The sequence below is a fragment of the Microbispora sp. H10830 genome (assembly GCF_014161375.1).
GTDB classification, from domain to species: Bacteria; Actinomycetota; Actinomycetes; order Streptosporangiales; family Streptosporangiaceae; genus Microbispora; species Microbispora catharanthi.
Genome location: NZ_JABBWX010000031.1, coordinates 1 through 57,108, shown reverse-complemented (window position 1 = coordinate 57,108; position 57,108 = coordinate 1). Strand labels below are relative to the sequence as shown.

51 protein-coding genes and 1 pseudogene (1 of these 52 only partly in view) are annotated in these 57,108 nt (G+C 71.2%); 26 read left to right on the top strand and 26 right to left on the bottom strand.

Annotation, left to right across the window (positions count from 1 at the left end; translation table 11 throughout):
• From HHX35_RS42955 to HHX35_RS41315, 5 genes are all read right to left on the bottom strand, one after another.
• Positions 1-1,036: the 5' portion of a ricin-type beta-trefoil lectin domain protein gene (locus tag HHX35_RS42955; protein WP_310739659.1), read on the bottom strand. It extends 731 nt beyond the left edge of the window; the window shows 1,036 of its 1,767 coding nt (coding positions 1-1,036); it begins with the start codon at positions 1,034-1,036; the stop codon falls past the left edge of the window.
• Between the two features lie 256 nt (positions 1,037-1,292).
• Positions 1,293-1,838, bottom strand: coding sequence for a hypothetical protein (locus HHX35_RS41330; protein ID WP_182904049.1), 546 nt, complete (start codon positions 1,836-1,838; stop codon positions 1,293-1,295).
• Entirely contained in the window at positions 1,799-2,143 is a 345-nt protein-coding gene (locus tag HHX35_RS41325) for a GNAT family N-acetyltransferase (RefSeq protein WP_182904048.1), read from the bottom strand. Before HHX35_RS41325 ends, HHX35_RS41330 begins: the two co-directional genes overlap by 40 nt.
• A gap of 24 nt (positions 2,144-2,167) precedes the next feature.
• Complete coding sequence (locus HHX35_RS41320; protein WP_182904047.1) at positions 2,168-2,527, bottom strand: hypothetical protein; 360 nt, start codon at positions 2,525-2,527, stop codon at positions 2,168-2,170.
• Between the two features lie 148 nt (positions 2,528-2,675).
• Positions 2,676-3,293, bottom strand: coding sequence for a TetR/AcrR family transcriptional regulator (locus HHX35_RS41315; RefSeq protein ID WP_310739658.1), 618 nt, complete (start codon positions 3,291-3,293; stop codon positions 2,676-2,678).
• Between the two features lie 138 nt (positions 3,294-3,431).
• Between HHX35_RS41315 and HHX35_RS41310 the strand changes: the two genes are divergently transcribed.
• The 4 genes from HHX35_RS41310 (at position 3,432) to HHX35_RS41295 (ending at position 9,492) form a co-directional block, all read left to right on the top strand.
• Complete coding sequence (locus tag HHX35_RS41310) at positions 3,432-4,565, top strand: nitronate monooxygenase (protein WP_182904046.1); 1,134 nt, start codon at positions 3,432-3,434, stop codon at positions 4,563-4,565.
• Positions 4,566-4,770: 205 nt separating this feature from the next.
• The gene (locus tag HHX35_RS41305) at positions 4,771-6,891 is read left to right on the top strand and encodes an acetate--CoA ligase family protein (protein ID WP_182904045.1); all 2,121 of its coding nucleotides are present in this window, start codon (positions 4,771-4,773) and stop codon (positions 6,889-6,891) included.
• 29 nt (positions 6,892-6,920) lie between these two features.
• Entirely contained in the window at positions 6,921-9,296 is a 2,376-nt protein-coding gene (locus tag HHX35_RS41300) for an acetyl-CoA acetyltransferase (RefSeq protein WP_182904044.1), read from the top strand.
• Positions 9,297-9,318: 22 nt separating this feature from the next.
• Positions 9,319-9,492: a hypothetical protein gene (locus HHX35_RS41295; RefSeq protein WP_182904043.1), complete on the top strand. Its 174-nt coding sequence runs from the start codon at positions 9,319-9,321 to the stop codon at positions 9,490-9,492.
• Between the two features lie 55 nt (positions 9,493-9,547).
• Here the strand turns inward: HHX35_RS41295 and HHX35_RS41290 are convergent, their stop codons facing one another.
• Entirely contained in the window at positions 9,548-10,579 is a 1,032-nt protein-coding gene (locus tag HHX35_RS41290; protein ID WP_310739657.1) for an aldo/keto reductase, read from the bottom strand.
• 230 nt (positions 10,580-10,809) lie between these two features.
• Between HHX35_RS41290 and HHX35_RS41285 the strand changes: the two genes are divergently transcribed.
• Entirely contained in the window at positions 10,810-11,652 is an 843-nt protein-coding gene (locus tag HHX35_RS41285) for a helix-turn-helix domain-containing protein (protein ID WP_182904042.1), read from the top strand.
• A gap of 57 nt (positions 11,653-11,709) precedes the next feature.
• Here the strand turns inward: HHX35_RS41285 and HHX35_RS41280 are convergent, their stop codons facing one another.
• The 3 genes from HHX35_RS41280 to HHX35_RS41270 are packed head-to-tail and all read right to left on the bottom strand — an operon-like array spanning position 11,710 to position 14,350.
• A complete protein-coding gene (locus HHX35_RS41280) occupies positions 11,710-12,369 on the bottom strand; it encodes a response regulator transcription factor (RefSeq protein WP_182904041.1) in 660 nt (219 codons plus the stop codon).
• The gene (locus tag HHX35_RS41275; RefSeq protein ID WP_182904040.1) at positions 12,366-13,520 is read right to left on the bottom strand and encodes a histidine kinase; all 1,155 of its coding nucleotides are present in this window, start codon (positions 13,518-13,520) and stop codon (positions 12,366-12,368) included. Before HHX35_RS41275 ends, HHX35_RS41280 begins: the two co-directional genes overlap by 4 nt.
• The gene (locus tag HHX35_RS41270) at positions 13,517-14,350 is read right to left on the bottom strand and encodes a CPBP family intramembrane glutamic endopeptidase (RefSeq protein ID WP_182904039.1); all 834 of its coding nucleotides are present in this window, start codon (positions 14,348-14,350) and stop codon (positions 13,517-13,519) included. Before HHX35_RS41270 ends, HHX35_RS41275 begins: the two co-directional genes overlap by 4 nt.
• A 341-nt stretch (positions 14,351-14,691) precedes the next feature.
• Between HHX35_RS41270 and HHX35_RS41265 the strand changes: the two genes are divergently transcribed.
• Positions 14,692-17,931 (top strand): AfsR/SARP family transcriptional regulator, encoded by a 3,240-nt coding sequence (locus HHX35_RS41265; RefSeq protein ID WP_182904038.1) that lies wholly within the window; start codon positions 14,692-14,694, stop codon positions 17,929-17,931.
• Here HHX35_RS41265 and HHX35_RS41260 read toward each other — a convergent pair.
• Entirely contained in the window at positions 17,880-18,341 is a 462-nt protein-coding gene (locus tag HHX35_RS41260; protein WP_139580139.1) for a S26 family signal peptidase, read from the bottom strand. The genes HHX35_RS41265 and HHX35_RS41260 overlap by 52 nt on opposite strands.
• Positions 18,342-18,517: 176 nt before the next feature.
• Between HHX35_RS41260 and HHX35_RS41255 the strand changes: the two genes are divergently transcribed.
• The 8 genes from HHX35_RS41255 (at position 18,518) to HHX35_RS41220 (ending at position 24,892) form a co-directional block, all read left to right on the top strand.
• Positions 18,518-18,727 carry a hypothetical protein gene (locus HHX35_RS41255; RefSeq protein ID WP_169984937.1) on the top strand — a complete coding sequence of 70 codons (210 nt, stop codon included), beginning with the start codon at positions 18,518-18,520 and terminating at the stop codon, positions 18,725-18,727.
• Between the two features lie 30 nt (positions 18,728-18,757).
• Positions 18,758-19,273: a MauE/DoxX family redox-associated membrane protein gene (locus HHX35_RS41250; RefSeq protein WP_182904037.1), complete on the top strand. Its 516-nt coding sequence runs from the start codon at positions 18,758-18,760 to the stop codon at positions 19,271-19,273.
• Between the two features lie 19 nt (positions 19,274-19,292).
• Positions 19,293-19,835, top strand: a complete 543-nt coding sequence (locus HHX35_RS41245; RefSeq protein WP_182904036.1) for a peroxiredoxin — start codon at positions 19,293-19,295, stop codon at positions 19,833-19,835.
• 5 nt (positions 19,836-19,840) lie between these two features.
• Positions 19,841-21,667, top strand: coding sequence for an ABC transporter ATP-binding protein (locus HHX35_RS41240; protein WP_310739655.1), 1,827 nt, complete (start codon positions 19,841-19,843; stop codon positions 21,665-21,667).
• Positions 21,668-21,800: 133 nt separating this feature from the next.
• Positions 21,801-22,394 carry a TetR/AcrR family transcriptional regulator gene (locus HHX35_RS41235; RefSeq protein WP_182904056.1) on the top strand — a complete coding sequence of 198 codons (594 nt, stop codon included), beginning with the start codon at positions 21,801-21,803 and terminating at the stop codon, positions 22,392-22,394.
• Positions 22,391-23,230 (top strand): alpha/beta fold hydrolase, encoded by an 840-nt coding sequence (locus HHX35_RS41230; protein ID WP_182904035.1) that lies wholly within the window; start codon positions 22,391-22,393, stop codon positions 23,228-23,230. Before HHX35_RS41235 ends, HHX35_RS41230 begins: the two co-directional genes overlap by 4 nt.
• Before the next feature lie 97 nt (positions 23,231-23,327).
• Positions 23,328-23,666 (top strand): YciI family protein, encoded by a 339-nt coding sequence (locus HHX35_RS41225; RefSeq protein WP_182904034.1) that lies wholly within the window; start codon positions 23,328-23,330, stop codon positions 23,664-23,666.
• The gene (locus tag HHX35_RS41220) at positions 23,663-24,892 is read left to right on the top strand and encodes an RNA polymerase sigma factor (RefSeq protein ID WP_182904033.1); all 1,230 of its coding nucleotides are present in this window, start codon (positions 23,663-23,665) and stop codon (positions 24,890-24,892) included. Before HHX35_RS41225 ends, HHX35_RS41220 begins: the two co-directional genes overlap by 4 nt.
• A gap of 333 nt (positions 24,893-25,225) precedes the next feature.
• Here HHX35_RS41220 and HHX35_RS41215 read toward each other — a convergent pair whose 3' ends face one another.
• On the bottom strand, positions 25,226-26,218 hold the full coding sequence (locus HHX35_RS41215) for a hypothetical protein (protein WP_182904032.1): 993 nt from the start codon (positions 26,216-26,218) through the stop codon (positions 25,226-25,228).
• Positions 26,219-26,350: 132 nt separating this feature from the next.
• Here HHX35_RS41215 and HHX35_RS45005 point away from each other — a divergent pair, with 132 nt between their 5' ends.
• The gene (locus HHX35_RS45005; protein ID WP_182904031.1) at positions 26,351-27,490 is read left to right on the top strand and encodes a histidine kinase; all 1,140 of its coding nucleotides are present in this window, start codon (positions 26,351-26,353) and stop codon (positions 27,488-27,490) included.
• Entirely contained in the window at positions 27,478-28,140 is a 663-nt protein-coding gene (locus HHX35_RS41205; protein WP_182904030.1) for a response regulator transcription factor, read from the top strand. The genes HHX35_RS45005 and HHX35_RS41205 overlap by 13 nt, the downstream gene beginning before the upstream one ends.
• Positions 28,141-28,198: 58 nt before the next feature.
• Here HHX35_RS41205 and HHX35_RS41200 read toward each other — a convergent pair whose 3' ends face one another.
• From HHX35_RS41200 to HHX35_RS41185, 5 genes are all read right to left on the bottom strand, one after another.
• Positions 28,199-29,221 carry a PD40 domain-containing protein gene (locus HHX35_RS41200; protein WP_182904029.1) on the bottom strand — a complete coding sequence of 341 codons (1,023 nt, stop codon included), beginning with the start codon at positions 29,219-29,221 and terminating at the stop codon, positions 28,199-28,201.
• Positions 29,222-29,244: 23 nt separating this feature from the next.
• Positions 29,245-29,823, bottom strand: a complete 579-nt coding sequence (locus tag HHX35_RS42950; RefSeq protein WP_220506495.1) for an MFS transporter — start codon at positions 29,821-29,823, stop codon at positions 29,245-29,247.
• Entirely contained in the window at positions 29,784-30,548 is a 765-nt protein-coding gene (locus HHX35_RS42945) for an MFS transporter (protein ID WP_220506494.1), read from the bottom strand. Before HHX35_RS42945 ends, HHX35_RS42950 begins: the two co-directional genes overlap by 40 nt.
• A 4-nt stretch (positions 30,549-30,552) precedes the next feature.
• Positions 30,553-31,413, bottom strand: coding sequence for an alkaline phosphatase family protein (locus HHX35_RS41190; RefSeq protein WP_182904028.1), 861 nt, complete (start codon positions 31,411-31,413; stop codon positions 30,553-30,555).
• Positions 31,414-31,875: 462 nt separating this feature from the next.
• Positions 31,876-32,547, bottom strand: a complete 672-nt coding sequence (locus HHX35_RS41185) for a DNA alkylation repair protein (protein WP_310739653.1) — start codon at positions 32,545-32,547, stop codon at positions 31,876-31,878.
• 669 nt (positions 32,548-33,216) lie between these two features.
• Here HHX35_RS41185 and HHX35_RS41180 point away from each other — a divergent pair.
• Positions 33,217-35,379, top strand: coding sequence for a choice-of-anchor P family protein (locus tag HHX35_RS41180; RefSeq protein ID WP_182904027.1), 2,163 nt, complete (start codon positions 33,217-33,219; stop codon positions 35,377-35,379).
• Between the two features lie 158 nt (positions 35,380-35,537).
• Here HHX35_RS41180 and HHX35_RS41175 read toward each other — a convergent pair whose 3' ends face one another.
• The 5 genes and pseudogenes from HHX35_RS41175 to HHX35_RS44345 all read right to left on the bottom strand — a co-directional run bounded on the left by HHX35_RS41175 (position 35,538) and on the right by HHX35_RS44345 (position 43,799).
• Positions 35,538-36,872: an MFS transporter gene (locus HHX35_RS41175; RefSeq protein ID WP_182904026.1), complete on the bottom strand. Its 1,335-nt coding sequence runs from the start codon at positions 36,870-36,872 to the stop codon at positions 35,538-35,540.
• Positions 36,873-36,990: 118 nt separating this feature from the next.
• Complete coding sequence (locus tag HHX35_RS41170) at positions 36,991-38,217, bottom strand: RNA polymerase sigma factor (protein ID WP_182904025.1); 1,227 nt, start codon at positions 38,215-38,217, stop codon at positions 36,991-36,993.
• Positions 38,217-38,632: pseudogene (locus HHX35_RS41165) on the bottom strand (YciI family protein). The gene HHX35_RS41170 and the pseudogene HHX35_RS41165 overlap by 1 nt, the downstream one beginning before the upstream one ends.
• Before the next feature lie 667 nt (positions 38,633-39,299).
• Positions 39,300-42,152, bottom strand: coding sequence for a glycosyl hydrolase family 95 catalytic domain-containing protein (locus HHX35_RS41160; RefSeq protein ID WP_259405880.1), 2,853 nt, complete (start codon positions 42,150-42,152; stop codon positions 39,300-39,302).
• 258 nt (positions 42,153-42,410) lie between these two features.
• Positions 42,411-43,799 (bottom strand): cellulose binding domain-containing protein, encoded by a 1,389-nt coding sequence (locus HHX35_RS44345; protein ID WP_259405879.1) that lies wholly within the window; start codon positions 43,797-43,799, stop codon positions 42,411-42,413.
• 792 nt (positions 43,800-44,591) lie between these two features.
• On the opposite strand from HHX35_RS44345, the gene HHX35_RS41150 reads away from it, so the two are divergent.
• The 3 genes from HHX35_RS41150 (at position 44,592) to HHX35_RS41140 (ending at position 47,912) form a co-directional block, all read left to right on the top strand.
• Positions 44,592-44,972 carry a PLDc N-terminal domain-containing protein gene (locus HHX35_RS41150; protein ID WP_182904023.1) on the top strand — a complete coding sequence of 127 codons (381 nt, stop codon included), beginning with the start codon at positions 44,592-44,594 and terminating at the stop codon, positions 44,970-44,972.
• A gap of 153 nt (positions 44,973-45,125) precedes the next feature.
• On the top strand, positions 45,126-46,016 hold the full coding sequence (locus tag HHX35_RS41145; protein ID WP_182904022.1) for a methyltransferase domain-containing protein: 891 nt from the start codon (positions 45,126-45,128) through the stop codon (positions 46,014-46,016).
• A gap of 813 nt (positions 46,017-46,829) precedes the next feature.
• The gene (locus HHX35_RS41140; RefSeq protein WP_182904021.1) at positions 46,830-47,912 is read left to right on the top strand and encodes a glycoside hydrolase family 11 protein; all 1,083 of its coding nucleotides are present in this window, start codon (positions 46,830-46,832) and stop codon (positions 47,910-47,912) included.
• 169 nt (positions 47,913-48,081) lie between these two features.
• On the opposite strand, the gene HHX35_RS41135 is transcribed toward HHX35_RS41140, so the two are convergent.
• From HHX35_RS41135 to HHX35_RS41115, 5 genes are all read right to left on the bottom strand, one after another.
• Positions 48,082-48,636: a hypothetical protein gene (locus HHX35_RS41135; protein WP_259405878.1), complete on the bottom strand. Its 555-nt coding sequence runs from the start codon at positions 48,634-48,636 to the stop codon at positions 48,082-48,084.
• A gap of 155 nt (positions 48,637-48,791) precedes the next feature.
• Positions 48,792-50,321, bottom strand: a complete 1,530-nt coding sequence (locus HHX35_RS41130; RefSeq protein WP_182904020.1) for a carboxylesterase/lipase family protein — start codon at positions 50,319-50,321, stop codon at positions 48,792-48,794.
• 412 nt (positions 50,322-50,733) lie between these two features.
• Positions 50,734-51,066 carry a YnfA family protein gene (locus HHX35_RS41125; protein WP_182904019.1) on the bottom strand — a complete coding sequence of 111 codons (333 nt, stop codon included), beginning with the start codon at positions 51,064-51,066 and terminating at the stop codon, positions 50,734-50,736.
• 184 nt (positions 51,067-51,250) lie between these two features.
• Positions 51,251-51,700 (bottom strand): MerR family transcriptional regulator, encoded by a 450-nt coding sequence (locus tag HHX35_RS41120; RefSeq protein WP_182904018.1) that lies wholly within the window; start codon positions 51,698-51,700, stop codon positions 51,251-51,253.
• The gene (locus HHX35_RS41115; protein WP_182904017.1) at positions 51,697-52,086 is read right to left on the bottom strand and encodes a hypothetical protein; all 390 of its coding nucleotides are present in this window, start codon (positions 52,084-52,086) and stop codon (positions 51,697-51,699) included. Before HHX35_RS41115 ends, HHX35_RS41120 begins: the two co-directional genes overlap by 4 nt.
• Positions 52,087-52,465: 379 nt before the next feature.
• On the opposite strand from HHX35_RS41115, the gene HHX35_RS41110 reads away from it, so the two are divergent.
• The 6 genes from HHX35_RS41110 to HHX35_RS41085 all read left to right on the top strand — a co-directional run.
• On the top strand, positions 52,466-52,741 hold the full coding sequence (locus tag HHX35_RS41110) for a heavy-metal-associated domain-containing protein (RefSeq protein WP_182904016.1): 276 nt from the start codon (positions 52,466-52,468) through the stop codon (positions 52,739-52,741).
• A gap of 137 nt (positions 52,742-52,878) precedes the next feature.
• Entirely contained in the window at positions 52,879-54,306 is a 1,428-nt protein-coding gene (locus HHX35_RS41105; RefSeq protein ID WP_182904015.1) for an MFS transporter, read from the top strand.
• A gap of 103 nt (positions 54,307-54,409) precedes the next feature.
• Positions 54,410-54,691 (top strand): metal-sensitive transcriptional regulator, encoded by a 282-nt coding sequence (locus HHX35_RS41100; RefSeq protein WP_182904014.1) that lies wholly within the window; start codon positions 54,410-54,412, stop codon positions 54,689-54,691.
• Between the two features lie 24 nt (positions 54,692-54,715).
• Positions 54,716-54,928: a heavy-metal-associated domain-containing protein gene (locus tag HHX35_RS41095; protein ID WP_182904013.1), complete on the top strand. Its 213-nt coding sequence runs from the start codon at positions 54,716-54,718 to the stop codon at positions 54,926-54,928.
• A complete protein-coding gene (locus HHX35_RS41090; RefSeq protein WP_182904012.1) occupies positions 54,925-55,860 on the top strand; it encodes a hypothetical protein in 936 nt (311 codons plus the stop codon). The genes HHX35_RS41095 and HHX35_RS41090 overlap by 4 nt, the downstream gene beginning before the upstream one ends.
• Before the next feature lie 29 nt (positions 55,861-55,889).
• The coding region (locus HHX35_RS41085; protein WP_182904011.1) for a cation-translocating P-type ATPase at positions 55,890-57,108 on the top strand (1,219 nt) is incomplete at its 3' end.

Below are 57,108 nucleotides of genomic sequence, written 5' to 3'. Positions count from 1 at the left end.
GGGAGCCGTAGAAGCGGTAGACCCACCATTCGCCCTTCGGCGAGTACTGGCCGGAGGAGTTGTGGGTGAGGAGGTTGGCCAGGTCGTTGTGCAGGTTGCTCCCGCCGGCCCAGTTGGCGCGCAGGCCGTCGGCCCCGGCCCGCTCCAGCCGGGCGATGTACCAGGCGCCGTCGGCGGGGTTCTGCTCGTTGGAGGCGCCGTATTCGTTGATCTGGTAGGGGCGGGGGTGGGCGATGCCCCGCGAATCGAGGGTGGTGTTCGCGGTGGCCACGTTGGCCACCGGGTCGCCGGGCAGGGAGTGCCAGCTGACGATGTCGGGCACGACGTTGTTGGCCTTGACGTAGTCGAGGTACTGCGTCCACCAGCCGCTGGTGGAGGGCACGCCCGCGAAGCTGGGGCCCACGATCAGGTGGGAGGGGAACGCGGCGCGGATGCGCTGGTAGGCGCGTTTCCACATCTCGAAGTACTGCGACTGGGGGCGGTTCCAGAACAGGGTGATGTTGGGCTCGTTCCACAGGTCCCACTGGACCGGCGCGCCCGTGGCCCGCACGTCGTCGATCAGGCGGGTGAGGAAGGCGTCGTAGTCGCTCCAGTTGCCGTTGTCGCCCGGAAAGCGCGAGATCGGATAGCCGTCGGCGCCCCACAGGTCGTGCACGAGCAGGACGAACTCGCCGCCCAGCGACCGGGTGCGCAGCAGCTGGGCGCGGGTGGCGTTCCACCGCCGGTCGTACTTGCCCGACACCCAGCCGCCGGGGCTGTCGAGCTGGGCGCCGCCGGCGCGCATGTACCGGAACTTCACATCCGTGAAGTAGTTGTCCGGCGGATTCGCACCGTTCTCGGTCATGCCGTAGATCCACCCCGACGCCCGATACGTCGGGGAACCGCCCGCGACCGAGAAGTTGACGGTGATGGACTCGTCGGCGGCCTGGGCCGGTGCGGCGGTCGCGACGACGGACGCGGCGACGAGCGCCGCGGCGGAGAAGAGGGCGGCCAGACCGCGGCGGCGACCATGCCGCCAACTGAAGGTGATGTTCACTCGTGACTCCTTCGACGGGGGGGTGGGGCATCGCGGGACGAGCCGAGGCGTTGTCCTGGAACCTGGGGTGTTGCCGTCTGGCGGTCGGGTGAAGCGAAAAGGCGGTCTCAACGCGGGCGACGCAATCGAATCGATTCGCAGACAGGGTAGATTTAGGCGGGAAGGCATGTCAATCACATGTGTCCGGTATATGAAGGACATGTGTCCGACACTCAGACCTGTGGGGATTCTTCGGGTTGCGCCCCGAACTTCCAGCTCAGAGACTTGTCTCGAACCGATTCGCCGCGTGTCTTCCCCACCTCTGGACGTATCGGTGGCCGTCTTCCGGCGGCCGGCTCATCGGTCGCGCGTGATGAAGTCGCCGGCGGCGCGCATGGCGGCGACGAGCCGGTGTCCTGCGTAATCGGCGAGCCGAGGGAAATCCCTGCGGTGGTAGCAGGCCCAGTAGCTCGCCACGCGCTGCTGAATGAGGGTGAGGAACCGGGCGATTGCCGGCGAGGAAACGGCCGTAGGCCTGGTGAGTGGGGGAGCCGGGGGTGCCGATGTCGGCCACGATCTCCAGGACGTATTCCCCCACGAGGTGAACGACGTAGGGGAGGGCCCATGGCTCGAGGCTGCCGATGATCTGCGTGAGGTGGCGCTGACGCACGATGCCGTCGTGGTGGCGGGTGTAGAGGCAGTGCAGGATCGTCTGCTGGAGCGGCGTCAGGCCGTCGAGCTTTTCGGGGGAGACTTCCGGGTTGTAGATCCGTTCGGGGACGGTCACCCGGTCGTCGCCGACGGTCGCGCGGAACGAGCCCACCGGAGAGTGACGGGCCTTGGGGAGGATGCGAACGGCGGTTCCTCGACGAGGGCGAAGCCGTGCCGTTCGCAGAAGCGGCGGGCGCCGGTGTTCTGCTGGAACACGTGCAGATCGAGCACCCGGGAGCGCGCCTCCTTGGCCTGGCCGCGCAGCGCGGTGCCGATGCCGCGCCCCTGAGCGGCGGGCGTGACGTACAGGTGGTCCAGCCGGTCGCCCTGGAGGCAGGCGAAGCCCGCAACCTGACCGTGCGGCTCGGCGACCCGCACCTGTGAGGCCGGGAGCATGGCGTCGGCGATCCGTGCCACAGACGCTCTCACCCACGCATCCGGTTATGCCGTCGCGGTTTCAGGTCTGCCAGGCGATACGGCGCGTCTGTCGAGGTCCTGGACCCACTTGACCGCGACCGCGGCGACCTGGATCAGCTCGGCGCGCAGGCGGTCGGTGTCGTCCTCGGCGAACGCTTCGAGCACCTCTTCGTGCAGGATGTGCCGCCAGGTCAGCCGGCCTTCGGCGGCGGAGTCGGCCACGGCCCGCTTGGCGAGGTCGGCCTCGGACGCGTACGCGGGCCCGGTGCCGTCGGGGTGTTCCTGCAGGCCCCACATCGCGTCCTGAGCCGCTCGCTCCGCTGCCACGTCGGTCAGCACTCGGTTCAGAGAACCGGGCAGGCCGTAATCGCCGGGCTGCGTCATCGTGTCGGTGTCCTTTCCTTGGACGGTGGTCCGGATGCGGTCAGTCGAATCGACCGCCTGACCACTGTGCACGGTGGCGACGGCGTCGAGCGGCAGGATGAGGAACGCGACGGCGGGGTGACGCCGGCCGGCTGCGACTGGCGGGTGATCAGCCCTGGTTCGTCGCCGGGGCGGTGACCGCGTTGAGCAGGAAATCGACGAGCCGTCGCGCGTGGCCGGCCGTGTCGCGGGCCAGCGTCGCCTGCTTGTCCGGCGGTGTGCTCATCGCGTGCATCATCGCTCCGCCCGTCAAGGTGTCGAGCAGCAAGGTGACCGAGGCGGTGGCGGGTAGCTCGTCCCGGGCGATCCCGCGGCGGACGATGGCTCGTGCGGCCAGGATCTGGTCCCGCCTCATCGTCTCGTAATGTTCGGCCACGCCCGGGATCGCCGGGGCCTCCAGGGCGATCCGGAGTGCCGCCCGGCTGCTCTCGCCGGTGTAGAGATCGAGCATCTGCGTCGCCAGTTCGACCAGATCGCCGTGCAGCGTGCCGGTGTCGACGTCGCTGATCCGGGGCAGGCCCACCGTCAGCGCATCGGTCAGCAGTGCTTCCTTGCTGGTCCAGCGCAGGTAGAGCGAGGCCTTGCCGACGCCGGCGCGCCGGGCGACCGTCTCCATCGCGAAGCCGGCCCAGCCGGCCGCGCCGAACACGTCCAGGGCCGCCTGGGCGATCCGGCGGTCGACGTCGGGGTCGCGGGGGCGCCCCGGTGACGATGGCGTCGCGCTCACCGAGCCCACCTTACCTTTTGATCTTCGAGCACCTATTGCTGAACGGTTTCCGTCAGGATACAGTGACGAAAAATTGAACGCATAGCGTTCAGTAATGAGCGGAGCGAAGCCGGCTCCGCGAAGCTGGAGGAACAGATCATGCGTACGGCCCTGACCGACCTGCTCGACGTCGAGCACCCCATCGTGGGTTTCAACCGCTCGCCCGGTGTCGTCGCGGCGGTCACCAACGCCGGCGGCTTCGGCGTGCTCGCCGCCTCGGCGTACAAGCCCGAGGAGCTCGATGCCCAGCTGACCTGGATCGAGGAGCAGGTGCAGGGCAAGCCGTACGGCGTCGACCTGCTCGTACCGGAGAAGTTCGCCGCCGGCGACCCGGACGATCTCATCGCCAGCCTGCGCGCGCAGATCCCGGCCGAGCACTTCGCCTTCGTCCAGGACCTCCTTGAGCGGTACGGCATCCCGCCCGCGCCCGAGGGGACCGGCAGCTTCGACGAGATCGCCGCCAGTCTCAACCCGGCCGGTGCCGCCGCACTGCTCGACGTGGCGTTCCAGCACCGCATCTCGCTGATCGCCAACGCCCTCGGCACTCCGCCGCCGGACCTCGTCGCGCGGGGCAAGGCCGCCGGTGTCGTGGTCGCCGCCCTGGTCGGCCAGCCGAAGCACGCCCGTCGCCAGATCGACGCCGGCGTCGACGTGCTGATCGCGCAGGGCACCGAGGCGGGCGGGCACACGGGCACCATCGCCACCATGGTCCTCACCCCCGAGATCGTCGACATGGCCGGTGACCGGCCCGTCCTCGCCGCCGGTGGCATCGCCTCAGGGCGGCAGACGGCCGCCGCCCTGGCGCTGGGCGCCGCCGGGGTGTGGACCGGTTCGGTGTGGCTGTCCAGCGAGGAGGATGTCGCCAACCAGGCCATCAAGAACAAGTTCCTTGCCGCCACCAGCTCCGACACCCTGCGCTCGCCCACGCGTACGGGGAAGCCGGCCCGGCAACTGCGCACCGCCTGGCACGACGAATGGGAGGCCGCCGGGAGTCCCGGGCCGCTGCCCATGCCGCTGCAGCCGCTGCTGGTCAACGAGGCCTGGCAGCGCATCGACGCCGCGGCAGAGGCCGGCCACGAGGGCGCCTTGACGCTGGAGTCGTTCTTCGTCGGCCAGGTCGTCGGCTCGTTCCGCGAGGTGCGCCCGGCCGCGGAGATCGTCCGCGAGCTCGTCGCCGGCTGCGAGCAGCGCATCGCCGACCTCGGGGCCCTGCTGCCGTCCCCGGCCGCATAAGCTGCGTGGCCACGAGGTCACTGCGGCTGCCAGGTCGAATCCCGGGCGCCCGTCAGCGCGCGTCGCAGGTGTTCACGGCTTCCGTCCGGCAACTCGCGACCGCGCACGCCGCCCACCGCTTGTTCTGCTCCCGATCGGCTCCGGGAGACCTCCGATCCGTCGGTTCGCCCGGACGGAGGGTGGTCCACACACCTGAAGGATTCCGATGACGACCATCACCCCGCAGCGGCTGTCCTCGCTGTTCCGGCCGCGCAGCGTCGCCCTCGTCGGCGCGGCCGACAAGTCGCAGTTCTCGGCCCTCGTCCACCACAATCTGCTCCAGTTCGGCTTCGGCGAGCACGTGCACCTGGTCAACCGGCGCGGCGCCGAGACCCACGGCCGCCCCACGGTGACCTCCTGCCAGGAGATCGGCGCACCGGTCGACGTCGCGTTCATGATGGTGCCGCAGGCGGGCACGCTGGAGGCGCTCTCCGACGCGGCGGCCGCCGGGATCCGCAACGCCGTCGTCCTGTCGTCGGGTTACGGCGAGGCGGGAGAGGCGGGCCGTGTGGCCCAGGCGGAACTCGTCGCGCACGCCCGGTCGCTGGACATGGTGCTGCTGGGGCCCAACATGCTCGGCTTCGCCAACTTCGTCGACCGCATCCCGGTGACCGCGATACCGGGGCTGCCCCAGGAACACGGCCCGGTCGCGCTGCTGTCGCAGAGCGGCGCCAGCTCCAGCGCGATGCTCGACTTCGCGTCGATGGTCGGCGTCGGGATGTCCTACATGGTCACCCTCGGCAACGAAGCCATGATCTCCGCGGGCCACGTCCTGGACTACCTGGTCGACGACGAGCACACGAAAGCCGTCGCCGTGTTCATGGAGACCATCCGTGACCCCGGGACGTTCCGGCGCGCCGCCCGCCGGGCGGCGGAGGCCGGCAAGGCGATCGTCGTCCTCAAGGCGGGCAGCAGCGAGTTGTCCGCGCGGACCGCGGCGGCGCACACCGGCGCGCTCGTCGGCGACGACGCGACGATCGACGCCGTGTTCAAGGACCTCGGGATCATCCGGGTCGACTCGATCGAGGACATGCTCATCACCGCCGGCGCCGTGGCGGCGCTGGGCCGTCTGGAGCGCCCGGGGATCGGCGTCGTGTCGATCTCCGGCGGCGCCTGCGACATCGTCGCCGACCGCGCCGAGGACCTCGGGGCACCGCTGCCTGCCCTGTCCCCGCACACCGAGCAGGCGCTCGCCGAGATCATGCCCGACTACGGAACGGTGCAGAACCCGCTCGACGTCACCGGTGCCGCGGTCATCGACCCGACGATGTTCACGCGGGCGATCCCGGTGATGTCGAAAGACCCGGCGGTCGGCGTCGTCGCGGTCGTCAACGGGCTGCCGTGGCGGCCGGACGACGTGCCCTACATGGGCCAGGGTTACGTGAACGCGATCGGCGAGGGGATGAGGCAGGCCGAAACGCCCTGCGTGTACGTCAACCAGGTCCTGCAACCGGTCACCGACGTCACGCGCGCCTCGATGCGGGCCGGTGGAGTGCCGTTCACGATCCCCGGCCTGCGGCAGACGGTGGTCGCCTTGAGGAACGTCGGCTGGTGGTCGGAGACGACCCGGGCGATGGCGAGCGCGAAGCGAACCCCGGGGGAGCATCTACCGGTGCCCGCGCCGTCCGCCCGCACGGGCGCCTGGTCCGAGGACACCGCCCGGCGGCTGCTCGCCGACGCCGGTGTTCCGGTCGTCCCCGCCGTCCTGGCACGGTCGGCGGACGAGGCGGCGAAGGCCGCGGCCGACTTCGGCGGCCGGGTCGCGCTCAAGGTGTGCTCACCGCAGATCCTCCACAAGAGCGACATCGGCGGCGTCCGGCTCGACGTCGCCGGCGCGGACGTCCGCACGGCGTACGAGGCTCTCGTCGCGTCGGCGGCGACCGTCGACGGTGCCGAGTTGGAGGGGATCCTCGTCTCGCCGATGCGCTCCGGCGGCATCGAACTGCTCGTCGGCGTCGTCCGCGACCCGCAGTGGGGGCCGATGCTGGCGGTGGCCCTCGGCGGCGTCTTCGTCGAGGTGCTCAAGGACTCCGCGCTCACCCCGCTTCCCGTCACCGCCGATCGGGCCCGGCGACTGCTCACCGGCCTGCGGGCGGCGGCCGTGCTCGACGGTGTGCGAGGCGGCGCGCCGGCCGATCCGGACGCGATCGCCGCGGTCGTCGCCCGGGTCGGCGATCTCGCCCTGGCCCTGGGCGACGACCTCGAGTCCCTCGAGATCAATCCACTGCGCGCCGACGGCCCGGTCGTGGAGGCCCTCGACGCCGTCGTCACCTGGCGCAGCGCCTGATCGCATCCGACCTTCTCAGGAGTCATGACATGCAGTACGAGGACCTCGATCCGCGGACGCCGGTCGTCGTCGGCGTCGGGCAGTCGTCCGAGCGTATCGGCGAGCCCGGCTATCGGCGTCGCTCACCGGTCGACCTGGCCGCCGACGCGGCCCGGGAGGCACTGGCCGACACCGGCGCGGACGTGAACGTGATCGCCGGCGCCGTCGACACCGTCGCCGGTGTGCGGCAGTTCGAGATCTCCACCCCGGGCGCGCAGGCACCGCTTGGAAAATCGGACAACTACCCGCGGTCGGTGGCCGCCCGGGTGGGTGCGGCGCCGCGGCGGGCCGTGCTGGAGGTCGGCGGCGGGCAGTCCCCGCAGCACCTGGTCAACGAGTTCGCCGCCACCGTCGCCGCCGGTGCGGCCGAGGTCGTCCTCCTGTTCGGCTCCGAGGCGATCTCCACCGTCCGGCACCTCGCCGGCGCGGAGGACAAGCCGGACTTCACCGAGCACGTCGACGGGGACCTCGAGGACCGCGGCTACGGGCTCAAGGGCCTGGTGTCCCGGTACGCGGCCGAGCACGGGCTGACCGGCGCGCCGGAGATGTACGCCCTGTTCGACAACGCGCGCCGGGCCCGGCTCGGGCTGACACGCGAGGAGTACGCCCGCGCGATGGGCGAGCTGTTCGCGCCGTTCACCCGGGTCGCCGCGAAGAACCGGCACGCCGCCGCCAGGGTGGAGCGGGACGCGGCCGAGCTGGTCACCCCCACGGAGGCCAACCGGCCGATCGCCGACCCGTACACCCGCTACGTCGTCGCCCGTGACCAGGTCAACCAGGGCGCCGCCGTCCTGCTCATGTCGGTGGCGGCCGCCCGGCGGCTCGCCGTGCCGGAGGACAGGTGGGTGTTCCTGCACGGGCACGCCGACCTGCGCGAGCGGGACCTGCTCGACCGCGCCGACCTCGGCGGCGGACCCGCGTCGGCGATGGCGGCCAAGCACGCCCTCGAGGTCGCCGGCGTGACCGTGGCCGACATGGCGACGTTCGACTTCTACAGCTGCTTCCCGATCGCCGTGTTCACCACCGCCGTCGACGGCCTCGGCCTGACCGCGGACGACCCGCGCGGGCTCACCCTCACCGGCGGGCTGCCGTTCTTCGGCGGCGCCGGCAACAACTACTCCATGCACGCCATCGCCGAGACCGTCCAGCGAGCCAGGACCGCGCCGGGCGGCTTCGGCTTCGTCGGCGCCAACGGCGGCATGCTCAGCAAATACTCGGTCGGCGTCTACTCGGCCACCCCCGTGGAGTGGCGACCCGACCGCAGTGCGGCCCTGCAGGCGGAGATCGACTCCTGGCCGGCGCCAACCTGGACACAGAAGGCCGACGGCTGGGCCACGATCGAGACGTACACGGTCAAGCACGACCGCAAGGGCAACCGCACCGGCATCGTCGTGGGCCGGCTCGAGGCCGACGGGCACCGCTTCCTCGCCACCACGACGAAGGGCGACGACGACATCCTCGGCCTTCTGTCCGCCGAAGAACCGATCGGGCAGCGGGTCTACGTCAAGTCGACACCTCGCGGCAACCGCGTCACCACCACCCTGGCACGCATGGCCGAGCTGCACCCGGCCCGGGTGCCCGGATTCCGCGACCGGTACGACAACGTCCTCGTCCGCCGCGACGGACACGTTCTCGAGGTCACCATCAACCGGCCCGGCCAGCGCAACTCGCTGACCCCGCCGGCCAACGACGAGCTCGACGAGGTCTTCGACGCCTTCTTCGCCGACCCCGACCTGTGGGTCGCGATCCTCACCGGCGCCGGCGACAAGGCCTTCTCCGCCGGAAACGACCTGATCTGGTCGGCGAGCGGCAAGCCGATGTGGGTGCCGGAGAACGGGTTCGGCGGCCTGACCAGCCGCCGCTCGCTGCCCAAGCCGGTCATCGCCGCGGTCAACGGCTTCGCCATGGGCGGCGGCTGCGAGATCGCCCTGACCTGCCACCTCGTCGTCGCCGACGAGACCGCGCAGTTCGCCCTCAGCGAGGTCAAGGTCGGCCTGATCGCCGGCGCGGGCGGCCTGGTCCGGCTGCCCCGGGCGGTGCCGCAGAAGCTGGCCAACGAGATGATCCTCACCGGCCGCCGGCTCACCGCCGAGGAGGCGCTGCGGCACGGCCTGGTGAACCGCGTCGTCCCCGCCGGCGCCGCGCTCGAGGGCGCCCGCGCGCTGGCCCGGGAGATCCTCGAGTCGTCCCCGACCTCGGTGCGCATCTCCCTGCGGGTCATGGAGGAGACCCAGGGCATCGCCGACACCGTCGAGGCGGTCACCCATCCCACCGATGCCGTCGACGACCTGATGCTCAGCGAGGACATGGTCGAGGGCCTCACCGCCTTCGCCCAGAAGCGCCGCCCTGAGTGGAAGAACCGGTGATCAAGATGGGGGAGGCCTGATCATGCCGGCACTCACGCCTGACGAGATCGGCGCGTTCGCCGAGTCGGTGGACGGCGAGCTCCGCCGCGCCTGGCCGTCAGCGACCGTCGCCGGACCTGCCGCCGTCCGGACCCAGTTCGGCGAGGACTTCGGCGAGGCCACGCTGCCGGTGCCGCCATCCCCGGCGCATGCATGAGATGGCGGCGGTGGTGTGAGTTCCTCGGTTCGCCGGCGGGTGCCGGGCGGTGGTGTCAGGTGGCGGTGCGTTCGCCGGCGGGGCGGCGGCGCAGACTCGTCTGCTGGAGAGCCGGCGGCACGTAGGCCTGGTCGAGTGTGCCGACGTCGGTGCCGGGCGGGACGATCTCGTCGATCCGGTCGAGGATGTCGTCGGTGAGTGCGACGTCGGCGCCGGCGAGCAGGTCGTCGAGGTGGCTCATCGTGCGCGGCCCGATGATCGCGCTGGTCACGCCGGGATGGGCGATGGCAAACGCCATGGCGAGGTGGGTCATCGGCAGGCCCGCCTCCTGCGAGAGCGAGACGAACCGTTCGACGGCGTCGAGACGGTGCTCGTCGTTCAGGTGCCCGAAGAAGCCGGCGCGGCGCAGGTCGTTCCGCTGCCCCTTGCGTACGCGGCCGGTGAGCAGTCCCTGCGCGAGCGGGGCCCACACGAGCGTGCCCATCCCGTAGCGTTGCGCGAGGGGCAGGACCTCTCTCTCGATGCCGCGGTTGAGCAGCGAGTAGGGCGGCTGTTCGGTGCGGAACCGTTCCAGGCCGCGCCGCTCGGCGACCCACTGGGCTTCGACGATGCCGGTGGCGGGCATCGCGGACGAGCCGATCGCGCGGACCTTACCGCTGTGGATCAGGTCCGAGAGCGCTGAGAGCGTCTCCTCGATGTCGGTGTCGAGGTCCAGCCGGTGGATCTGGTAGAGGTCGATATGGTCGGTCCGGAGGCGGCGCAGCGAGTTCTCGACCGCGGTCATGATCCAGCGCCGTGAGGCGCCCTGCTGGTTGGGATCGTCACCCATCGGGCGGCTGAACTTGGTCGCGAGGACGACGCTGTCACGACGCCCTTCGAGTGCTCTGCCGACGATCTCCTCGGAGTCGCCGTAGACGTCGGCGGTGTCGACGAAGTTGATCCCCGCGTCCAGCGCCTTGTGGATGATGCGGATCGAGTCGTCGGGGTCGGGGTTGCCGACGGACGTGGCGAACATCAATGCGCCGAGCGCATAGGGGCTGACCTTGATACCGGTCCGGCCGAGCGTGCGGTATCGCATGCGAACCATGCCTTCCTTCATCGAAAGGGTGATCGGTGGCACCGGCGAACCGATGGAGCCGTCCCGCGGGTGGCACACGGGACCTCTCCGGTGCTCGTCTCGTCGTCTCTGTGAGGGCGCCGCCGGTCCGCCGCACCGGCTCCCAGCGTGCGGCGGTGCGGGTGTCGGCGGGAGAGACGTCCTCATCCGGGGACGGGCGGTCCCTGGCTGCGTCCGGCGCCCCGAGGCATGGTGGGAGTGTGGACAGAACCGAACTGGCCGACTTCCTGCGCCACTGCCGTGCCCGACTCGCCCCTGCCGACGTGGGGCTGTCGCAGGGCGCGCGGCGGCGCACCCCGGGACTGCGCCGAGAGGAGGTGGCGCAGCTGGCGGGCATGTCCACCGACCACTACACGCGGCTGGAGCAGGCCAGGGGTTCGCGCCCGTCGCGCCAGATGCTCGCCGCCGTCGCCCGCGCGCTGCGGCTGACCGGCGACGAACGGGACCACCTCTTCCATCTCGCCGGGGAGGAGCCGCCGCGGGACCGGCCGGCCACGGAGCACGTCCGTCCCGGCCTGCTGCTCGTCCTCGACCGGCTGACGGACATCCCCGCCCAGGTGGTGAGCGACCGCGGCGACATCCTCGCGCAGAACGCGATGGCCAAGGCACTCCACGGTGACGTGTCCGCCCGCCCCGAGGCGGAGCACAACGTCGCCTGGCGCTACTTCACGGACCCGACCGCGCGGGAACTCTTCCCGGCCGAGGACCGTGACCGCGCCGCCCGCGTGGCGGTGGCGGATCTGCGCGCCACACTCGCCCGCCGTCCGGACGACGCGCGGCTGGCAGGGCTCGTGCGCAGGCTCCGCGCCCGCAGCGAGGAGTTCTCGGCGCTGTGGGACACCCACGACGTGGCCGTGCGCCGCGCCGACGTCAAGCGCTTCCTGCATCCGGTCGTCGGCCTGCTGGAGTTGGACTGCGAGGTGCTGCTGAGCCCGGAGCACGACCAGCGGCTGGTCGCCTACACCGCCCGCCCGGGCAGCGAGTCCTACGAGCGGCTGGAGCTGCTGCGCGTGGTCGGCATCCAGGACCTGGCCATCGGCTGAACCGCCGCGCCGGGTCCGCCCGCGCCCGCAGGAGCGGTAAGGCGCGGTCTGCCGGTCTCAGGTCACCAGGCCCCTGCGGTAGGCGTAGACCACGGCCTGCACGCGGTCGCGCAGGTCGAGCTTGGTGAGGATGCGCGACACGTACGTCTTGACGGTCTCCTGGCTGATGACCAACGTCGCGGCGATCTCACTGTTGGACAGGCCGTCGGCGATGAGGCGCAGCACCTCCAGCTCGCGTGGGGTCAGTGCGACGTCGTCCGGCGTGCCCTCGGCGGGACGAATCCGCGCCGCGTACCTGCCGACGAGCTGCCGCGTCACCTCGGGTGCCAGCAGCGCGGCACCCGTCGAGACGGTGCGGATGCCGTGCAGCAGTTGCGCCGGTGGGGCGTCCTTGAGCAGGAAGCCGCTCGCCCCCGCACGCAGCGCCTCGTAGACGTACTCGTCCAGGTTGAACGTCGTCACCACGAGCACCTTGACGGGGTCCGCGACCCCGGCGCCGGCCAGCAGGCGGGTCGCCCCGATGCCGTCGAGCACCGGCATGCGCACGTCCATCACCACGATGTCCGGGTTCAGCCGGCGGGCGAGGTCGACCGCGGCGCGACCGTCCCCGCACTCGCCCACCACCTCGAGGTCGGGCTGCGCATCGATGATCGTCGCGAACCCGGTGCGGATCAGCGCCTGGTCGTCGCAGACCAGGACCCGGACCGGCGCGTTCACGCCGGCCTCCCCGCGGGGATGCGTGCCCGCACGACGAAGGCGCCGCCCGCCCGCCGGTCGGCGCTGAACTCGCCGCCCAGGGCGTCGACCCGCTCGCGGAGCCCGGCGAGGCCTCGCCCGCTCCCGCCGGGCGAGCCGGCCCGCGAGCCGGAACCATCGGTGCTGACCTCCACGAGGATCTCCTTCTCGCCATAGCGCACGCGGACCTCGGTGTGGCTGCCGTGGGCGTATTTGAGGGCGTTCGTCAGGGACTCCTGCACGACCCGATAGGCCACGAACTCCGCGCTGCCGGACGATTCCGCCGGACTGCCCTCCTCGGCGAAATCCACCGGCTGCCCGGCCTGGCGCGTCTGCTCCACCAGAGTGCGAAGTTCTCCGACGGACGGCATCCTGACGTCGGTGTCATGATCGGGGTTGAGCAGGTCGAGCAGGTGCCGCAGATCGGAGATGGCCCGTCGGCCGGTGTCGGTGACGGCGCTCAGTGCCGCGTCGAGGCGGTCGGGCGCGGCGGTCAGGTAGCGCGCCGCCTCGGCCTGCACGACCATCGCCGTCACGTGGTGGGTCACGACGTCGTGCAGCTCGCGGGCGATGCGGGTGCGTTCGGCGGCGCGGGTGGCCTCGGCGACGCGGCGGCGGCCCTCGGCCTCGGCAGCCCGGGTGGAGCGCAGCCAGGCCCCGATGCCCCACGCGAGGACCAGCACCAGGTAGAACGTGACATATCCCTCCAGTCCCTCGGCCGAGCCGGTCCGGTCGAGCGCGACCGCCAGCGGCACGTACGCCACGGAGAGGAGGACCGCGGTGACGCGCCGGTGCCGCTCCAGGTGGGCGCCCGTGCTCATCAGCACGATGGGCAGTGCGGTGCTCGCCGCCGTGTGGTAAGCGAGGAGCTGGTCGAGGGCGAAGCCGAGCGACCCCAAGGTGAGACAGACGGCCGGCCATCGTCGCCGGACGGCCAGCGAGAGGCACTCGAGGGCGACCACCAGGACGGCCGGCGCGTCGAAGGGGCGGGTCGGCAGGTCGCCGAGCTGCGTCCCGTGGTTGTGCATCGCCGGCAGGAACGACGAGACGGCCAGCAGCAGCGCGAGCGGAAGATCCCGGACCGTGACGTCGGACCGCCTCCACAGATCGGCGACCCGCCGGAAATCGATCACTGGGAGAGCGTAGCGGCCGCGCCGGCTCGGGCACCGCGCCGACGGGGGACCAGGTTGCCGCGACGGCGGGCCAGCCACAGGAACACGACCGTCAGCAGCAGGCCGAACACCACCGCGTACGCGCTCGCCTCCGGCCCGAACTCGCCGCCGGTGAGCACGGCCGGACCCGACGTCACACCATGCAGCAGCCCCTGCGTCGCGCCGTTGCCGGAGACCTCGGTGCTGAAGACGCCGCCCTCGACGAAGTTCCAAGCGAAGTGCAGGCCGATCGGCAGCCACAGGGTGCGGGTCGCGGCGTAGGCGGCGGCGAGCATGCCGCCGGCCTCGATCGCGATGGCGATCGCGCCCCACAGGTTGGCGTTCTGGTTGCCCAGGTGCATCAGGCCGAACACCAGGCCGGTCAGTCCCAGCGCGATCCACGTGCCGGTCCATTTCTCGACGATCCGGAACAGGATGCCGCGGAACAGCAGCTCCTCCGTCACCGCGGCGGCGGCACTGAAGCCGAGCAGCCCGACCGCGCCCGTCACCGAGCCGAGGCCCTCGATCCGGTAACCGCCCACGAGAGCGATGTTCACGATGACGGCCGTGAACGCCCCGGCACCGATCAGCATCCCCCGGCCGACGGCGGAGGCGGCGCCTTTCCCGGCCACCTCCACCGGCGCGCGGCGCTCCGACCACCGCACCGCCCACGCGTAGACGAACACCGCGAGTACGGCTGTCGCGACACCGAGGACCAGGGTGAGAAACGCGTTCCCCTGTACCGCGCCCATGCCCAGGTTGCCGGCGAAGGCGACCGCCGCGACGGCCACGAACTGCTTCAACAGTCGCATGACGACTCCTTTGGGAGACTCCGCGACCGGAGCGCCGCGGTTACGCCGAGAACGCTAGGGATTCGACGGTCTGGGATCGTCACCGCGCGGTGGACATTCGCGGGTAGCTCGCACGGGGGACAAGTACGCCGCGCGGACAGCTCCCCGTGCCGGGTCACCAGGGCCTATACGACGGATATACCGGCGTCTCCGATGCTCGGGCTGCGCCCGCACAGTTACGTGAAGAGAAGGTGACCATGCGACGGGGGGCCGCCGGGGCAGGGCATGGCCGGGGGAGGAGGCGGCGGGCACCTCGGCTGATCGAAGGCTCGCCACGGTGACCGGCCTCGCGAGGGGTGACGGTGTTGGAGTTCGACGTTCTCGGGCCGCTGCGGGTGAGCCGCGACGGGGTGCCCGTCCCGCTGGGCGCGGCGATGCTGCGACGCATGCTGGCGGCCCTGCTGTGTACGCCGGGCCGGCCGGTGACGGTGCCGGCGCTGATCGAGGCTTTGTGGGGGAGCACACCGCCCCGCAGCGCGCACAAGACCCTTCAGATATACGTGCTGCGGTTGAGGCAGGCGCTGGGTGAGCGCGACCGCGTCGTGCGTTGCACCGGTGGTTACGCCATCACCGTGCTGCCGCCGGAGCTGGACGTGCTGCGCTTCCGGGAGCTCACCGCGGCGGGGCGGGCGGCCAGGAGGAACGCGGACCCGGCGAAGGCGGGCATGCTGTTCGAGCGTGCGCTCGGACTGTGGCGGGGCCCCGCCTACGCCGACATCGGGGACGTGTCGACGGTGGCCGACGAGGCGCGGCGGCTCGAGGAGGAACGGCTGCTGACCTGTGAGGAGCTGGCCGTCGTCGACCTGGCTCGTGGCCGCCACGCGGAGCTGGTCACCGGCCTGACCGAGATGGCCGAGCTGCATCCCTACCGGGAGCGGTTGCACGCATGCCTGATGCTGGCCCTGAGCCAGGCCGGGCGCCAGGCCGAGGCGTTACGGGTCTACCAGCGGACGCGGGCCGTGCTCGGTGAGGAACTCGGCGTGGAACCCGGCCGGATGCTGCGACGGGTGTACGAGGCGATCCTGCGGGATGAAGCGACCGGACCGTTCGCCGGCGAGATCCTCGGGCCTGAGGGGGCGGCCTGCGCGGACGAGCGCGCCGCGTACTTCGAAGCCCGGAACGGCGCCGACCACAGCGCCGACCACAGTGCCGGAAACACCGCAGGGGACGAAGCCGGGAGCGACGCGGAGGGGCGGACGGGTGAGGGGCGGACGGAGCCCGCGACGACGGTGCCGTGCCATCTGCCACCGGACATCGCGGACTTCACGGGACGCCAGGACATGGCGGAGTCACTGCGGCTGTGGCTGACCGGCACGGACGGACACACCGCCGCGACGCCGGTCGTGGCGCTGTACGGCGGGGCGGGCACCGGCAAGACGGCGCTCGCGGTCCACGTCGCCCACCGCCTGCGGGAGACGTTCACCGACGGCCGGCTCTACATCGACCTGCGCGGGACCCGCCCTCGGCCGATCGACCCGGCCGAGGCGCTGGGGCGGTTCCTGATCGCCCTCGGGGTGGACGCGCGGGCGGTGCCGGACGAGGCCGAGGAGCGCGGGAAGCTGTTCCGCACCGTCCTGGCCGATCGTCGTGTGCTGGTCGTGCTGGACGACGCCGCGGGCGAGGAGCAGGTCAGGCCGCTCCTGCCGGGTGGTGCGGGCTGCGCCGTACTCCTGACGAGCAGGCGCGGGGTCGCCGGATTGAGCGCCCGATCCGTACGCGTCGGCCCGCTCGATCCGGAATGCGCGTCGGAGCTGCTCGGGCGGATCGCCGGGCCGATCCGGGTGGCGGCGCGGCCCACGGTCGCGGCCGAGATCGTCCGGCTCTGCGGTCACCTGCCCCTGGCGATACGGATCGCGGGGGCGAAACTGGCGCTGCGCGAGCACTGGCGACTCGACCACCTGGCGGATCGCCTGCGAGCGGAGCGGCGGCGCCTCGACGAGCTCTCTCTCGGCGACCTGTCGGTCCGGGCGGGGCTGGCCGCCGACTACGACAGGCTCGACGAGACCAGCCGGCGGGCGCTGCGGATGCTCGGCCTGCTCGACGTCCCCGCCTTCGCCGCCTGGATGCTCGCGGCGGCCCTCGACGTGACGGTGCGCGAAGCCGAGACGTACGCCGATCTGCTCGTCGACGCCCAGCTCCTGAGCTGCGAGGGCAGCGACGGGAACGGGCAGTTCCGCTACCGCTTCCATGAGTTGGTACGGCTCTACGCGCGGGAACGCGCCGAGCTGGAGGAGACCGCCGGCGAGCGGGACAAGGCGATCACCCGCGTTCTCGGCGCGTTGCTCGCGCTTGCGGAGGCGGCGGAGAGCGGCCTGCCGGAGCAGGTGGCCTCGGTCATCCGTGGCGCGGCCCCTCGTTGGTACGCCGACCCCGCCACCACCAGGGCCCTGGTCGGCGATCCGACGGCCTGGTTCGACAGCGAGCGGCAGACCCTTCTGGCGGGGGTTGCGCAGGCCTGCCGGCTCGGTCTGAACGAGGCGGCCTGGGAACTGTCCGCCCGCGCGGCCGGCTACTACGCCTTCCGCGGGCACTACCGGGACTGGTCGTCCTCCCACGAGCTGGCGCTGCGGGCGTGCGCACTGGGCGGCGACCAGTGGGGCGAGGCGGTGTTGACGCGTGGCCTCGGCCACCTGGTCATGATCGGCGTGGAGCAGCGGCGCGGCGTCGGCCCCGAGGCGATCGAGGCGGCGATCGAGGCGGCGCTCGCGGCGTTCGGCGCGGCGGGGGAACGGCATGGCGCGCTCGACCTGCTGTGCCTGCGGGCGTTCGCGCTGTGCCGCGGGGGCGACCCCGACCAGGCCCGCGCGGTGGCGGACGAGGCCATGGCCATGGCTGAGGAGATCGGCTACGAGCTCGCCCTGAGCCGTCTCTGGTACGTCCGCGCCGTCACCGACCGGGAGCAGGGGCTCCACCAGGACGCGCTCGCCTGCGCGGATCGGGCGCTCCGCCTGGCGATCCGCGGGAACAGTCTGGTGGCCAGGACCCTCGCCCTGCGGGAGATGGCCGCCGCCTGCCGCGACCACGCCACGGGCAGGCGCGTCTCCCACCATCTGTGGGAGGGCCTGCAGATCTGCCGGCGGCGCGGGGAGCGGCTGCTCGAGGCGTATCTGCTGCTCGCCCTCGGCGATCTGTGCCTTCGTTTCGGGCGCCGGAACGTGGCGAGGCCGATCGAGCGGGCGCTGGCCGTGTTCGAGGAGTTCGGAGTTCCTTCCGGGCAGGCGGCCGGGCTCCGCGTCCTGGGTGAGTCACACCGTCTCGGCGGCCGGGCCGACCAGGCGGTACGCGCGCTCGACGACGCGGTACGGATGGCGCGCGGGCTGCACGACCTCCACGAGCAGGCGCTCGCGCTGAGGGCCCTCGGCCGGGCCCAGTACGACCGCGGCGACCAGGAGGCGGCCACGCGGTCCTGGACGGCGGCGCACCGGTTGTTCCAGCGGCTCGGCAACACCGCCGAAGCCGCCGTGGCCGGCGTGGACGGGGCCTCGCCCGATCACGACAACCTGCGGATGACGACGCCCAGCACCTCGCTCACCGGCAGGTAGCCCCAGTGCCGCGAGTCCCGGCTGGTCGGGCCGTCGCCGAGTACCACCAGCCGGTCGGCCGGGACCACGTCACCCGGCGCGGCGTGCACGCCCGGCGCGACCTGGTCGGGCACCCTGTCGCCCGGCATCGCGGCGACCCGCTTGATCAGCCACTCCGTCCCGCGCAGTCCGGACGCGCGTCCCGAAGAACCCGTGCCGCCCGGCTGCAGGCGCCGGAAGACCACCACCTGGCCGCGCCGCGGGACCGCCCGCCCACCGCGCCGTATGAGCACCCGATCTCCTGGCTGGTACGTCGGAACCATGCTCGTCCCGGCCACCCGTACCACGACGAAGCGCCGCCGGGCCGCGACCATCCCGGCGACCGCGGCGGCCACGGCCAGCGACAGCAGCGAAATCACGAAATGTTGCATGATCAACCTTTCGGCCTGGTCAGCCGATCGCGATTCTGCCGGGCCCCGGCTGCGCGACGGTTGCGCGGCGCCTGCGGCGTATCGCGCAGCCGGCGCGCAACCGCGGCGAAGGCCGCGCCGAGCATCCTCACAGGGCGGGCGGCCTACCACGCCCGAACCCAGCAAAGGGAGAAACCATGATCCGTAAGCTGAATCGCCTGGGAGACCGGCTGCTCGAAAAGCTCCTCCCCGGCGCCGAAGCCCAGGCCGACAACTGTTTCGAATACTGGCCGTCGGGCGGCTGCAACCGCTACAAGGACTGCTACCCCAACCCGACCGGCTTCCTCTGCATCACATACTGGCGGAGCAGCTGCGGCGGGGCCTGGCAGAACATCGGCTACTGCTGACGCCGGCCGGCACGTCCCATGGTCTACGCCGTGCTGACCGTCCGGCTCGTGCTGATGGGGGTCTTCCTGGTCTCCGTCCTCACGAAGCTGCGCACGCGGCGGGCCTTCGGCGATTTCACCACGGCGGTTCGGCGACTCGGCGGCCTTCCCACGGGTCTCGGGACGCCCGCCGCCGTGGTGGTCGTCGCCGTCGAGGCCGGGACCGTCGTCATGCTGGCGGCGCCCGGCCTCGACGGCGACGGCAGGGCGGGCCTCCTGCTCGCCGGGGTCCTGCTCCTCGGGTTCGCCGCGGTCCTGGTGACGGCGCTGCGGCGCGGAACCACCGTCGCGTGCCGATGCTTCGGCGGATCGGACGAGCCGGTCAACCGCCGGCACGTGGCGCGCAACGCCGTTCTCGTCGCCTGCGCGGTGGCCGGGGCCGCCATGACGTCCGCCGCGGGCGGCACGCCCGTCGCGCCGCCCGCCGCCGCGCTCTGCCTGCTCGGGGCCTCGGTCGCCGTCGGCGCCGTCGTGCTCCTCGACGACCTGCTCCACCTCCTCCGCTGACCCATCGAAGGGAACGCCCATGGCCGTCCTGGTCGCCGCCGTCGTCCTGCTCGGCGGGCTCGTCCTGGTGAACCTGCTCCTGACCGGCGCGGTCATCAGGAAACTCCGGAAAATCACCAAGGATTCCCTCGCCGGGAGAATGCCCGGAAGTCCCGGGCTCGCCGTGGGCGCCGAGGTCCCGGCCTTCGCCGCGCTCACGGTCGCGGACACGAAGGTCACCACGGACGACTTCGCGGGTGAGCGCACCCTCGTCGGGTTCTTCAGCACCGACTGCCCGCACTGCCTGCCGAAGGCGCCCGCCTTCGTCACGACCGCCCGTGACGCCGCCGCCGACGGCGTACGAGTCCTGGCGGTGGTGGTGGAGGGCGAGAAGAGACCCGCCGAGCTGCTCGCCGCCCTGACGGACGACGTGAGCGTCGTCGTGGAGAGCGAGGGCGGCGCGATGGCGGACGCGTTCGAGGTCAGGGCCTTCCCGTCCTTCTTCCTGGTCGGCCCCGACGGAACCGTCGCCGGCAGCAGCCTGAAGCCGGAGCTGCCGGCGGCAGCGCCGTCCCCGGCCTGACCGGCGTGAGGTCACGACTCGGGCCGCTGCGGCTCACCCTGGCGCTCGTCTGGCGGGCCGGACCGGTTCTCGCCCTGTCCCAGCTCGCCATGGCGGTCCTGAACGGCGCCGCCCCCGTCGCGATCACGTGGCTCACCAAACTGCTGATCGATCGCCTGACCGCCGGGCCGGGCCCCTCGACGACGCCCCTCGCCGCCGCGATGGCCGTGCTCGGAGCCCTGACCGCGCTGCTGCCCCACCTGTCCGGGTGGGTCCAGCGAGAGCAGCAGCGCCGCATCGCGTGGCGCACCAGCGACGAACTGTTCACGGCAGTGTGCCGGATGCAGGGACTGACGAGGCTGGAGAACCCGGATTTCCACAATCGGCTCCAGCTGGCCCAGCAGTCCGCCCAGACCGCCCCGCAACTCGTCACCGAGTCGGCGCTCGGAGCGGCACGCGGCGGTATCACCATCGCCGGGCTCCTGGGCGCGCTCGCCACGCTCAGCCCGCTCCTCGCCGCCGTCGTGGCCGCGGCCGCCGTGCCCGAACTGATCGTCCAGCTCAGGCTCGGCCGCCGCCGGGCGTACCTCCGCCTGGAGATGGCCCCGGCGGAACGCCGCCGGATGTTCTACCAGACGCTGATGCTCGACCATCAGGCCGCCAAGGAGATCCGGCTGTTCGGCATCGGGGGCTTCCTGCGGCGGCGCATGCTGGGCGAACTGGCCGCCGAGCAGCGGGCGGAACGCCGGATGGACCTGACGGCCGTCCGCTACAACGGGGCGCTCACCGCCCTCAGCACGGTCATCGCGGGCGCCGCGCTGATCGTGCTGGTCTCCCGGATAGCCGGGGGCCAGGCCGGCATCGGCGACCTGGCCGTCCTCACCGCCGCACTCGCCGGCACCCAGTCCTCCCTCTCCGGCATGGTGATCCAGCTGGCACACCTGAACGAGGCACTCGTCCTGGCCGGCCACTACGCCCACGTCGTCACCATCGGGCCCGACCTGCCGGAACCCGCCACCGGCGGCGACGTGTCACCGCTACGGCACGGCATCGAACTGCGCGACGTGTGGTTCCGGTACGACGCCGGCCATCCGTACGTGCTGCGCGGCCTGAACCTGACCATTCCGTACGGGCGGAGCGTGGCCCTGGTCGGCCTGAACGGTGCGGGCAAGAGCACCGTCGTCAAGCTCCTGTGCCGCCTCTACGACCCCGAGCGCGGCAGCGTCCGCTGGGACGGCGCCGACCTGCGCGAGCTGCGCGTCGACGACCTGCGCCGCCGGATCGGGGCCGTATTCCAGGACTACGTGGCCTACGACCTCACCGCGGCGGAGAACGTCGCCGTCGGCGACGTCGGCTCCCTCGACCGGCCGGAGCGGATCCACGAGGCGGCCCGCCGGGCGGACGTCCACGACAAACTGGTCAGCCTTCCCCGCGGCTACGACACCATCCTGTCGCGGTTCTTCGCCGCCGAACAGGACGAGGACCCCGGCCGGGGCGTGCTCCTGTCCGGGGGGCAGTGGCAGCGCGTCGCCCTCGCCCGCGCCCTCCTCCGCGCGGACACCGCCGATCTGCTCATCCTCGACGAGCCCAGCTCGGGGCTCGACCCCGAGGCCGAGTACGCCATCCACCAGCGGCTCCGCGACTACCGAGGCGGCCGTACGAGCCTCCTCATCTCGCACCGCCTCAACACGGTGCGCGGCGCGGACCACATCGTCGTCCTCGCCGACGGGCGGGTAGCCGAACAGGGCACCCATGACGAGCTGATGGCCCTCGACGGCGAATACGCCCGCCTGTTCACCCGCCAGGCGGCCGATTTCCAGCTCAGCCAGGCCGCCGGCCCCGACCGCCCCTGACACCTGCCGTCCGAGACATCACCGCGATAACCGCTTGCGCTCCTCGCCCGGCCTGAGGCAACCTTGGACCCCAAGGAAAAAACTAGGGATCCTAGGAATATTCACGCTCCGGATGGAGAAGGGCGGCATGCACATGGTGCGGGCCGGGTTGACGGCGGATCGGGTGACGCTCGCCGGTGCCGAGCTGGCGGACGAGGTCGGGCTCGAGCACGTGACCATGTCGGCGGTGGCGCGACGACTCGGGGTGAAGGACGCCAGCCTGTACGCGCACGTCCGCAGCCTCGAGGACCTGCGCGGGCGCATCGCACTGCTGGCCGCGGACGAGAAGACCATCCGCATCGCGGAGGCGACCGCCGGACGGGCCGGAAAGGACGCACTGGTGGCGTACGCCAACGCCTGGCGGCAGTACGCCCACGACCACCCGGGCCGATACACCGCGACGCAGATCCCGATCCAGATCGATCCCGAGCTCGTGGCCCGTGCTGCCGGGCCACGGCGCGCCGTCGAGCTGACCTACAGCATGCTGCGCGCCTACGCGCTGCGGGAACCCGACCTGACCGACGCGGTCCGGCTGATGCGCAGCACGCTCCACGGCTTCGCCAGCCTGGAGGCCGCGGGCGGGTTCGCGCACGCGCGCCCGGCGGAAGACACCTGGGTCCGCTGTCTCGACGCCCTGCACACCCTCCTTGAGCACTGGCCCACGCACGATGAAGGAGATTCGACATGACCAGCCCGGCCATCGGCCACCTGCGCGTGGACGGCGCCACCCTGCGCTACGAGGTGCGCGGAAAGGGCCCGCTCCTGCTGCTGATCCCGGGCGGCACGGGTGGCGCGGCCTCCTTCGACGGCGTCGCCGACGCCCTGGCCGCCGACTACACGGTCGCGTCCTACGACCCGCGCGGCCTGTCCCGCAGCCCGCTTGACGATCCGGAGGCCCCGCAACGGGTCGAGCAGCACGCCGACGACGCGGTGCGGCTGCTGGAGCTGCTGTCTCCGGACGCGCCCGCCCGCGTGGCCGCCTGCAGCTCGGGCGCGATCGTCGCGCTGCACCTGCTCACCACCCATCCCGAGCGGATCGAACGCGTCGTGGCGCACGAGCCGCCGCTGGTGGAGGTGCTGCCGGACGCCGCCGAACATCGCGCGCTGCTCGCCCGCGTCCAGGACACCTTCCGCAGGGAGGGACTGATGCCCGCGGCGGCCGTGTTCGCGGCCGGCCTCAGGCGGCCCGGCGCCGATCCCGTCGACGTCAAGGCGGTCACCGAACTCCCCCCGCAGGCGGCGGCCCGGGCGGAGCGGACGATGGCGGACATGCCCTACTTCCTCGGGCGCATCGTGCCGAGCTTCATGGCCTACACGCCGGACGTGGATCGCCTGGAGGCGCTGTCGGACAGGCTCGTGCTCGCCGCCGGAGCGGACTCACAGGGCGAACTGCCCTACCGTCCCGCCGCCTTCCTCGCCGAGCGGTTCGGCACGGAGCTCGTCCACTTCCCCGGCGGGCACACGGGGCTCACCACACACCCCGCCGAGTTCGGCGAGCTGCTCCGCAAGGTGCTGAGCGCCTGATTCGGCCGCGCCGGCAAAGTCGTGCCGCCGGGTGTCGTGTGGGGCAGGTGCCCGTTCGTCTTCCTGTTGAAGGCCGATCAAAGGAAGAGAGTCAACCGTGAAGTACGTGCTGATGTTCGTCGAGACCGAGGAGTTCGCCAAGCGGCTGGAGGCGATGGACGACTTGGAGCGCGAGGCCGCCTACGAGGCGGTGATGCGCTGGTTCGCCGAGAACTCCGGCAAGATCACGCATCACATGCGTCTGGCGCCCGCGCACACCGCGACCACCGTACGTCTCGGCGGCGGCGAGCCCGTCGTCACCGACGGGCCGTTCGTCGAGGGCAAGGAGGTCGTCAGCGGTTACGCGGAGGTGGAGGTGGCCGATCTGGACGAGGCGCTGAAGCTGGCCAGGTCCTGGCCGGCGTGCCCGATCGTGGAGATCCGACCGGTCTCATGAGCGGACCGGACAGCGGCAGGGGGAGCCGGGAGGTGCTGGCCCGCGTCGTACGTGAGCACGCGGGCCGCCTCGCGGCGTGCCTGGTGTCGCTGCTGGGCGACTTCTCCGCCGCGGAGGACCTGGTGCAGGACGCCGTGGAGACCGCGCTGCGCCGCTGGCCGGTCGAGGGCGTGCCGGACCGGCCGGACGCCTGGCTGTTCACCGTGGCCCGCCGCCGCGGCCTCGACGTGCTGCGGCGGGAGACGAACCACCGCGCCAAGCTGGCCCGGCTACGGTGGCCCGAGCCGGGGGAGAGCGACGACCGGCTGCGGCTGGTCTTCACGTGCTGCCATCCGGCGCTGTCGCCCGAGGCCCGGATCGCGTTGACCCTGCGGGTGGTGTGCGGGCTGAGCACCGCGCAGATCGCCGCTGCCTTCGTCGTGCCGGAGACCACGGTCGCCCAGCGGCTCACCCGGGCCAAACGAAAGATCGCAGAAGCGGGCATCCCCTACCGGATTCCGGCCGCCGAGGAGCTGTCCCAGCGGCTGGACGCCGTGCTCGCGGTCGTCTACCTGCTGTTCAACGAGGGATATCTGTCCAGCAGCGGCGATCGGGCCGAGGCGCGCGACCTGGCCGACGACGCCGAGTGGCTGGCCGGGCTCCTGGCCGGCCTCATGCCGGGCGAGCCGGAAGTGGCCGGGCTGCTCGCGCTCATCCGGCTGCACCGGGCGCGCGGCGCGGCCCGGTTCGACTCCCACGGGCGTCTGGTGCCGCTCGCCGAGCAGGATCGCGGCCTGTGGGACCGCGCCGCGATCGCCGAGGCGACCGCGTTGCTGACCCGCACCGCCAGGACCCATCGCCGGCCGGGGCCCTACCAGTTGCAGGCCGCGATCGTGGCCTGTCACGCCGAGGCCGCAGGCTTCGAGCACACCGACTGGGCACAGATCCTCGTGTTGTACGACATGCTCCTGGCGGTGGCGCCCTCGCCGGTCACCCGGCTGCACCGGGCCGTCGCCCTGCGCTACGTCAAGGGGCCCGCGGCCGCGCTGGCGGAGCTCACCGGCCTGGAGGGGGCCCTGTCCCGCTATCCGCTCCTGCACGCGACCCGAGCCGAGCTGCTGCGCGCGCTGGGCGACACGAGCCAGGCGCGGCTGTGTGATGAGCGGGCGCTGGGCCTGACCGCCAACCCGGCCCAGCAGGCCCTGCTCCATGAGCGGCTGGATCTGACTCATGGAGAGTGGCCGTAGCGTCCGCCGGCACCGCCACCCACGGCTCGGCGAGTGACCCGAGGGGCCTTCCGCCGCGCTGACTCCCTGGCAGGCCTCATGCGGCAGGGTGGCAAGGTCGCTCGCGGTGACAGGGTCTTCCCCGGGTGGAGGCCGCATGGGCGAGGTATGGGCCTCGGATCAGGACGTGCCGCTGTGCTGCGAACCGGCCGGCTCACTGCATGAGGCGTGTGCCCGGTCGGACCCCGGCCGACGTTGTTGATCTACTTCGTAAAGGCGTGCCGGTGAGGACGCCTGGCCGCGCCTGCGCGACGCCCTCGTCCACCGGCGGCCGAGCGATCTCGCCACCGGGTCTCATCTCGGGCGAGGGAGGCGGGCGACCCGGCGGCCCAGCACGGCCAGCAGACACACCATGACCACGCCGACGGCCGCCAGGCCGGCGCGGTCGGCCGCCGTGTCGGTATTGGAGATCAGGCCGAAGGCGGTGTGGGCGATCAGGGCGCCGGAGGCCAGGGCGAGACTGTGCCGGTCCGTCCACAGGCCGCCGGCCGTCCAGCGGCGCAGGAGCCACGCGGCGGTGACCGCCAGAACGGCGGCGGCCGACATCGGCACGATCACCCACCCGCCGTGGGTGAAGGCGGGCTGGGTCGCGCCGCCGAAGGGGAACAGCGACGCCAGGTATCCGAAGACGGCCACGGCGCCGAACACCCCGGCCGCCGCGGGCGCAGGCGGGCTGATCGAGGACACGTCCGGGCGGGACTTCAGCCGCAGCCCAGCCACCGCGAGCAGGACCACGACGGCCGCACAGCCCGCCAGGATCGCCGGCGGCGCCTCATATCCGGGGTCGATACTCGTCACCACCGTCGTCCGCAGCAGCAGCGCGCCGAGGACGAAGACCGCCCCGGCCAGCCAGGTGCCGAGTCTGCCCAGGTAGGGACGGTCGCGCAGGGACGGGACGATCAGGTCGGTCAGGAGGATAGGGATCGCGGCGCTGAAGACCGCGTGGTAGGGGATCTGCAGCTCGGTGTAGGCGCTGTTCAGGCCCAGGATCCGGGGCGCCCATCCGGCGGCGCCGTAGATCGTGGGGCTGCTCAGCGCCTGCAGCGCCAAGCCCTCCTCGACGATGCCGTAGGCGGCGCCGAGCAGCAGCACCCCGGTCCAGCCCGTCCCGGCCCGCCGCACCAGCTCGCGCACCAGGACGACGCCCGCGCCGTATATCGGGATCCACAGCAGCAGGAGCCAGGCCATGCGCAGCGGCGGGTTGCCGAGGGTGAACTCGGCCACGAGCGGTGTGATCACCGCGAGGAGCAGTGCGGCCAGGCGGCCGCGCGTCTTGTTCGCCGTCATGCGGCCAGCGTGTTCCGCGCACACCACCGACGTCTGCCGCCCCGGGTCCTGCGCGTGGCAACCCAGGTGACAACCCGGCGCCGACTTTGGTTGCTGCCGCCGGCGGGCCCGCCGTCATTACGCTGGGCGTCCGTGACAGCAGACGTACGGCCTGGCCCTGCCAGGACCCGGCGGGACCGGGCGATCCGGGTGGGGGGCGTCGCCTGTGCGCTGGCCGCGGCGGCGGTCGTCGTGCGCGACGACCTCGGCGCGGCTTCCGGCTGGTGGCTGGTCGCGGACGTGGCCGGCGGCGCGGCGGCGTGCGGGGCGCTGTGGCTGTCGCGCCGGTGGCCGGCCACCATGGCGCTCGTGGCCGTGGCGCTGGCGGTGCCCGCGGCCTCGGCGTCGGTCGCGGCCGGCATCGCCACGCTGATGGCCGCCCTGTATCGGCGCTCGATCGTCGCGATCGGTGTGGGCGCGGCCTGGGTGGCCGCGACGCTGGCCCGGTTCTGGCTGCGGCCGCCGGGGCTGGCGCCTTACCCGGTGTGGGCGCTGGTCGCGGTGCTGTTCGGGGTGGCGCTGACCGGATGGGGGATGCTGGCGCGGGCCCGCCGCCAACTGGTGCTGTCGCTGGCGGAGCGGGTCCGCAGGGCCGAGGAGGAGCAACGGCGACGCGTCGAGCGGGCCCGCCACGCCGAACGCCTGGCCATCGCCCGGGAGATGCACGACGTGCTGGCGCACCGGCTGTCGCTGCTGGCGCTGCACGCCGGGGCGCTGGAGTTCAACGCGCGGGCCGATCCCGAGGAGGTGGTCGAGGCGGCCGCGGTGGTGCGCTCCAGCGCGCACCAGGCGCTGCAGGAGCTGCGCCAGGTCATCTCGGTGCTCCGCGAGGCGCCCGTCCTGGCCGAGCTGGACCTGCGCACTCTGGTCGAGGAGGTACGGCGGGCGGGCATGGCGGTCGAGCTGCACGACGGCGGCGTGCGCCTCCCCGAGCTGCCGGGCGCGACGGCGCGGGCGGCCTACCGGATCGTCCAGGAGGGCCTCACGAACGCCAGGAAGCACGCGCCGGGCGTGCCGGTGAGTCTCCGCCTCGACGGCAGGCCGGACGGGGGGCTCGCCATCGAGGTGCGCAATCCCATGGCGCGCAATCCCACGGTGCACGCTCCCCGGGGGGAGGGCGCCGGCCTGGCCGGGATGCGGGAGCGGGCCGAGCTGGCGGGCGGGCGGGTGGAGCAGGCCGGGGTGGAGCAAGGCGAGTTCCGCCTGGCGGTCTGGCTACCATGGCCGGTGTGAGCGCCATACGCGTGCTGGTCGTGGACGACGACCCGCTCGTCAGGGCGGGTCTGACGCTGATGCTCAGGGGCGCCGACGAGCTCGTCGTGGTGGGCGGCGTGGCCGACGGCGCCGACGTCGGAGCCGCGGTCGACGCGCACGCGCCCGATGTGGTGCTCATGGACATCCGCATGCCGGGCCTGGACGGGATCGACGCCACCCGGCTGCTGCGGCGGCGGCCCGACCCTCCCCACGTCATCATGCTGACCACCTTCGACGCCGACGAGCACGTCTTCGGCGCGCTGCGCGCCGGGGCCAGCGGATTCCTGCTCAAGGACACCCCGCCGGAGGGCATTGTGGACGCGGTCCTCCGGGTCTCGGCGGGCGAGCCGATCCTGTCGCCCGGTGTGACCCGGCGCCTGATCGCCCACCTGGCGCCGGAGGCGGAGGACCGCCGCCGCGCCGACGCACGCAGGCTGCTGGCCAGGCTCAGCGACCGCGAGCGTGAGGTCGCCGCCGCGGTCGGCAGGGGCAGGTCCAACGCAGACATCGCGGCCGAGCTCCACATGAGCGTCGGCACGGTCAAGAGTTACATCTCCCGCATCCTCGCGAAGACCAACCTGGACAATCGCGTCCAGCTCGCCCTCATCGCCCACGACAATCCGCTCTAGCCGAGCCCGTTTCCCGCCACGGCCGACCTTCAGCCGCGGCCTCCGGGAGCGGCGGCCTTCACTGGACGACGACGGGCGCGAGCGCCGCGGGAAGCAGGCGGCGCGGGGCTCCTGAGCCGTCCGCCGGCGCCGTCCAGATGTCGGCGCCGAAGTCGCCCGGCAGGGCGTAGCCGAGCGTGCGGGCGTCGAGCCACACCGCCTGGTCGTCGACGCTGCGCCGCTCGGCGATCGGGGTCTCCCGCATGGTCCGAAGGTCGAGGACGTACAGCCGCCACGGCGCGTCCTCGGGCAGGCCGGCCACCCGCTTCTTGAACGCGATGCGGGTGCCGTCGGGGGAGAGCGACGGGCACTCCACGTTCTGCCGGACCGTGCTCAGGGTGCGGGCCGCGACGTCCCCGCGCGCCAGCCACGTGCGGCCCCCGGTCGCGAGGGTGACCCAGAAATGGCCGTCGTCGGCGAAGGTCACCCCCCACAGGTTGACGTCGGCAGCGTGATAGGGGCGGCCGTCCTTGAGCACACGGTAGGCCTCCAGGTTGTCCTGCAGCGACCAGGTGCGCGTGTCCAGGATCGAGGTGCGGGTGGAGAAGTTCGTCCCCGCGTACGAGTCGCCGCTCACGAAGACGGTCCAAGCCGCCATGCGGCCGGACGGGGAGACCCTCGTGCGGGTGGGGATGCCGGCGAGGGGGAACGCGCGCCGCTCCCGCAGCCGCGCGTCGAGCACCACGGCTCGGTAGGTGTCGCCCAGCGAGCCGTGCTCGGCCTGAAGGCAGGCGCCGGTGCCGGACGAGGCGTGGAAGCGCAGGCACCGCACCCCGGACGAGACGCGCGAGCCCCCCGGGTCGTCCGCGGGCACGGCGACCACCTCGTCGCGGTGCGGACCCCACGCCATCGTCCGGAAGAGCATCCGGCGCCCCCGTCCCGCCGTGAGCGTGACCTCACCCGGACCGGCGGAGGCCTCCCCCGTCCGCGGCAGGCCCCGGCTCTCCGCGCGGGCGGCGGCGTGCACCACCGCCCAGGCGGACAGACCCCCGAGGAGCAGCACCGCGGCCAGCAGGACCGTGAGGCGGGGTCGGATGGTCACGGGGTTCCCTTCTCTTCGCACGCTCAGGCCGTCCGCTGCGCGGATGGGCACGAGGGGGAGCGGAGCGCGGCGAGCGCGATGGGGGTGGAGACCGCCAGCCCCGCCGTCGCGACGGCCAGCGCCGGGCCCTCGCCCCAGGCCGTCCAGGCGGCGCCGAACCCGATCGAGCAGGCGAATCGGGCGAGGGCCTGGCCGGTGCCCACCAGGGCCAGCCCTCTCGCCCTCATCGCCTCCGGCACGACGCCGGCGACCGCGGCCGCCAGCACGCCGTCGGTCGCCGCGTAGAAGGCCCCGTGCAGCACGAGCACCGTTACCACCACTGGCACCACCGCCGGCGGCGGCCCGCCGGGGACGGCCAGCACCAGGCCGTACGCGACGAGCAGCGCCAGGTGTCCGAGCAGGAACAGCCTGCGCCGCCCGATGCGGTCGGCGACGGCACCGGCGGGCACGGCCAGCAGCAGGAAGGCGGCCGCGGTCCCGAGCGGCAGCAAGGGAAACCACCGCGCGGGCACCTCGAACCCGCGCTGCAGCAGCAGGTAGACGAAGGAGTCGCTCACCGTCGTCAGCCCCAGCAGCACCGCGCACGCCGCCAGTCGCCCCACGCCGGGCATCCGCAGGAGCGTGGGTGCCCGGAGCGGGCCGGAGGACGGCGCTCTCCGGCCCGCTCTCCGGCCCGCTCTCCGGGTGACGCCGACGCCGCCGGGACGGCCGGGGACGAAGAGCACCAGCACCAGCACGCCCAGCACGGCGACGCAGGCACTGACCATGAAGACGGCGTCGTAACCCTCCGCCGCCACCCCCAGCACCAGGAACGCCAGGACGGCCCGCAGAGGGCTCCGGCGGTGTCCATCGCCCGGTGCACGCCGAAGGCCTGCCCCCGGCGCTCGGGCGTGGCGGCCAGGGAGATGAGGGCGTCCCGGGGGGCGGTGCGCAGGCCCTTGCCCGTACGGTCGAGGGCCAGCACCGCGCCGATCACCGGCAGGGTGTGGGCGATGAGCAGCAGCGGCTTGCACAGCGCCGACAGGCCGTAGCCGGCCACGGCGACCGCCTTGTGCCGCCCGCCCCCACCGTCGGCGAGGTGGCCTCCGGCCAGCCTCACCAGGGCGCCGACCCCGTTGTAGACGCCGTCCAGCACGCCGAAGCCGAGCGGGGACAGCCCCAGCCCGGAGACGAGATAGAGCGGCAGCACGGCGGTGATCATCTCCGCCGACACGTCCGTGATCAGGCTTACCGCGCCCAGGGCCAGCACGGTTCCCGGAACCGCGGCCCACCGCCGTCCCCGGTGGGGGACGACGGCGGGCGCGTCGCGACCGTCCGCGAGGTACACGCGGTCAGTTCCAGATGCCGGAGATGGCCGACGCCGACGCCGCGTTGCCCGCGTGGCCGGTGCCGTACATGTCCTCGATGGTGCGCAGCAGGTTGTAGTGGTTGTAGGTGGTGCCGGAGGACGATCCCGCCAGCACCGGCTGGCCGTACAGGACGGTGGCGATGCGGTTGCCGCTCAGTCGGTTGTCCTCGTCGAAGGTGACCACGAGAAGGCTGTTGTGGGTCTTGGCCCAGGTCGCGTACGCGCCGAGGTTGTTCTTCAGCCAGGTGTCACCGGTGGACACCGAGCAGTCGTGCATGTCGCTGCACAGGTTCGGGACGACGAACGACACCTTAGGCAGCTTGGTGAAGTCGGTAGGGAACTGGGCGAACGTGTACGCGGTGGACGTCGGCACGTTGGAGAACCCGAACCAGGGGTTGTGCTTGCGGGCGTACTTGCCGCTGCTGCACGTGGTCGAGCCCTGGCTGGGCAGCGATTCGTTGTAGCTGGCCCAGCTCTTGCCCGCGGCGAGCAGCTCCGACGCCAGGTTGGGCGCGGAACTGAAGCCGGGGGTGTAGCAGGAGTCGTCGGTGATGCCCTGGGTCGACCCGGAGAACATGGCGAAGTAGTTGGGCTGGCTGGGATGGGTCTCGGCGTAGAAGGCGGTCAGGTTGGCCCCGCCGCTCTTCAGGGAGTTGATGTAAGGAGCGCTGGAGCTGCCGACGATCTGGGAGTAGGCGTGGTTTTCGAAGACTACGACCACCGTGTGGTCCGGCGTCGGCAACGCGGCCGCCTGGGCGCTGAAGCCTCCGGCGGCCCACAGGCCCAGGGAGGCCGCTGACAGCGTGAAGGCGGTGGTGAGAGCGGTGATCCGGCGGGACGGCATGGCTGTCCTCCAGAGGGGGGGTCTGGGACCAGCTCAGGCTAGGAACACCCCGTGACGCTGACCGCACGCCCGACATGAAGGTTGGCCGAACGGTGAATGAAGCCCCTTGTCGCTCATCGGGGTCGGCGGTCTCGATGGCGTGCAGGGGGTTGTCCACGTCGAGCGCCATGGACGCGACGTGGTTCGCCGGCGTCAGCTCACCGCACGGCATCGCGGCGCGAAGCCGTACTGCTCGCAGCAGGACTCGAACACACGTCACGTGCGCCGGTAAGCGATGCGGGTGTTCTCCACGAGGTCGTCGTGGATCGGCGCGGCGGCCTCGGGCGTCAGGCGCTCGCGGAGCGCACTCGGGCAGGCCGGGTGTGCTCTCCAGCGGTAGGCGATGTGAGGCGCCTCACGGCCGGTTCGTATCGGGTGCCGCGTTCTGAGGGGGTCGCGGCACGGGCGTGAGCGCGAACCTTCCTATTTATCGTGCTGCCGGCGCACCATCTCGGTGATCCAGATGGGCGCGAACGGAGACGTGCAGCCCGGGGGAGTCGGGTAGTCCTTGAGCACTTCGAGGCGCTCACCGATGTCGATCGCACGGGCGCGGTGCTCGGCGTGCTCGATCCCGATCTGAGCCAGGCAGTGGTTCATCGCCCACTGCAGGCGATCCGGGGCGTCCTTCATCTCCGCCTCGATGACGTCGAGCAGCCCTGCGAGGTCGAGGCCCTCAGGCTTCTTCGTCACGCGTTCGGTGGTCAGCGCCCAGCCGGCACTCGCGACCACTGGATCCGAATCGGCGGACCAGGCCAGGCGCAGCTCTTCGGAGTGCGGGTTCTTCTTCACCACGTAGTTCACGAGCCAGTCATGCACCTTCGGCGTGCGCGCCTCGCGCAGCATGACGTCCAACTCGTCACGCTCGAACGCCTTCGGACGGCAGATCAGGATCGCCAGCAGCCTCGCCGCGGTGTCATCGGTCTCCCAGAGCCGGCACGCGAGTTCCTGCTGCGTCTTCAGCCGCTTCGCGAGCGCGCGCAGCTTGCTGAGGTTCACACCGTGATCGTCACCGTGTTTCTCGTTCACCTCGCGTGCCTTCGGGTCCTCGAGCTCGGCCAGCTCGGCCATCACCTCGGACACCAACGTCTCGGCCACTTCAGCCTCCTGTCCATCACGTGCGAGATTCAGCCTACGAGCGTGCGGGCGGTGTTAGGGGTTGCCGGTGATGGAGCGCATGCCGGGTGTAGAGCGGCCAGGAGCCCGTGGTGCCTTTTTACACGCCTACGGCTTTGGACACCCTCGCCGGGGTGCCGGAGTCATGACCGGAAGCCGTTGTATCCATCGACTTTGACCGATGCCGAATGGCGTGGGAGGTCGTCGGTCGACTCTGCGGCGATGCTCATAACCGTGATTCAGGCGGTCCGGAGGGCTGGAAACGGCCGTTCTTTTCCGAAGCGGCAAACTGCGGATCGCTCATTTGGTCGGGCACATCTGAAGAAGATCCCGGCAAAGATCGCTGCTCGCGGGCGCCTCTCATCGGCAAGGAGTGGCCGACTGTGGCCAGTCGGGAACTTGCCGTAAGTGGCCTATTTACATCTATTCGCCGAACAGTCACCATGTGACCGTGGCCACACCCCCTCGTTGATAAGCGGCCGGCGCTGAACATGTCACCGAGGTTGTCAACCAATGCGATTTGGTATCCGCTCGCGCCGATACGTGAGGAGAGGGCGTCCCGGGTGGCGCATTCAGAGAAATTCTGGACGGTCGGCGATCCCAAATTCCTTAATGGCATAACGCCACACCAGAAGGAATGACACCGTGAGAATGACGCGAAGATTACGGGCCGCCGTGTGCGTGGTGGTGGCCGGTGCGATGCTGGTGGCCGGGGTAGGGACGGCGTCCGCCGCGCCCGGGGTCACCCCGGCCGACGTGACGCTGAAACTGGCCCCGGGCGAGTCGACGACGATCGCCAAGACCGTGTCCACTCCGGCGATCCCGCCCAAGCCGGATATCGCGTTCCTGATCGACACAACAGGGAGCATGGGCGGGGTCATCTCGAACGTGCGGACCAATGCGAACACCATCTTGTCCAACGTCGCTTCGGCGCAGCCGGACGCGCAGTTCGCGGTCGCCGAGTACAGGGACGTGTCGGTGGACGCGACGTCGTTCCGGGTGGCGCAGAACCTCACCGCCAACCAGACCGACGTCACCAACGGTCTCAACTCGCTGGTCGCGACGGGCGGCGGCGACCTCCCAGAGGACGGCATCAACGGTCTGTTCCAGGTCGCGTCCGGGGCGGTCGGCTTCCGGCCGGACAGCACCCGGATCGTGTTGCTGATCGGGGACGCCCCCAGCCATGACCCCAGCAACGGCCATACGCTGGCCGACGCGATCAGCGCCCTGCAGGCAGCCCACATCACCGTGCTCGCGTTCGACCTGGCCGGGCTGAACTCGGGCGGGCAGGCGACCGCGATCACCGACGCCACGGATGGACAACTGTTCTCCGGCCTCAACGCCTCGGAGGTCAGCGACACCATCCTGGCGGCCCTGCACAACCTGCCGGTCACGGTCACCCATCAGCTACGCGACTGCGATCCGAACCTGTCGGTGTCCCTGACCCCGGGCAGCCGGACGGTGACCAGCGGCGATGACGCCACCTTCACCGAGGTCGTCTCCGTCGGCGCCGGAGCCGTACCGGGAAGCACCCTGACCTGCAAGGTGGACTTCCTGCTCAACGGCGTCCTGTCACCAGGCTTCACCGAAACGATCAGCGAGCACGTGCCCAAGGCGACCCCATCGATCGCCACGACGCCGTCGGGCCAGGTGCCCGCGGGCGGGAACGTCTCTGATACGGCTGCCCTGTCCGGTGGGTACCACCCGACGGGCACCGTCACGTTCCAGCTGTTCGGGCCCGGCGACACCGACTGTGCGACGCCCATCGCGACTCGTACCGGGACGGTGTCGGGCAGCGGCACCGCCGCGTCCGGGAACATCCCCGCGGGCGGGGTGGGCACCTACCGGTGGGTGGCCTCCTACAGCGGCGATGACGCCAACAACCCGGTCACCTCCGCGTGCGGCGATGAAGAGGTCGTGGTTGTGAAGGCCACCCCGGGCCTCGCCACCACCCCATCGGGGTCCGTGCCGGCCGGCGGCGTCGTGTCCGACACCGCCACCGTCTCCGGCGGGTTCCACCCCACCGGCACTGTCACATTCCAGCTGTACGGCCCCGGCGACACCGACTGCGCGACGCCGATCGCCACCCGCACCGGCACGCTGTCCGGCAGCGGCACCGCCGCGTCCGGCAACGTGACCATCGGCGCGGCCGGCACCTACCGGTGGACCGCCACCTACGGCGGCGACGCCAACAACAACTCCGTCACCTCACCGTGCAGCGAAGAACAAGTCACCGTCACGCCGCAGCGGCTGACCGGACGGGCCTACGGCCTGACCGCCGACGCCTCCCTGGCCGGCATCCAACTGGTCAACATCGCACGCACCCCCGACACCGGCCCCATCTCCACCACCTCGACCGGCACCACCTCGGTGCCCTGCACCGCCAGCCTCAGCGGACTGATCAGCGCGCACGCCCTGTGCGCCCAGGTCGCCACCACCGAATTCCCCGGCAAATCCGTCGCCACCGCCTCCATCGACGACACCACCGTCGGGATCACCGGCATCCCGGTGATCAGCGTCAAGACCATCAAATCCACCTCCACCACCACGTGCGCCGGCTCCACCGGAACCACCACGATCGCCTTCCTCAAGGTCGGCAACACGGTGGTCATCGCGGAACCCACAAATGTCCAGCCCAATACCACGGTCAACGTCGGCGTCGTCAAGCTCGTCCTCAACGAGCAGACCCCATTCACCACCCCGGACAAGGGCCTGACCGTCAACGCCGTCCACATCACCGTCGACGCCCTCGGCCTGGCCAAGACCAACGTCGTCCTGGCCTCCTCCGAAAGCGATATCGGCAACTGTCCATAACCCAACCCACCTGAACCAGTCATCCCCGAGGCCGGGCGGAACACCGTGGCTCCGCCCGGCCTCGGCCGGCTTCAGGCGCCCCCGGGGGGCGCATTCGGCTCGTCGTGAAGGATCGTCACCCGCAGGCCGTCAATCTGCAGCGGCGGTGACCACCAGCGTCAGGCCGGACCTTCGTCGCCGCGTTCCGGAGCGGGGATTTCCCGTAGGGAGCGTAGGGGTGAGACGTAGGCGATCGCGGTGCCAAGGAGCATCACGCCGCTGCTGATGACGAGGGTGGCTCGGAGAGAAAGCAACGATCCGAGGAGCCCACCGAGGAGCGCGCCGAGGGGTTGCATCCCGGAAACGAGGAAACGCCATGTGGCGTTGGCGCGTGAGAGCAGGGCGGGGGCGATCAGAGTCTGCCGGAGGGTTTGCTGGTTGACCCCGTAGAGCGAGGGACCGGCCCCTCGCAGCAACTGCGCGACGGCCAGGATGACGAGCGTGAGTGCCACAAGGCTGCCCGCGGCCGCGAGCACCAGGCCGGCGACGGCCGCGATGAGCATCCCGGTGACAAAACACCGGCCTGGGCCGATGCGCCGGGTGACGGGGGCCACCACCAGGGCGCCGAGGATGCCCGCCACGCCACTGATCGCGATGTACACGCCGATCAGGGCCGGAGTCAGCCTGAGGTCTCGAACCAGGTAGAGCACGAAGACGACGTTTTGGATCTGGCCGGCGAGGGCACCGATGGTGGCCGCGAGGGTCACAGCGCGCATGGTCGGATGAGCGAAGACCACGCGCACTCCCTCGACGATGCCGGCGCCGAGGTGACGTTGCCGCCGCTCCGCGTGGACGGCCCCCGCTCCAGGGGCGCGAATACGCGCCTTACACAGGCCGGCGAGCAAGAACGAGACCGCGTCGACAGCGATGGCAGCCGGCGCGGACAGGAGCGAGACCACCACACCACCCACAGCTGAGCCTGTCGTGTTGACGGTCGCGTTGCTCAGCATGAGCGCGCTGTTGGCCGGTAGGAGCTGCTGACGTGGGACCAGGGCGGGGGTGAACGACTGAGCGGTCACGGCCTCCAGAAGGCCGCAGACGCCCGCGAGAACCGTCACAGCGTACAGATGCCAGATCTGCAGCAGGCCGAGTACGGCCAGGACCGGAACCGAGCCCAGCAGCAGGGTCCGCGCCAGGTCCGTCAGGACAAGGATCCGCCGGTAGGGCATGCGGTCCACCCATACGCCCGCGGGCAACCCCAGAACGAGGTGCGGAAGCCACGCCGCCGCGCCCAAGAACCCCATCTGGGCGGGCGAGGCGTCCAGATAGACGACCGCTGTCAACGGCAGCGCCACCACGGTGACGCTTGATCCCAGCAGTGATATCGAGTTGCCGACAAAGAGCCGGCGGAAGTCGGGATACCGCCGGAGAATCGACCATGGCCTCCGGGACGGGGCACGGTCATCATCGGCCTTTGCCGGTGGTGCTGCGGCTCCTCCTTCATCAATGCTCATAGCCGGACGCTACTGAGATCTTCTGGGCAGATGCCATCGTGTTCGATGGATCAGGTCAGGGCGGACTTCGCGGCCCCCCGGGGCCGCGCTTGAGTCCCGGCTGGCCGGGCTGGAGAAGTCAGCTCAGCGTGGCCGCCTTGCGCAGCAGCACTGAGCGTTCGCGCTGGTTGGCGCACAGCCGGGCCGCCAGCTCCAGCTCGGCGCGCGCTTCCGCTCGCCGTCCGAGTCGGGCCAGCAGCTCCCCGCGTACGGTCGGGATCAGATGCGAGCCGGGGAGCCGGTCCGAGGCGATCAGCTCGTCCACGATGGCCAGGGCTTGTGCCGGGCCCGAGGCCATGGCCACAGCGACGGCCCGGTTGAGCTCGACCACCGGCGAGGGCGCGACCCGGCCGAGTGCCTCGTAGAGCACCACGATCCGGTCCCAGTCGGTCGCCTCGACCGAGGGCGCGGCCGCGTGGGTGGCGGCGATCGCGGCCTGCAGGCCGTAGGGGCCGAGGCCGCGAGTCGATGCCTTGGCCAGCGCGGCCAGCCCACGGCGGATCGCCGAGAAGTCCCACCGCCGCCGGTCCTGCTCCTCCAGCAGGACCGGCGAACCGTCCGGGCCGGTCCGGGCGGGGAAACGCGCGGCCGTCAGCTCGCACAACGCCAGCAGGCCGTGCACCTCCGGCTCGTCCGGCTGCAGCGCGGCCAGCGTGCGGGCCAGCCGGATCGCCTCGTACGCGACGTCGGGGCGCAGCAGCCGGTCGCCCGACGTGGCCGTCGACCCCTCGGTGAAGATCACGTAGAGGACGCTGAGCACGGCGGCCAGCTGCTCCCGGCGCTCGGCGGCCGGCGGCAGCTCGAACGGCACCCCGGCCTCCGCGATCGTCTTCTTGCCCCGGGTGATGCGGGCCTGCACGGTCGGCACGGATACGAGGAACGCGCGGGCGATCTCCTCGCTGGACAGGCCGCCGACCACGCGCAGGGTCAGCGCCACCCGGGACTCGGGGGAGAGCACCGGGTGGCAGCTGACGAACATCAGCGCCAGCACGTCGTCATCGATCTTGTCGGGGTCGATTTGTTCGTCAGCCGCCGAGCCGACCGCCGAGTCGGCCGCCAGCAGGGCGTATCGGTCCTGGAGGGCGGTCCGGCGGCGGATCGCGTCGATCGCCCGCCGCCGGGCCGTGGCCATCAGCCAGCCGGCCGGATTGGCCGGAGGGGCGAGTGGCCACGACACCAGCGCCTCGGCCACCGCCTCCTGGGCCGCGTCCTCGGCCAGCCCGAAATCGCCGGTGAACCGGGTCAGCGCGGCGACGATCCGCGCCGACTCGATCCGCCAGACCGCCTCGACATCGGCCGTACCCATCAGATCTGGCCGTTGCTCTCGCGCCCGGCCCCGTCCTTGGTGATCACTGTCCGACCTGCGGGACCTCGTCGCTGCCGGGCACCCGCCGGACCTCGATCTTGGACCCGGGGGCCGCCGGGACCCGCTTGGCCCACTCGACCGCCTCCTGCTTCGAGGCGACGTCGAGCAGGAAGAAGCCCCCGAACAGCTCTTTGGTCTCGCCGTACGGCCCGTCCGTGACCACCGGGGCCTCGCCGCTGAAGTCGACCACGACGCCCTGGCCCGGATCGTCCAGCCCTTCCGCGGCGAGGAGAACGCCGGCCTTGAGCATCTCCTCGATGAACTGGCGGGTCGTGGCCATCATCTCGTCGATGTCGGCCATCATGGCCGCGTTCGACTCGTCGGTGCCCCGCATGATCAGCAGGTACTTCGGCATCGCGTTCTCCTCGTCCGGCGGGGCCGCCTCTCGGCCCTCGCACCCACACGTCGAACGAGCGGCCCGCGGATCGACACGGTCCCGCAGAAATTTCTCGCCGCGACGCGGCCGATCCCTCCGACCCGCGTTTCGCCCGTCGGAGCGGCCCCTGAGCCGATGACTGACGCGGACGCCCTGCTGATCGGAAAGCCTATCGCCGCATCTTCGTCGAGAGCGGCGAGATCTCGCCGGCGCCCGAACTCAGCGACATCCGGCGCCGGAACTCACGAACGACACCACGATCGCGCCGCCATCGGCCAGGACACGGGCCGTGCTGCCGGCGGCTGTGCTTCCGGAGGACGGGGGGAGGAGGCGGCTGCAGCAAGGTGGGAGGGCGGGAGATGCGCTTTCAGGCACGCGGACATGCCGGCTCGTGGTCGGTGACCAACGAGCCGGCATGGTGCGGTGGGAACGCCCGATGGGTGGTGGGCGGTCGGGCGGCCGGGTGCTCCTCAGCGGGAGGTCGTGCGGGACAGGCCGATCCGGTAGTCAACGCCGCCCTGGCGCGCCAGGGCGGCGCCGACCCGTTCAGGAAATCCGTCGAGTCAACCGCCGTGTGACCCGTCGTGCGTTCATGGCGAACCCTCGCGCCCCGACACTCCCTTCCATCATGCCGGGATCAGCCAGGTCACACGCCGGTGATCGTCCATTGGTTGTTGGTGTTGTTGTTGGGCGTCCACATGCCGACGGCGGAGCCGGCGGTGGTGTAGCCCATGCCGTCGAGGGACGTGCCGGTGCCGCGGTTGACGATCTGGTAGCGGCCGTTGCCGAGGTCGTTCAGGCGCCACTGCTGGTTGTTGCCGCCGTTCCAGGCCGCCTGCCTGGCGTTGGCGCCGTTGGCGGTGTTGCCCCAGCTGTCGGCGACCATGCCGTTGGTGCGGTTGACGATCCGGTACCAGCCGCCGCCCAGGTCGACCAGCTGCCACTGCAGGTTGTTGCTGCCGTCCCAGTTCCACTGCTTGAGGTTCGACCCCGACGCGACGTTCCCGCCGCTGTCCAGCACCAGGCCGGTGGTGGCGTTGGCGATCCGCACGTAGGTCGACGGCGTGGAGGTGCCGCCGGACCCGGTCAGGCGGTAGGTGCGGCCGGCCTGGCCGGGCAGCGCGATGACGTCGGCCTCGGGTTTGGTGACGGTGACGGCACCGCCGGTCTCGGCGTCGACCACCTGGTAGGTCCCGGTGAAGATCCGGCTGCGTACGTTGACCGTGCCGTCGCGGTCGAACTTGACGAGGATCTCGGTGTTCCCGCCGCTGACCCAGGTCGCGTCGACGGTGTAGCCGCCGCGTCCCCGCAGGCCCTGCACCTTCCCGCTCGGCCACGTCGAGGGCAGAGCGGGCAGCACGTGCAACTCCCCGTTGTGGCTCTGCAGGAGCATCTCCGCGATGCCGGACGTCGCGCCGAAGTTGCCGTCGATCTGGAAGGGCGGGTGCAGGTCGAACATGTTCGGCGCGAGCCGGTCCGTCCGCACGAGGAGGCCGATCAGCTTGCGGGCACGGTCGCCCTCCTCCATCCGCGCCCAGTAGTTGATCTTCCAGGCCAGCGACCAGCCGGTGCCGTCGTCGCCGCGCAGTTCGAGGGTCCGGCGCGCGGCGTTGTAGAGCGTGGGGGTGCCGCGCTTGGTGATCTGGTTGCTGGGGTGCAGGCCGTAGAGGTGCGAGATGTGCCGGTGGTTCTGCTCGGTCTCCACCCAGTCGTACAGCCACTCCTGGATGTTGCCGCGCGAGCCGACCTTCATCGGAGCCAGCCGGTCCCGGGCGGCCAGGACCTGGCTCCGGAAGCTCTCGTCCGTGCCGAGGACCTCGCTGGCCTTTGCGCAGCCGTTGAACAGGTCGCGCAGGATCTGGTTGTCCATGGTCGGGCCGGCGCACACGCTGACGCCCGAGTGGTGGTTCAGCTCGGGGGAGTTCGACGGGTTCGTCACCAGATACCCCAGGCTCGGCTCCTGGACGAGCGTCTCCAGGAAGAACTGCGCCGCGCCCTTCATCGCCGGGTAGTACTGCCGGAGGAAGTCGAGGTCCTCGGTGAACAGGTAGTGGTCCCAGATCATGGTGGACAGCCACGCGCCGCCGGTCTGCCACATGCCCGCCGCGGCGAAATCGACCACCGACGAGCCCCGCCATCCGTCGGTGTTGTGGTGGGTCACCCAGCCACCCGCGTTGTACTCCACCCGGGCCGTACGGGCGCCGCTGACCGTGAGGTCGTTGATCATCCGGAACACCGGCTCGAAGCACTCCGGCAGGTTCGTCGTGTTGGTCGGCCAGTAGTTCATCGGCAGGTTGGCGTTGAGGGTGTACTTCGAGTCCCACGCCGGGGTCAGCGAGTCGTTCCAGATGCCCTGCAGGTTCGCCGGCTGGGTGCCCGGCCGCGAGGAGGAGATCAGCAGGTAGCGGCCGTACTGGAACAGCAGCACCGAGAACTGCGGGTCGTTGGTGTTCGCGTGCTGCGCGATCCGCACGTCGGTCGGCTGGTCGGCCGCCGAGGTGCGGCCGAGGTCGAGCGTGGTGCGCCCGAACAGCCGCTGGTAGTCGGCCACGTGCCGGGCGCGCAGATCGTCGTACGTCCTGCCGTTGACGGCGTCGAGATAGCGCCGCGCGATGCCCTGGTAGTCGCCGCTGGTGTCCTTGAAGTTCACGTAACTGGAGCCGATGGAGATCAGCACGGTGACGCTGTTGGCGCCCCGCACCTGGAGGGTGCCGCCGGAACTGCTGACCGTGCCGCCGTCGGCGACGGCCCGGGCCAGCGCCAGGAATTTGACCTTGCCCGCCAGACCTCGCTGGTCGCCGGAGACGCCGTCGAGCGCCACCGTCGTGCCGTCCGGGCTGGAGCGCGTGGTCCGCTGCGGGCTGTCGAACGTCGCGGAGAACGTGATCGAGCCGCCCCTGTCGGCGGTGAGGCGGATGGCGATCACCTGGTCCGGCGCGCTCGCGAGCACCTCACGCCGGTATCGCACGCCGTTCTGCAGGTACGACGTGGTCGTGGTGGCCGTGGTCAGGTCCAGGGAACGGCTGTACTCCGAGACTCCGCTGTTGCTGCCGAAGGTGAGCCGCAGGTTGCCGACCGTCTGGTACGCCAGCTGGGCGGAGGGGTTGCCCAGCATGTTCTGGTCGATCAGGGTCTGGGCCTGGCTCCACTGGTTCTGGAAGACCAGCTGCCGGATCTGCCCGAGAGCCGCCGCGCCCTTCGTGTTGCTCTGGTCGTAGGGCCCGCCGGCCCAGATGGTGTCCTCGTTGAGCTGCAACCGCTCGGTGTCGACGTTGCCGAACACCATCGCGCCCAGCCGGCCGTTCCCGATCGGAAGCGCACGCAGCCAGTCGGTGCCGGCGCTCGCGTCGTACCACAGCGCCAGATCGTTCGCGGCGCGCACCTCCGGCGGCGGCGCCGACGCGGCCCGCGCAGTGGCCGTCCACTGCACCGGCAGCATCGCGGCTCCGGCTCCGACCGCGCCGAATCGCAGCAGTTGCCTTCGGGTGAAATCAGACAATTCAGTTCTCCAAGTCCACGGCGGGTACGGACACGCGGAATCGTTTCGACCGGGAGCTCCGCTCCGGCGAGACGCAGCGGGTGTCCGGGGGGATGACCTGCGACCCGAAGGCCCCGAGCGAGGTGGCGGTAAGGGCGGGTGTTCTCCGGCAGGGTCTCCCATCGCCATAAGAGGCCCTGCCGGAGCCCGGAGAGGGTCGTGTGTGCGGCCCTCTCCGGAGTCAACGGGACATCGATCGGAACAACGTGCCGCGATCGGTCACGGGCTGGTGCAGGTGAGCGAGGGGGTCGACGGCGTGCCGGTGGCGAGGAACCCGAAGGTGGCCGAGCCGGACGCCGGGATCGAGCCGTTGAAGGAGGCGTTCTTCACCGTCACCGCCGAGCCGCTCGTGCTCAGCGTGCCGTTCCACAGCTGGGTGATCGTCTGGCCGCTGCCGAGCGTCCACCTGACGGTCCAGCCGTTGACCGCAGAGCCGCCCGCCGTCACCGTGACCTCTCCCTGGTAGCCGCCGGGCCACGAGTTCACCGTGCGGTACTCGGCCACGCAGGCGCCCGGCGGCGGGGGCGACGGACTGGCGGACGGCGACTGCGACGGCGACTGGGACGGCGAGGGCGAGGGCGAGGGCGACGGGAAGCGCGACGGGCTGGACGAGGGGGAGGGGCTCGGCGACGGCGACGACCCGCCCGGCGGCACGTACGGGCACTTGTTGCGGTACATCGAGATGCCGGTGGAGTCCGCCAGCGGGCACAGGAACTGGGTGTACCGGGTGTCGTTGTCCACCCAGATCTTCAGCCACGGGATCAGCACCCGCATCTCGGTCGTGTTGGCCCGCGTCGCGAACAGGTGGTCCACCCCGGTGATCTCCACCCACGCGCTCGGCGTCGAGGCCGGGATGGTGGTGTACAGCCCGTTGAGGTACGACTGCGTGACCGTCGTGTCCCGCTGGCCGGAGATGAACATCGTCGGCACCCGGTCGTTGGACAGGCTGTAGTCCCCGACGGGCGAGCCGGGCGCGAGTCCGATCCCGGCCTTGAGGGAGGGCCGCCGGAGGATCGCGCTGAGGACCCCCGCGCCGCCCGCCGAGTGGCCGACGACCGACAAGCGGTTCGGGTCGACCCGGTCGCGTACCGAACTGCGCTGGGTGAGGTAGTCCAGCGCGGCGAGCAGCTGGGTCCCCCGGGCGTCCGCGCTGTCGGTGCGGCTGTTGGTCTCGATGCCGATCACCACGAAGCCGAACGAGGCGAGCCAGGGACCCATCCAGGCCTCTTCGTTGGCGAACAGGGCGGAGTAGCCCGGCACGATCGCGACCCCGCCGAACGTGCCCTGGCTGGTGTCGGTCGGGTAGTAGATGACTCCGCCGCCGAAGCCGTTGCCGGCCGGCACGCTGGTCTGGGCGGTCGCGAAGGTCCCCCTGGTGGCCGCGACGCTCGCCACGGTCGGGTTGGGCCCGCGCTGGTAGGGATTGTCCGCGGCCGACGCCGGCCGGGTCGCGATGGCCGCCGAGAGCAGCCCGAGGACGGCCACCGCCGCCGCCATCGCCCGGCCCATCGCGTGCCGGAGCGACCGGCTCCGCGAGCCGGGCCCGGACGCGGACGGGTCCGTGGGTGGTCGCCGGGTTCCCGGCGGCGGAACGGCGTGTGCGCCCATGCCTGAGCCTCCATGACTGCAACCAGAAAAGGGGGAGACGCGGGGCATTCAGCGCTGGACGCCGTGCTCCCGCGCAAGGGAGCGCACACCACGAAGGCGTCGCGAACGGCGGGCCTCCGCCCCGCGCACCACCACCGGACAGCGGGAGACCGCCTCGGGGCTCAGTGTGGAAACCTCACCGAAATGTGTCAAGAGCAGGGTCCCGCTGCGAAAGCCCCGTGCCGCGTGAATCACCTCGTGATCCCGGAACCGCCGCGGTCGGTGCGCGATCGAGGAGCGCGGTCATCGGATGAACGTTTCACCCGTCGTCGCTGCCGGCGAGCCCGGAGAGTCCCCTGATGCGGCAGTTGGGCCGCGTTCGCACCCTCCGCGCTCGCGTCCGGATGAACTGCGTCACTTGACACCGTGCCCTCGCCCCGGCTTTGCTCCGCTCCACCACCACCGGTTGATCTCTCGTGGAGGAGGACGAAGACGAGTTCAAAATGTTAGCGTTAACAACATCCGAGGGCATGCCTGCGGCGAACGCGTCCGAGCCGAAGTCAAGAGACACCCGTTCGCGGTCACGGCCGAAGCCTCGCCCGGTGTAGCAGAACGCGGTGTACTCCTCCCGCTTCGGCAGCGGCCGATCACCCACCTGCAGGTGACAGAGCGAAGAAGTCACAGGCGCTATCGCTGATTCTGCGCTCAGCCTCCTCGAAGGCCACATCGGGAAAGATCGCCTTCCCGGAAAGTCCCGACGGACGAAGATCGGATCCACTACGCTCTGCGCGTCTGAAACTGGGAGGATTCGGGATGCCCCTCATCTATGGCGGGTTCGGTCTGGTTCTGCTCGCCTTATGGATCTTCTGCCTGTTCGACGTGATCGTCGCGGCGGAGGAGGACTGCCGCAACCTGCCCAAGGGGTTGTGGATCCTGATCGTCCTGTTCCTTCCCGAGGTCGGGTCGATCCTGTGGCTGATCGCGGGCCGGCCGCAGACCGCGACGCGGCCCGGCGGGCTGCCGTACAAGGGCAACACCGGGCGCTTCCCCGAGTACGACCGGCCGGGCCGGTTCGTCCCCTCCAACCCCGACGACGACGAGGAGTTCCTCCGCCGCTGCCGGGAGCGGGCCGAGGAGCAGCGCCGCGCCTACCTCGAGCAGCAGCGTCAGGCGGAGAAGAACCAAGACCAGTAGTGGCGGCGTGCGGCTCAGGCGCCGGGGCAACATCATGAACGCGGCCTGCCCGAAGCCGGCCGTCGATTGGACTCACACCTCGGCGGACTCGACCGGGCTGTCCCGGGTACACATCGGAGGCTGCTGGTGGTCTGGGGAGGTGACCATGTAGTGATGACCTCCTCGCCCCGCCCGCCGCACGACGGTGGCCGACCGGATCCGACAGGCGGGACCACCGCGCTCGGTGGAGAGCCCGCTCCCGCCCGCGGGTACCTGCTGGACAACGCCCGCGCCGAGGCGGGCGAGCGATTCGTTTGGCTGGCCGAGCTGTTCGACGGTGTGACGCGGGGGCACTTCGATCGACTGGGGGTCAGGGTCGGCTCGCGCTGCTGGGAGGTGGGGGCCGGTGGCCGCAGTATCCCGGAGGCGCTCGCGGCGGCCGTCGGTCCGACCGGGCACGTGCTGGCCACGGACATCGACCCGTCGTGGCTGAAGGCGGGCGACGGGTACGAGGTGCGCCGGCACGACGTCGCCGCCGATCCGCCCCCGGAGCCGGGTACGTTCGATCTGGTGCACGCCCGGCTCGTGCTGGTCCATGTACCCGACCGGGCTCGGGCGTTGGCCACGATGGCGGCTGCGCTGCGGCCCGGCGGCTGGCTGCTGGTCGAAGACGCCGATACCGCCCTGCAGCCACTGGCATGCCTGGACGACAGCGGCCCGGCGCAGCGGCGGGCCAACCGGCTGCGCGACGCGGTCCGGGAGCTGCTGACGCGCCGCGGCGCGGACCTGCGCTACGGCCGGACACTGCCGCGGGCATTGCGTGAGGCCGGCTTGGTGGATGTCGCCGCGGCGGGCTTTTTCCCGGTCGGCGGGCCGGCCTGCGACCGGCTGGAGGCGGCGACCATCCGGCACGTGCGCGGCGAGCTGCTCGCGGCCGGCCTGGCCGACGACGCCGAGATCGACGCGCACTTGGCCGCCATCCACGCGGGCGAACTCGACCTGACACTCGCGCCGCTGATCTCGGCCTGGGGACGCCGTCCAGCCGAGCACCCGCCGCAGGAGTAGCCCCTTACGGGGGTGGTCGTCGTATGACCTGCGACAACGCCTCCGTTCGAGCTTGGCCGCGAGCAGAGTCCGGCGCCTGTCTTGCAACCAGAGCGGGGCGCGACCTGGGACGAAACGATTATGATCATGACCCGGGCTCCGGCGCCGTACCTGGAGAGTTCGAGCTCTGGTGAGCGGCTGTTCAGAAAACTATCGGTACGGTGGCGAAAGTATCGGACTCTCTCGCTCGGAGTGTCAACGATCTTTCGAAACATCGGGGGAACCTACGAGGGACAAGATCTATATCAGGGCATGTCAGTGGCCACTCAACGGGAAAAGCAGAATGAGCTTCGGGCGGCGGACGGCTGAGGAGATCTCCTGATCGTGCTGCTGAAAGTTTCAAAGACGCGGCTCATGACGCCGGTGGAACCCGAGGAGCACGCCGATCGCGGCCGGCTTCCTCGGGCCATACCCGCCAGGTTCCGCGCAACTTTCATCGCCTCCGCCGACGCCCGTCCCGCCGCCGATCCCGTGACCAGGATCGATCCGTCGAGACGACATCTCTGGGCGGAACCGGCTTGACGTGAATCGTTGACAGCCCCACGGGCTCGGGCTGACACTTTCGCCGTCTGTCCGATAATTTCGCCCGAACGAAGGGCCTCGACCACTGTCGATCCGAGTCACCAACCGCGACATGGTCCTCAGGTCGGCGACCGCGTGACGACCGGCCGACCTCCGCCGCGGTGTATGACGCCGACGCGCGGTGGCCCTCACCCCGGCCGTCGGCATCACGCAGCCCGGCCTCCGTCGGCCCGATGAGGAGGAAGTACGTACATGAATCACAGTCCCGTTCGGATGAGAAGCCGCGGGCGCGGCAGTGTGCGGCTGTTGATCGGCCGTGTCTGCGCCGTGGCGCTGGCCGCGGCCGTGGCGCTGCTGCCCGGCGTCGCCCACGCTGCCGTCACCACGAACCAGACCGGCACCAACAACGGCTACTTCTTCTCGTTCTGGACCGACAGCCAGGGCACGGTCTCCATGGACCTCGGGCCCGGCGGCAACTACAGCACCTCGTGGCGCAACACCAACAACTTCGTCGCCGGCAAGGGCTGGAAGCCCGGCGGACGCAGGACCGTCACCTACTCCGGCAGCTTCAACCCCTCCGGCAACTCCTACCTGTCGGTGTACGGCTGGACCCGCAACCCGCTGGTTGAGTACTACATCGTCGACAGCTGGGGCTCCTGGCGGCCCACCGGCACCTACAAGGGCACCGTCACCAGCGACGGCGGCACCTACGACATCTACGAGACCACGCGCTACAACGCCCCGTCCATCGACGGCAACCAGACCTTCAACCAGTACTGGAGCGTCCGGCAGCAGAAGCGCGTCGGCGGCACCATCACCACCGGCAACCACTTCGACGCCTGGGCCCGCTACGGCATGAACCTCGGCACCCACGACTACCAGATCCTCGCCACCGAGGGCTACCAGAGCAGCGGCAACTCCAACATCACCATCGGTGGCACGACCGATCCCTCGCCCACGGTCTCGCCCTCCTCCCGTCCCTCGCCCTCGGTTTCGCCCTCCTCGCCGGGAGGCACCGGCGCGTGCCGGGTGTCCTACTCGAAGAACGAGTGGAACAACGGCTTCACCGCCGACGTGACCATCACCAACACGGGCAGCGGCACGATCAACGGCTGGACGCTGGCCTGGTCCTTCTCCGGCGGCCAGCAGATCACCAACTCCTGGAACGCCACGGTGAGCCAGAGCGGCTCGTCGGTGACCGCTCGCAACGTGTCCTACAACGGCTCACTGGCTCCCGGCGCCACCACCTCGTTCGGCTTCCAGGGCACCTACTCCGGCAGCAACCCCAACCCCTCGGCCTTCAGCCTCAACGGCTCGGCCTGCACCACCGGCTGACCGGCACGACCGTGCGTCACGGCGCGGCGACGCGCGAGCGGGGAGCGGGCGCCCTCGGGCCCCGCTCCCTCGCCGCACCGGACGGGCCGTGTTCGCGCAGGTCGCCGTTCGCAGAACTCCTCGCAGAACCTGCCGGTTGTGCGAGGGGGTTCTGCGAGACCGGCCGGGCCTAGTTGGTGCAGTCCTGGTTCTTCAGGGCCAGACCCAACTCGTAGACCTTGCCTCGGTAGGACAGGAAGTAGTACAGGGCCTTCGGGTTACCGGGAACGGCAGCGACGGGGTAGTTGCCCGTGGTGTCGAGCCGGGGGTAGGCCTTCTTGACCTGCTTCAGGGTGGAGCCGACCTTGATGCCCTCGGGCGTCTTGACGCCCTTGGGTGCTTCGATGAGGGCGACTCCCAGATGCTTGGAGATGTAGAGGCCCACACCGTCGCGGCCGGTCGGGTGCGCCTTGAGATCCCATCCCGAGCATTGACCCTCGTCGAGCTTTTTCACGACCTTGCGGGTCGCCTCGGCCTGCTTGAGGGTCATCCCGAGCCGCACCCCTCCGTAGCCGTATGGGCCAAACTTGCCGCCCGCACTGGTGGTGGCGTCGGCGGACGTCGCGGCCGCGCTCGCCGCCGTGACGCCGGTCAATGCGATCCCCGCGGCGAGCGCCGCCGCAATGGCCGGGCGTCCCAGCCGAACCACCTTGTGCTTGCCGATTCCTCTGTCACCGATGTTCATGCCGCATTGGACTGCCGCCCGGCCGGGAAAGTTCTGATCGAGAAGACGAACGAAGAGCCGCAGAACGAGGCCGCCACACTGGCCTGCGGCAGCGCCAGGCCGAATGGGAACGCGCCGAGGTCCTGGCCAGGTTGCGCTTGGCCGGCTGACGGCCGCTACCGCACGAGCAGCGGGAGCGCCGGGAAGGTGTGGTCCTGCCACAGCAGCCGCGAGGTCTCCTCCGGGTAGGCGGTGACCACCGACGGCGTGTCGAAGAGCTGTGCGAGACGGCGGCCGGTGTCGTACGGAGGCCAGCCCGGGTCGCCGTGAGCGGCGAACGCCGTCCACGCCCTGCGGATCTGCGCGGAGAGCTCCTCCGCCGCCGGGGAGGGCGGGTCGCCGATCAGCATGGCGGGCTGTCCGCTGCTCAGGTTGCCGAAGACGAGCGGCACGTCCAGGCCGTGGCAGGCGCCGAGGGCACCGCCCAATCCCGGGGCGGACCAGGTCAGCTCGTAGAGGTGAGCCTGGCCGCCGCCCGCGATCTGCGCGTCGGCGAGGTGGAGGCTCGGCATGCGGAACAGCCAGTCCGCGTTGACCAGTTCGTACAGCTCCTCATCGGCCGCGGCCGGGAACGCCTCCCGGTATCGGCGTGCGCCGTCCGGGTCGGGGGCGAGCATGTGCAGAGCGGTCTCGGCCTGCTCGTGCGTGACCTGGCCAAGCACGCCGTCGATCAGGCTGAACAACCGGTGCTCGTCACGGGTGTGCCCGACGAGAAGCCCGATGTCCCGGGCAGCGCCGTCAGCCAGCGCCTGCCAAGGGGTCGCCGGCAGGACGTCACCGTCGACGACCGGTGCGAACGGGATCGGCCGGTGTGCGATCTGCCCCCAGCGCTCCCGCCATCGGGCCGTCTTGGCGGAGATCGCGTCGCCCACGGCGGGCAGCCGGTCCGGGGCCACCGCCGACAGGCCGGACACTGTGGGCCGTACCCCCAGCTCGGCGGCGCAGGCGGTGGCGATGTCGGCGGCGAGCTCGGGGGAGAAGAACGTCCCCGGCACGCTCTGCGCGACCGCCCGGCGGAAGAGCCCGGCGGCGCGCGGCATGGCGAGCAGCGCGGCGACCGATCCGCCACCCGCCGACTCTCCGAAGACCGTGACCCGGCCCGGGTCGCCGCCGAACACCCGGACGTTGTCCCGCACCCACTGCAGGGCCGCGACCTGGTCGAGCAGTCCCCGGTTGGCCGGGGCTCCGTCGATCTGTGCGAAACCCTCAATACCGAGACGGTAGTTGAGGGTCACGACCACGAGTCCGCTCCCGGCCAGGCGCCCGGCGTCGTATTCCGGGAGACTGGAGTCGCCCGCCACGTAACCGCCGCCGGGGATCCACACCATCACCGGGAGCCCTGCCGCCGGATCCGGATCCGGCGTCCACACGTTGAGCGTCAACCAGTCGTCGCCGGCGGTGTCCTGGGACACCCCGAGCAGGCCGGACTGCGGGGGCGGCGGGCCGTACGCGACCGCCGGGCGCACACCGTCCCAGCCGCTCACCGGCTGCGGCTCGGCGAAACGGAGCGCACCGACCGGCGGCTCGGCGAAGGGAACGCCGCGGAAGACCGCCAGGCCCGCCTCCCGGCCGCCGCGGAGGACGCCGGCCGCCGTGCGGACTTCCGGCTCGGACTCGGACGGCTGGCTGGATGCGGTGACGGCCACTTCGCGGTTTCCTCTCTGTTCCTGCTCGGCGGAGCATTCCAGTACGCGCCATCTGCGGGCAAACCATTTATTCAGGGAAAAGAACAGGTAAGGGGAAAAGGAAAAGGAGTAACGGTCACACGGGTGACCAGCGGGTTCCTTCTTGCCGTCCGCTGAGTCCAGCTCGAGGTGCAACGACCGTCCTGGCCGGCGTAGGGCCGTAAGGCGGCGCGGAGGATGTCCAGAAGTCTAATCAGACAGAGTTATTCTGACGGATATAAGTGGAGGTACTGCGACAATCACGCGCATTCCTCCGGGCTGGGCCGCTCGTCGAAGATGCCGTCCCGGCGGGGTGACCCGTACGCGGATCGCACCTGGCTGATTTCTTCATGGTCGTCGGCGCCGAGTTGATTGATCCACCCACCTTGCTCGGTCAGCCGCGTGGCACGTACATGATGATCAGAACGCCGGCCAGGCAGACGAGCGCGCCGATGACATCCCAGCGGTCGGGTCGGAACCCGTCAACGAGCATTCCCCAGGCCAGGGACCCGGCGACGAAGACGCCGCCGTAGGCGGCCAGAATGCGGCCGAAGTTCGCGTCCGGCTGGAGCGTGGCGACCAGCCCGTACAGGCCCAGCGCGATCACACCGCCGCCGATCCACAGCAGGCCGCGCTGCTCGCGTACGCCTTGCCAGACCAGCCACGCTCCGCCGATCTCCGCGATGGCGGCCAGGACGAAAAGCAGCAGGGAGCGGATGACCGTCATGGCCGGTAGTACACCGCATGGCAGGGGCCCGTCCGCCGCCGGGTCAATCTACTCGCCGCGGTGCGGGTGCTCAGCATCCGCAGCTGCCCCCGCCGCTTCGGCAGGCACCTGACGGCCGCGTCGCCCGATGCGCTGACGGGCTCGGGGACGGGGGCCGGATGGTCCGGGTGGGTGCTCACGATGGTCAGCCCTCCTCGGGGGTGGGGCCGCCGGTGGCCAGGTCGGCGTACGGCAGCGGGCAGTCGGGGCAGGTGCAGTTCGTCAGGCTGTCGCAGCCTGCGGTGACCACCTGAGTAAGCGCGGTGCGGATGGTGGTCAGGTCGGCGATGCGCGCGTCCATCTCGGCGATCTTGGCCTGGGCGCGGGCACGCAGGTCGGGAGTGGGGTGACCGCGCCGGCCGGTGTCGATCAGCTCGGCGACCTCGTCCAGGGTGAAGCCGAGCCGCTGGGCGGCCTTGATGACGGTCAGCAGGGTGACGGTCTCCGGCGGGTAGGCGCGGTGCCCGCCGGGGCTGCGCGCCGGTTCGGCGATCAGCCCGCGACGCTCGTAGTAGCGCAACGTCTGCAGGTTGACCCCCGCCTGCTTGGCCACCTGCCCGCTGCGCAGGTAGGGGCCGTCGAGATCCTGCCTCACGCCGATCCTCGCGATGCGGCAGGTCCCGCAATGGCCGACCCTGATGCGGCCGCCGCGACGGCGCGTGCCTGCAGCGCGTCCAGCACCTCGATCTGTGCCGGCGGCACCGCCACGTCCAGTGCCAGGCCGCCGTCGGCGATGGTCAGGGTGAAGGAGAAGAAGGAGCAGCAGCCGTTCTCCCGCGCGGTCAGCTCGGCGGCCCGGGCCGCGTGCTCCGGGCTGAAGACGAGCTCCAGTCGCAGCCGCTCACGCCCAGGGCGCCACACCGCCTGGACCGCCTCGGCGAACAAGGCGTCGAATTCGGCCGCCCGCAGCGGCTGCTCCGCGGTGGGCAAGGTGCATGCTGAGGAAGCCCATCCCTGGTCAAGGGCGATGTCCTGGGTCACGCCTCTGACGGTAAGCCCGTACCTGGGTATCGGATGCAACCCCTTCGCACGCCGATGACCGTGGGGGCGGCTTCGCGGCCTTCCTTGACCGCCACGGCGGCGATGACCAGGGCGGCGATCGGGTCGGCCCAGGGCCAGCCGAAGGTGCTGTCGAGGGCGAGCCCGGGGGGCGGCACCGCCGACAGGTAGGTGCACAGCAGGGTCTCTTGGAGTCGGCGACAGCGGAGGCGACGGGCGTCGCGCGCGAGATGCGGGAGACCGGGCGGGTGGCGGTCAGTCGCCGTTCTCGCCGCTCGCGAGCGTTGACACCCCCCCGGGGTATGCTATGGTCTCTCGCGACAGGTACCCCCTGGGGGTAAGCGACACAAGGAGGACGGGCATGTGCACGGCATGTGCGTGCGGCACGGAGTCGGCTCAGAGCGCGGCGACCGCTGAGGCGAATGCGGCGGACGGCAGGGCTTATTCGGTGAGCGGGATGACCTGCGGTCACTGCGTCTCGTCGGTGTCCGGGGAGATCGGCAAGGTCGGCGGCGTCACCGGCGTGGCCGTCGACCTGCCGGCCGGCGTGGTCACCGTCAGCGGCGCGGGATTCACCGACGAGGAGATCCGCGCCGCGGTGGAACGGGCCGGCTATCAGCTGGCGAGCCGGGTCTAGCGGGTCGAGCCCCGAAGAAGGCGGTGGGCGTGCACTGGCATGCACGCCCACCTGCGGGGCCGGTCCGATTCGGCATCACACCCAACCCCCTAGCGCATCCTCCCATCGCGGGTGGATGCGAAGAACAGGAGTGCGGCATGAACGCCGTCAATCCGCGCAGGTGGCGGGCACTGGTCGTGCTCGCCGCGGCGCAGTTCATGGTCATCATGGACACCTCGATCATCGGGGTCGCGTTACCCGACATGCAGCGCGATCTGGGTTTCTCCCCGGACGCGCTGCAGTGGGTCTTCAACGCCTACGTCATCGCCTTCGGCGGCCTGCTGCTGCTCGGGGGGCGCCTGTCCGACCTGTTCGGCGCCCGCAGGATCTTCACCACCGGCTGGCTCGTCCTGATCGCCGGGTCGGCCGTCGCCGCCGCGGCGAGCAGCCCTTGGGCGGAGATCCTCGGCCGTGGTGTGCAGGGCGTCGGCGGCGCGCTCATCGCCCCGGCCTCGATGACCCTGCTCATGATGCTCTTCGGGCACGATCCGCGGGAGCTCGGCAAGGCCATGGCCCTGTACGGCGCGGCGGCGCCGGCCGGCGGCACCGCCGGGGTGTTCCTCGGCGGGGTCGTCACTGAGTATCTGAGCTGGCCGTGGGTGTTCATCGTCTACATCCCCATCGGCGTCGCCACCCTGCTCGCCGTGCCCGCGCTGCTGCCCGCGGTGGCCGGCAGGCGCGGCTCGGTGGACGTGCTCGGCGGCGTCGCCGTCACCGCGGCGATCGCCCTGGCCGTGTTCGCGATCGTGCGAGCGCCCGAACAGGGCTGGGGATCCGCCGCCACGCTGCTGGAACTGGTGGGGGCGATCGTGCTGCTCGCGCTGTTCCTCCTCGTGCAGCGCGTGATCCGGGAGCCGCTCATGCCACTGGGGATCTGGCGGACTCCCGGGCTGGCCGTCGCCAACCTCGCGATGGCGCTGCTGGGTGCGGCCTGGATCCCGATGTGGTACTTCCTCAACCTCTATCTGCAGCAGGTCCTGGGCTACAGCGCCTTCCCCAGCGGAGCGGCCCTGCTTCCCATGACGGTCGCGATCATGATCTTCATGATCGCGATCACCTCCCGGCTGCTCGGCAGGTTCGGCGCCAAGCCGCTGATCGTCATCGGGCTCGCCGTGCTGGCGGCGGGGGTGGCCGGGCTGGCCCTGGTGCGTCCGGACGGGACCTTCGTCGCCGACGTGCTGCCCGCCTCGCTGGTCGCGGCGGTGGGAATGTCCCTGGCCTACATCCCCGCGATGATGTCGGCGATGTCCGGCGCGCGGCCCGAGGACAGCGGGCTGGCCTCGGGCATCGTCAACACCACCTATCAGATCGGCTCGGCGCTCGGGCTGGCCGTGATGACCGCGCTCGCCACCAGTGGGGGAGCGGCCGCGGCGAATGGCCCGGCCGCGCTCACCGACGGCTTCCAGGCCGCCTTCGTCGGCGCGGCCGTCGTGGCGGCGTCCGGCGCCGTACTGACCCTGCTGCTCATGCGGAAGTCCGCATCGGCGGCGCCCGCCACGACGGACACCCAGGCGGTGGGGGTGTAGATCCCACCGAGCGGGCCCGCCCTCGGTCGCGGTGGGCCCGCGAAATACCCTAGGGGGGTAGGGTGTTCAATAGAGACAACAGACCTCGGAGCAAGGCGGGGAGATGGCCGGATACACGGGGACCAAGGAAGACCACCTCAGGAGGCTGCGCCGGATCGAGGGGCAGGTCCGCGGACTGCAGCGGATGGTCGACGAGGACAAGTACTGCATCGACATCCTCACCCAGGTCTCGGCCGCCAACAGGGCGCTCCAGGCGTTCGCCCTGGAGTTGCTGGACGAGCACATGGCGCACTGCGTCGCCGAGGCCATCGCCAAGGGCGGCACCGAGGCCGACGTCAAGATCAAGGAAGCCTCCGACGCCGTCGCCCGTCTCGTCCGTTCCTGACCGATCAAACGAAGGAGAAGCGTCATGACCACCGCCACCTACACCGTCACCGGCATGACCTGCGGCCACTGCGTCAGCTCCGTGAAGGAAGAAGTCAGCGAGGTCCCCGGCGTCACCGGCGTCGAGGTCGATCTCGCCACCGGGATTGTGACCGTCGAAAGCGACAGCCCCCTCGACACGGCCCAGATCAGGGCCGCCGTCGAGGAGGCCGGATACGAAGTGGTGGACAAGCAATGAACACGCCAGCCCGGCTGGGCACCTATGTCCTCGGTCTCGCCGTGGTCTTCGCGGGAGCGCTCGGCGTCGGCGGCGCCGTCGGCGCGACCGGACCGGCGCCCGTGAAGAACGGGCACGGAGGTCACGCGGCCCCTTCACCGGCCACGCAGAAGACGGAACACGTACCGGGAGGACTCCAGGTGTCCCAGAGTGGCTACACCCTCACCCCGCTGACCACGACCATCGCCCCCGGGACGGAGACCGACTTCCGGTTCACGGTGAACGGTCCCGACAACCGCCCGGTGACCGCCTACGAGACCGAGCACGACAAGAAGCTGCACCTCATCGTGGTCAGCCGGGATGCGACCGTCTTCCGGCACCTGCACCCCGAGCTGTCCGGCGAGGGGATCTGGTCGGTGCCGTTGACGCTGCCCGACGCCGGCGCCTATCGGGTGTTCGCCGACTTCGTCCCCCAGGGCGGGGAGGGCCTGACCCTCGGCGCCGACCTGTACGCCCCCGGCGACTATGCGCCCCGGCCGCTGCCCGCGCCCAGCCGTACGGTGACGGTCGACGGATACACCGTCCGGCTCGACGGCACTCTCACACCGGGTGCGGCGAGCAGGCTCACCGCCGAGATCAGCAGGGACGGCAAGCCCGTCACCGACCTGCAGCCCTATCTGGGGGCCTACGGGCACCTGGTCGCGCTGCGCGTGGGCGACCTGGCCTACCTGCACGTCCACCCCGACGGCGCTCCGGGTGACGGCGTCACCCCCGCCGGGCCCGGCATCACCTTCTACGCCGAGGTTCCCAGCCGCGGCGACTACCGGCTCTTCCTCGACTTCCAGCACGACGGAACCGTGCACACCGCCGCCTTCACCGTACGTGCGGAGCAGGGGGTTGTCCCCACAGCCACGGCGGACCACGGATCCGAACACGCTCACTCGGGCCACTGACACCGGGCATGATCCAGAAAGGAGGAGCGATGACCTCCATCACCGACGACCAGCCGTCCGCCACCGGCGGCAGCGTCGAGCTTTCGATAGGCGGCATGACCTGCGCGTCGTGCGCGAACCGGATCGAGCGCAAGCTCAACAAGCTGGAGGGCGTGTCCGCGACGGTGAACTACGCCACGGAGAAGGCCAAGGTGACCTTCCCTGTGGAGTTGGACCCGCAGATGCTGGTGGCGGAGGTGGAGAAGGCCGGATACACCGCCAGGCTGCCCGAGCCGCCCACACCCGAGCAGGCGCCCGGGGAGCCGGAAGACGAGCTCGCTCCCCTGCGGACCCGGCTATTGGTCTCCGTCGTGCTGGCGGTGCCGGTGATCGCGATGGCGATGATCCCGGCGGTGCAGTTCACCTACTGGCAGTGGCTGTCGCTGACGCTCGCCGCCCCCGTCGTGGTCTACGGCGGCCTGCCCTTCCACAAGGCCGCCTGGACCAACCTGCGGCACGGCACCGCCACGATGGACACCCTCGTCTCGCTCGGCACGATCGCCGCGCTGGGCTGGTCGCTGTGGGCCCTGTTCCTGGGCGATGCCGGCGTGCCCGGGATGAGGCACGGGTTCGACCTGACCATCACCCGCAGCGACGGCTCGGGCAACATCTACCTGGAGGCCGCCGCCGGGGTCACCGCGTTCATCCTGGCCGGGCGCTACTTCGAGGCCAGGTCCAAGCGGCGCGCCGGAGCGGCGCTACGCGCCCTGCTGGAACTGGGCGCCAAGGACGTGGCCGTGCTCCGCGACGGGGCCGAGGTGCGCATCCCCACCAGTGACCTCGCGGTGGGTGACCACTTCGTCGTCCGGCCCGGCGAGAAGATCGCCACCGACGGGGTGATCGAGGAAGGCACCTCTGCCGTCGACGCCTCGATGCTGACCGGTGAGTCGGTCCCGGTCGAGGTGCGGGCCGGGGATGCGGTGACGGGGGCGACGGTGAATGCGGGCGGCCGGCTGGTCGTGCGGGCCACCCGGGTCGGCTCCGACACCCAGCTCGCCCAGATGGCGCGCCTGGTGGAAGACGCCCAGACGGGCAAGGCGCAGGTGCAGCGCCTGGCCGACCGCATCTCCGGGATCTTCGTGCCGATCGTCATCGCGTTGTCGGTCGCCACCTTGGGGTATTGGCTCGGCACCGGGCAGGGCGCCGGGGCGGCCTTCACCGCCGCGGTCGCGGTGCTGATCATCGCCTGCCCCTGCGCGCTGGGGCTGG

What these genes read in the sequence shown, in the direction of transcription:
- HHX35_RS41170 (WP_182904025.1), bottom strand. Translation starts at nt 38,217, where the DNA reads ATGGGTACGGCCGATGTCGAGGCGGTCTGGCGGATCGAGTCGGCGCGG.
- HHX35_RS41095 (WP_182904013.1), top strand. Translation starts at nt 54,716, where the DNA reads ATGACCACCGCCACCTACACCGTCACCGGCATGACCTGCGGCCACTGC.
- HHX35_RS41205 (WP_182904030.1), top strand. Translation starts at nt 27,478, where the DNA reads ATGGCCGGTGTGAGCGCCATACGCGTGCTGGTCGTGGACGACGACCCG.
- HHX35_RS41310 (WP_182904046.1), top strand. Translation starts at nt 3,432, where the DNA reads ATGCGTACGGCCCTGACCGACCTGCTCGACGTCGAGCACCCCATCGTG.
- HHX35_RS41270 (WP_182904039.1), bottom strand. Translation starts at nt 14,350, where the DNA reads ATGCGACTGTTGAAGCAGTTCGTGGCCGTCGCGGCGGTCGCCTTCGCC.
- HHX35_RS41125 (WP_182904019.1), bottom strand. Translation starts at nt 51,066, where the DNA reads ATGACGGTCATCCGCTCCCTGCTGCTTTTCGTCCTGGCCGCCATCGCG.
- HHX35_RS41255 (WP_169984937.1), top strand. Translation starts at nt 18,518, where the DNA reads ATGATCCGTAAGCTGAATCGCCTGGGAGACCGGCTGCTCGAAAAGCTC.
- HHX35_RS41175 (WP_182904026.1), bottom strand. Translation starts at nt 36,872, where the DNA reads ATGAGCATTGATGAAGGAGGAGCCGCAGCACCACCGGCAAAGGCCGAT.
- HHX35_RS41245 (WP_182904036.1), top strand. Translation starts at nt 19,293, where the DNA reads ATGGCCGTCCTGGTCGCCGCCGTCGTCCTGCTCGGCGGGCTCGTCCTG.
- HHX35_RS41090 (WP_182904012.1), top strand. Translation starts at nt 54,925, where the DNA reads ATGAACACGCCAGCCCGGCTGGGCACCTATGTCCTCGGTCTCGCCGTG.
- HHX35_RS41135 (WP_259405878.1), bottom strand. Translation starts at nt 48,636, where the DNA reads ATGAACATCGGTGACAGAGGAATCGGCAAGCACAAGGTGGTTCGGCTG.
- HHX35_RS41305 (WP_182904045.1), top strand. Translation starts at nt 4,771, where the DNA reads ATGACGACCATCACCCCGCAGCGGCTGTCCTCGCTGTTCCGGCCGCGC.
- HHX35_RS41235 (WP_182904056.1), top strand. Translation starts at nt 21,801, where the DNA reads ATGGTGCGGGCCGGGTTGACGGCGGATCGGGTGACGCTCGCCGGTGCC.
- HHX35_RS41150 (WP_182904023.1), top strand. Translation starts at nt 44,592, where the DNA reads ATGCCCCTCATCTATGGCGGGTTCGGTCTGGTTCTGCTCGCCTTATGG.
- HHX35_RS41290 (WP_310739657.1), bottom strand. Translation starts at nt 10,579, where the DNA reads ATGGTTCGCATGCGATACCGCACGCTCGGCCGGACCGGTATCAAGGTC.
- HHX35_RS41295 (WP_182904043.1), top strand. Translation starts at nt 9,319, where the DNA reads ATGCCGGCACTCACGCCTGACGAGATCGGCGCGTTCGCCGAGTCGGTG.
- HHX35_RS41140 (WP_182904021.1), top strand. Translation starts at nt 46,830, where the DNA reads ATGAATCACAGTCCCGTTCGGATGAGAAGCCGCGGGCGCGGCAGTGTG.
- HHX35_RS41230 (WP_182904035.1), top strand. Translation starts at nt 22,391, where the DNA reads ATGACCAGCCCGGCCATCGGCCACCTGCGCGTGGACGGCGCCACCCTG.
- HHX35_RS41180 (WP_182904027.1), top strand. Translation starts at nt 33,217, where the DNA reads ATGACGCGAAGATTACGGGCCGCCGTGTGCGTGGTGGTGGCCGGTGCG.
- HHX35_RS41100 (WP_182904014.1), top strand. Translation starts at nt 54,410, where the DNA reads ATGGCCGGATACACGGGGACCAAGGAAGACCACCTCAGGAGGCTGCGC.
- HHX35_RS41220 (WP_182904033.1), top strand. Translation starts at nt 23,663, where the DNA reads ATGAGCGGACCGGACAGCGGCAGGGGGAGCCGGGAGGTGCTGGCCCGC.
- HHX35_RS41145 (WP_182904022.1), top strand. Translation starts at nt 45,126, where the DNA reads ATGACCTCCTCGCCCCGCCCGCCGCACGACGGTGGCCGACCGGATCCG.
- HHX35_RS41190 (WP_182904028.1), bottom strand. Translation starts at nt 31,413, where the DNA reads ATGCCGTCCCGCCGGATCACCGCTCTCACCACCGCCTTCACGCTGTCA.
- HHX35_RS41215 (WP_182904032.1), bottom strand. Translation starts at nt 26,218, where the DNA reads ATGACGGCGAACAAGACGCGCGGCCGCCTGGCCGCACTGCTCCTCGCG.
- HHX35_RS41320 (WP_182904047.1), bottom strand. Translation starts at nt 2,527, where the DNA reads ATGACGCAGCCCGGCGATTACGGCCTGCCCGGTTCTCTGAACCGAGTG.
- HHX35_RS41260 (WP_139580139.1), bottom strand. Translation starts at nt 18,341, where the DNA reads ATGCAACATTTCGTGATTTCGCTGCTGTCGCTGGCCGTGGCCGCCGCG.
- HHX35_RS41105 (WP_182904015.1), top strand. Translation starts at nt 52,879, where the DNA reads ATGAACGCCGTCAATCCGCGCAGGTGGCGGGCACTGGTCGTGCTCGCC.
- HHX35_RS41110 (WP_182904016.1), top strand. Translation starts at nt 52,466, where the DNA reads ATGTGCACGGCATGTGCGTGCGGCACGGAGTCGGCTCAGAGCGCGGCG.
- HHX35_RS41300 (WP_182904044.1), top strand. Translation starts at nt 6,921, where the DNA reads ATGCAGTACGAGGACCTCGATCCGCGGACGCCGGTCGTCGTCGGCGTC.
- HHX35_RS44345 (WP_259405879.1), bottom strand. Translation starts at nt 43,799, where the DNA reads ATGGGCGCACACGCCGTTCCGCCGCCGGGAACCCGGCGACCACCCACG.